The following is a 56,079-nucleotide window of genomic DNA, read 5'->3' as shown; positions in this document are numbered from 1 at the left end:
GCGCCAGCGCATCGTCGAGGGGCGCCCGTTCAAGGAGCTTGACGAAGACCGGTTCGCCGTGAACGGACCCTGGCTCCCCAAGTGTATGCCCGACGACGAGGACGCGGCCTAAGGCAGTATTCCGACATACTCCTGCGGCTGCACGAGCATCCCTGCGTCGTTCCGACCGCACTGGCGGGCGAATGGCGGCTCGACCGACGCCATGGTAATCCTCATCTTCGCGAGCGACTTGCCGGCACGGTCAGCCATCGCGCTTCGGCACGGAGCACACAATGGGCATGCCCGCAGCGGGTATCACGCTCGCAACCCTCGCCACCGCCCGGCCCGGCAGGAGGCAACGCTTGCTCGCCGGCCTCGTCAGCTTCGGCTTCGGCGCGGTCACGCTCGTGCTCCTCCCGGTCGCGAGCCGGCCCATGCCGCCGATGCCCGGCTTCGTGTCGGTCTACCAATCGGCCCTCATCGTGGTCTACGGCCTGACCACCTACCTTCTCCCCACCCAATATCGGCGCACTCGCTTGGCGTCGCTGCTCGTGCTCGGGACCGGCAGCCTCTACGTGACGCTGGCCGTGCTTCTGCAGATGCTGTCGTTCCCGAATGTCCTCGCTCAGGGACGCATCCTGGGCAGCGGTCCGGACACGACGACCTGGCTCTGGACCTTCTGGCATCTCGGCCCCCCGCTCTTCACGATCCCCTACGCTATCATGCAGGGTGACGGGCGCGACAGGACGGTGCCGCCGTCGCGCGTCGGCCCGGTCGGCATGCTGGCGCTTGCGGGGACCGTGGCGGTGACCCGCTATGTCCACCTCCTCCCGAAGAGCGTGGACGGCGACGATTACAGGCTGCTAACAACCTCGGGCGTCGGCCCGGGGCCTACGTGCTCGTCTCCGTCTCGGACACCGGCCACGGCATGGATGCCGCCACGCTTACACGAGCGTTCGAGCCGTTCTTCACGACCAAGGACGTCGGCAAGGGCACCGGCCTCGGCCTCAGCCAGGTCTACGGCTTCGTGCGGCAGGCCGGCGGGCACGCGCAGATCAAGAGCGAAGCGGGTCGCGGCACCTCCGTCGAGCTCTACCTGCCGCGCTCGGCCGAGAAGGCGGTGGAAACCCGACCCGACGACCCGCTGCCGCTGCGCCGGGCCGCCTCTGGCGAAGTGGTACTGGTGGTCGAGGACGAGCCGGCGGTGTTGGAGATGGCGGTGGAGAGCCTGGGCGAGCTCGGCTACCGGACCCTGACCGCGACCCGTGCCTCCGAGGCCCTGGAGCGCCTGGGCGGCCCGGAGCGGATAGACATCCTGTTCTCGGACGTGATCATGCCAGGCGGCATGAACGGCGTGCAGCTCACGGTCGAGGCGCGGCGTTTGCGGCCTGGGCTGCGGGTGCTGCTGACCTCCGGCTACACGGGCACGGCGCTCGACGAGCAGGGCGTGCCCGCCGACCTCCCCCTCCTCAGCAAGCCCTACCAGCGCGACCAACTCGCGCACCAGCTTCGGATCGTACTGGGACGGGCTTGAGCCTGGTGCATTGGCAACCGGCCTTGGCGTTTGCCGCGGCGGACGGAGCATCCCGGGCATGCCTTTCGAACGTGGTGCGCTAGATGCGCACGCGGTCCGGAAACCCGAGCGCCCGGAGGTTCGCGACATGGCCGAGATCGAGGTGGTCGACGTCTTCACCTACGATGGCGGCGGCGGCAATCCCTGCCCCGTTGTGACGGATGCCGCGGGCATGGATGCGGACGAGATGCGGGACGTCGCGCGGCGGCACGGGCATGAGAGCGGCTTCGTGCTGCCTGCCGAGGACGACGCCCACGACTTCAGGTTCCGCTTCTTCGTACCCAACCACGAGATGGAGATGTGCGCCCACGCCACGGTCGGCGCTCTCTGGGTACTCGCCCGCCAAGGACGATTGCCACGCGGCCCGGTACGGGTCGCGACCGCGAGCGGCACCGTGACCGGCTACGTGAAGGTGCGCGACGCAGGCTCCTGGGAGGTCGAAATCACCCAGCCTCCCGGCCGCGTGGTGCCCCTCACGCCGGCGTGGTTGGGCGAGGTTTGCACGGCTCTCCGCATCAACCGAGACGCGCTCGCCGACCTGCCGGCGCATAATGCCGCCACGTCGCGCGTGAAGACGCTGGTTCCGGTGCGCGACCCGGAGATCCTCAACGGCCTGGCTCCCGATCCAGCCTCCGTCGAGGCCGTGTGCACGCGGGTTGGCTCGACTGGCCTCTACCCTTACGCGGTCGTTGACAGGGCGGCGCGCCTGTTCGAAGCGCGCCAGTTCCCGCGTTCGTCCGGCTACCCGGAAGACGCCGCGACCGGCATCGCCGCGGCGGCCCTGGCCTTCGGCTTGCTCCACGACGGGACAGCTCCGCCCGACGACGGCGTGATCCGTGTCCATCAAGGTCGCGCCATGGGCCGGCTGTCGGAGATCCGTGTCAGGATCGGCTTCGCGGGAAACCGGCCCGTCGGATGCCTGCTCGGCGGTGAGGTCGCCCCGGCCCACGCGAAAGCCTGACCGTGCGTGGGCGGAGGGGCGGCGCCAGTACATCATGTCATTGCCCACGCGGAGCGTCGGAACCGCGTGGAGGCCGGATGCCGAGGGCGTGGATGATGCCGTAGGTCGCCGCTGCCGACAGGAGGCTCAGGCCGAGTACGAACAGGAACCCGCGGGGGTCCTCGGCGAAGGGCAGGCCCTTCACGTTCATGCCGAACAGGCCTGTGATGAAGGTCGGCGGCAGGAACAGTGCCGAAAGGACCGAGAGCACGTAAAGCTGCCGGTTGCTCTCTTCCGCCACCCGGGCGCCAACCTCCTCCTGCAGCAGCCGGGCGCGCTCGGCGAGGGCCGTCACGTCCCGGTCGAGGGCGTCCAGCCGCTGTGCGAGCCGTGCCGCGACGGCCACCGCGGACCCTTGCAGGTGTTCTGTTGCGTCGTCGGTCTCCAGCCGGTGGAACACCGCCGCGAGGCCGAGCAGTTGACGGTGCAGGCGCACGGCGCTCCGGCGGATCGGGCCCAGGCGCCGTCGGTCGTCGCGCACCCGTTCGTCGAGGACCCGGTCCTCGATCCCGTCAACCTCGTCCGAGAGCCGCTGGCCGGTCGCCGCCATGGCGGCGACCACGTAGCCGACCATCGTCTCCAGGAGCAGCACCGGCGAGGGAATCCGCCGGCCTTTCTCGGCCATCTCGCGGGTGGCGTCCGGGCTCTCGGTCGGGCCTCGGCGCCCGCTTACCAGCGTGCGTGGGCCCATGACGAAGTGCAGGCGCCCGGCCGTATCGGGCTTGGCACCTGGCCGGGCGAGGTCGGCCACCACGCCGCCGACATAACCGTCCTCGACGGTGACGCGCTGGTGCTCGTCGGGGCGGTACACCGCCTCGGCGAGCGGCCGCGGCCCGACCTGCCCGGTATCAACAAGCGGTCCTAGCTCGGCCGTATCCAGGTCGAAGTGCAGCCAGAGGAAGCCACCGCCGAAGGCGGCGAGATCGGCGAGCGCCTCCTCAGCCGAAAGTCGACGGCCGCATCCGTGCTCATCGAAGGACATCGCCCAGAGCAGGCCGGGCGCCAAGGCGGCTCGCGAGGTGGCCATCGTGGATTGACCCGGCCCAGTCAATCAGTCGCGAGCGCGACGAGGGAAAGGGTGCCAGCGATGGCGAGGTTTCCGGCGACGAGAAGGGCGAGGAGGGTCATTGTGCGTGTCCGCGGTCGGGTCTCGATAACCACCAACGGCCACGGTTCGTTGCGGGACCTTGGACGCGTGGCGAGAGGCCACCGGCGTCGGCGTTCGGCGGAAGGAAAGCTCCTGGCCGGAAGCGGTTTCTGCCGCGGGCCGCCGGTTAGGCCAAGCCGCAGGTGGAGACGTGATGGCAGCCGATCCGAAGCCGCTGAAGCTGTGGGACCGTGACAAGGGCAAGGCGGTCGAGGAGTTTATGTCCGATCACCAGACCACCTACGAGACGAGGCCGCTGCGTGCCCCGGGGCAGTGGCTTCGCGCCACCCCGATCTTCGACAAGCTATACGCCCTTTACCAGGACGCACCCTGGACGCGGCGCAACATCGCGCCGTTCGTGCGCGAGTACCACATCGACATGAGCGAGTTCGAGGAGCGCCGCTACCGCTCCTATGCCGACTGGTTCGTGCGCGAATTCAAGCCGCGCAAACGCCGTTTTCCGACCGATCCGAGGCAAAGGGGCGCTCCGGCGGAGGCGCGCTACTTCGGTTGGAAGCGGTTCGGGCCAGACCAGCGCTTCCCGGTGAAGGAGCAATCGCTCGCGGCCGCGGACATTCTGGACAACGCTGAGCGTGCCAAGCCCTTCCTCGGCGGCCCAGTCCTGCTGATGCGGCTATCGCCGGTTGACTATCACCACGTCCACTACCCGGACGACGGCCGGACCCTGGACCACGAACGCCTGGGGCGCAGCATCTGGACCGTGTCGTGGACGGCCGTGCAGAACAAGCCGGACATCTACATCCGCAACGAGCGCCAGGTGAACATCCTGGAGACCGAGCATTTCGGCCGGCTCGGCTTTGTCGAGTTCGGGGCGCTCACGGTCGGGCGGATCGTGCAGCGTCATCCGCTCGACCATCCGTTCAAACGAGGCGCGCAGAAATCGGTTTTCAAGTTCGGCGGCTCAGCCGTGGCGATCTTCGGGGAGCCCGGAGCGTGGCGGCCGGCCGACGACCTTCTTGAGCATACCCCCCAGGGAATGGAGACCATCGTGCGCCTGGGCGAGCCCGTCGCCGTCAGCCGTGGGACGTCGTAGAGGACATTCGCGTCCCCACGGAACTTGATGCGGCCGTAATCGATGGCCGCTCCCCCGATTTGGTTGGACGATGTCGAACATGTCCTTACCGAAGAAGGTGAAGGTCGGTTTTGAAGAGACGGGCATCCTCATCCTCGGCTCCCAGATACTGCTCGGCTTCCAGTTCCAAGGCGCCTTCCGCCCGGCTTTCGAACGTCTGCCGTTTCACGACCTGCTCGTATGGGTTGCGGCGCTCGCCCTCGTCACCCTGACCGTCGCGCTACTCATCACGCCCTCGGTCCAGCACCGGATGGTGGAGGGCGGCCGGGACACCAAGCGCCTGCTCGGCGTGATAGGGCGCTACGCCGGTCTCGCGCTCGCGCCCTTCGCCCTGTCGCTCGGGGCCGACCTGTTCCTGGCCGCGGAGCCGGTACTGGGACTTGGCGCCGGCGCCATCGTCGGCCTCCTCTTCTGTGGTCTCGCCCTCCTGTTCTGGTACGGGATGGAGACGCTCAAGGCACGAACCGTCGGTGAACAGGAGCGCGCCATGACCGCCTGTGAGCCCGAGCACGAGCACACGTCGCTTGGAACCAAGATCGAGCAGATGCTGACCGAGGCCCGCGTGGTCCTACACGGCGCCCAGGCGCTGCTCGGCTTCCAACTCATCATCACCTTCTCGGAGGCTTTCGAGACGCTCTCCTTCGCCGCGAAGGTCGTGCACCTCGTGGCGCTCGGTTTCCTGGCGCTGACGGTGATCTGGCTGATGGCGCCGGCGGCCTTTCACCGCATCGTCTACGCGGGCGAGGATACTCCGGAGTTTCACACGCTGGGCTCGCGCTTCCTCCTCGCCGCCAGCATAAGCCTGGCACTCGGCGTCTCGGCAGACCTTGTCGTGGTGGTGGCCAAGGTGCTCATGTCGGAACGAGCCGGGACCGTCGCGGGGCTCGCATCCCTCTGCCTCCTCGTCGGCCTGTGGCACGTCCATCCGGCGCTGCTGCGGCGAAGGTGCGACTTCACCCCCTAACCGGCAATGGCCGGCGGGAAGATCGTCCGTGACCGCAACCCGTGCACCGCTTCAGGCGGTTACCTGTTCGGCGCCTCGTAGCCTGCCATGGGGCGCGCATCTCTACGGTCTCCTCGTCGTCGCCCATGATGCCCGAACCGGCGCGGCAGACGAAATCACCAGTAGCAATGGCGAGGTTGCCGAGACGCGTCAGTACAGTGGCGGGGTAGTGGGTGAGGAGTGGCGCTGCCAAACCTGCTCACGCGACGGAGGCGAGGCCTCAGGCAGGTTTTAAAGACAGTCTTGGCGGGGACCCTCGGCGCTCGGGGACGTTGTCCGGGGCTGTCTGGCCGGCAGGGTCTCAAGGAGCGCTGCGTATGGAACAAGGTGTGGCGACGGCGGTCCTCTGCATCGTCGCCGGCGGGGTCGCCGCCCAGATCCTCGCCGCCCGGCTCCGCATTCCGGCCATCGTCCTCCTGCTCGGGCTCGGCTTCCTCGTTGGCCCGGTGCTAGGGCTGCTCTACCCCTCCCAGGCGTTCGGGCCGAACCTGCGCCCCCTGATTGGCCTGGCGGTGGCCATCGTGGTTTTCGAGGGTGGCCTTGCCCTCGACTTCCGCGAGCTGCGGGCGGCCGGCGAGGGCGTGCTGCGGCTCACCGCCATCGCGCTGCCCATCAACTTCGTGCTGGGCACGCTCGCCGCGCACCTCATCGGCGGCATGCTCTGGGGGCCTTCAGCCGTGGTTGGAGCCATCCTGGTCGTGACCGGCCCCACAGTCATCCTGCCCCTGTTGCGCCACGCTCGGCTGGAACGCCGCTCGGCCTCGTTCCTGAAGTGGGAGGCCATCGTCAACGATCCCGTAGGGGCCATCCTCACCGCCATCGTCATCGAGATCCTGGTCGGTCTGCCGCACCGCTTGGGCGAGGAGGCCGTGACCGACTTGGCGCTCCACCTCGCGGAAGGGGCGGCGGCCGCTGCCGTGCTCGGGGCCGGCTCGGCCTTTCTCGTGGCCTGGGCGTTCCGGCGCGACCTCGTCTCCGAGACGCTGAAGACACCACTGCTTCTGGCGCTGGCGCTTGTAGCTTACGCGGTCCCGAACCTCTTGATGCACGAGGCCGGGCTGATCGGCGCTACCGTTTTCGGCATTGCGCTCGCGAACCTGCACGTCCCCGGCATCGCGGAGCTGCGCCGTTTCAAGGAGGCGCTCGTCGTCCTCCTGGTCTCTTGCCTCTTCGTCGTCCTCACCGCCGATCTCGACCTTGCGGTTCTGGGCAAACTCTCCCTGCCGGTGCTCGCCCTGACGGCTGCAACGCTGTTCGTGGTGAGGCCGGCAGCGATCTGGTTGGCCACCTGGCGCAGCGACCTGACCTGGCGCGAGCGCCTGTTCGCCGGTTGGATCGGCCCGCGCGGCATCGTGGCGGCCGCGGTCGCCGGCCTGGCCGGCCCGAGGCTCAGCGAGGCGGGCTATGCGGGAGGCGACCTCATCCAGCCGACGGTGTTCGCCGTCATCGTCGCGACCGTGCTCGCCCACGGCTTCTCGCTCGGGCCGCTGGCACGGCGGCTAGGGCTCTCGGTCGCGGCGGACGCGGAACGCCTTGCCATTGTCGGGGCCTCGACGTGGTCGAGCGACCTCGCCGTGACGCTCCACAAGGCCGGCGTCCCGGTCCTTCTGATCGACACCTACCCCGGTGCCCTGCGCGCGGCCCGGTCGGCGGGCGTGCCGACGTTACAGGCCGAGCTCCTCTCGCGCCATGCGGAAGAGGGCTTGGCAGACCAGCCGCCGGACTACCTGCTCGCGGCGACCCGGGACGAGCTCTACAACGCCATGGTCTGCACCCGGCTCGGCCCCGAGCTCGGGCGGGAGCGGGTCTACCAGCTCGCGCCCTCGGCCGACCACCTGCTGCACGCCGAAACCGGCGTCAGCCGGGATCTCCGCGGCAAGGTGCTCGCGGACGGGGGCCTGGACTTCGAGACCTTGGCCGAGCGGTACGGCGCCGGATGGCGCTTCTCGGTGGCACCTACCGATGCCGCGGACGTTGCGGCCACCCCGTGCCTGCTGGTCATCCGCTCCGGCGGCCGCCTCGACTTCCCGTCGCCCGAGCACGAGCTTGGGACACCGGAGCAGGGTGACAGGCTGGTCCTGCTCGTGGCGCCTCGCAGAGGTGCCCGGCCGGAGACCGATGCCCGCTCCAACGCCGATGCAGCCACCGGCTAGACGAACCGGCACGCTCGACGTCCGCAATTCACCTGCAATCGTGCCACATCAACTGCGCCCATCCACTTGGCTGCCGCGACCGAATCCCCGAAGCCAGATGCACCGGCACCGTCGTCACGGCCCACGGTCCGCCTACCGCGCCGGAAGGCTTCAGCAAGGTGGTGGAGCTCAGGCCGGGGCGAGACACTTGAAGCTGGCCCGCACGACTGCGAGCGTAGGGCTCGCCCCCGTTCCTAAGGGCTGGAACCGTTGACGACAATGTCTGCCAGAAAGTCAACTGGACGAACGAGCACATTCCGGGGTTATGCGAACGGCGGTGCAGGACAGGCCTTGGTCGAAGCAGGATGGTCCCGAGCGCCGACCTTTGCCCGCGACGTCCGTAGCTCCCGGTCAGTCTGCCGCCCTGGGATCCGGGATTGCCCGGCACTGGACGAGGTGCGGGCTGACCATGATGCCGGCGGTGTCGTTCATCGGCACCTCGATGGTGCAGCGAAGCCCTTCCGGAGCGAATTCGATGTGTGCCACGCCGCCAAGCTCGCGCCTCATGCACATCGAGATCAGGCGCGTGCCGAAGCCCCGGTGCTTCGACAATATGACTGGCGGACCGCCTGCCTCAACCCATTCGAGGCGGAGGTGACGCATGCCGCTCTCGCCGAGCACGACCTTCCACTCGACCTGGACTTGGCCGGCCGGTATCGACAGCGCCCCTACTTAGCCGCGTTCATGGCGAGTTCGTGAAGCACCATTCACAGGGGCCAGCACGTGCCGCTGCGGCAACTCGACATCGGGGCCGCCGACGACGAACCGCTCGCCCGCTGTCCGGTAGGCGCCGATCTTGTTCCTCACCACCTCGCGCGAGGGTGCGCCGTTCCAGTCGTCGCGGGTGAGGAGGTCGTGTGTCTTCGATAGGGCCATGGAGCAGGCGACAAGCAGGCTCCTGCCGATGCTCGCGCACGGGTTCGAGGAGCGGAAGCGGGACGCCGCGGCCCAGGAGCAGGTCCATCAGCTCCTAGCGCGCATGAGGGCTTAAGGGTTCTACGGTTGAGCGGCCGCCACCTCCTCACTCAATGAAGTGCCGAGGCTCAGTAGCAAGACCGACGGCGTCACGGACCAGGTTACTGTCGAGGATAGCTAAACCGCACGGCGTGACCAAAGTGTCCGCAGCTCAGTTTTGGTGCTCAGGACTGCACTCCGCGTCAAGGTTCAGTCGTACCGTGCAGAGCTGTGTCCCGTGCTCGTCGCGTACAAAGGCCACGAAATCGCGGTGGCCGTCCTGCGGCGGCGCCTCCCTGCCGATATCAGGAAGTGCCGCGATCGCAGCGTCACGCGCCTCGCGAAGGTTCTCGTACTCCTGGCCTTCATCGTCCTTCAGCCACAGCGAACCATCCTGGAAGTCGAGAAAATAGCGTGGCATCTGATTGCGTGATATGGATAGGGCGGGACCGTGTAGACCTAGAAACCCTTACAGCGCCATTGGTTGCATAAGTTATTCTACGGAGCGGCACACACCGGCCAAGCCGATGAAAAGCGCCGAATTTCTGAGCATCTGTGCACTTGTGTACAGACAGCCGTTCAAGCGTTGCGGTAAAAGAGGGGACCCGACACAAACAGAAGCAAGCCGCCACTGCCCCATGCCGTCTGCCCTTGAAACCCCGCTCAGTGGCAATCTACTCCTCCGCGCCCTGCGCGTGCCCGATCGCGCGCTGCTCGAGCCGCATCTGGAGCTCAAACCCTACCGGCGGGGCGAGGTGTTGTTTGAGGCCGGCGTGGATGTCAGCCACATCTCGTTCCCGCTCGGACCGTGTGTGGCCGCCCTCGTCATCGGGCTGCAGGACGGTCGAGCCGTTGAGACCGCTACGGTCGGCCATGAGGGCGCCATCGGCGGTGTGGTCAGCCAAGGATTGCTGCCGGCGTTCAGCCGTGCGGTGGTGCAGGTTCCCGGCTCTGTGTTGCGTGTGGAAGCTGCGGTCCTCCAGCAGATCAAGCAGACCTCTCCAGGCTTGCGAAACCTGATGACCCGCTACTCCGACTGCCTGCTCGCCCAAGTGCTGCAGTCTGTGGCCTGCAATGCCAGCCACACGATCGAGGCTCGCTGCTCCCGCTGGTTGCTGAGTTTGCAAGACCGGCTTGGCAGCGAGGTCCTGCCGATCACCCATGAGGTGTTGGCCGAGCTGTTAGGGGTGCAGCGCTCCTATCTCACGCGCACGCTGCGAACACTCCAGGAACAGGGCCTGATCCAGGTGCGCCGCGGGCGCATCATCATTGAGAGCCGTCCTTTGATGGAAGCGGCGGCCTGCGAGTGCCACGGCGCGGTCAAGCGGCATTTCGAGACGGTGCTGGGCGCCGTCTATAATGCCTCAGGCACCCTGGTATCGCTCCGCCCTGTCCCAGCGGAAGGCCCACCGATGTCTCAAGCCGTCTAAAGGTTATCCCCTTGCACTGAAACCAAGCTCGCACGCCTGCCTGACAAACTCATGCCCTGGTCCGACGATCCCCTCGACAGTGTCCCAAAGCAGAGCTTCAACGACGTCGTACGTCTGGCGGCCGAGCTCTGCCAGGTCGCGCATGCCCTGATCTGCCTGCAGGCGGGTGAGCGTCTCCAGGTGCACGCCTCCTACAGTGCCCCTGATGCTGTTAGCGTGTTGGACCCTGACGTGTCCGCCGATGCTGCAACGGCGGATGAACTGCTCATCGTCCCTGACCTGCACAAAGATCCGGGGCTGCAAAGCCGTCCGCGACTTACCAGCGGGGCAGTGGCCCGCTTCTACGCAGCCGTGCGCCTGCAGTCGGCTGATGGTAGGTTATGGGGCATCCTGTGCGTGCTGGATCCTGCACCGCGCCCAGTTGGCCTGACGAAGGCGCAGCAAGAGTGCCTGCGCAGCCTTGCCCGTCAGACGGTCACGCTACTTGAGATGCGGGCCGCTGCCCGCACGCACCGCGCACAGCGAATGTTGCACGAGCGCATCCTCGATAGTGCGACCGACTATGCGATCATTGCCATGGATCACGGCGGCCGGATCACGCGGTGGAATAGCGGGGCCGAGCGCATTCTGGGCTGGCGTGAGGTCGAGGTGTTGGGTGACCCAGCTCACCTGATCTTCACTCCTGAAGATCGGTCCATCGGCCGCCCGGAAACCGAAATGCATCTGGCCCTGACCCAGGGCAGCGCCCCGGACGAGCGCTGGCACCTGCGCAAGAATGGCGAGCGGTTCTGGGCCAACGGTGAGCTGATGCCGCTCAAAGCCGAGAACGGCACCGTGCAGGGCTTTCTCAAAATCCTGCGCGACCGCACTCAGCAGCGCAACGAGGCGGCCGAACGCAACGCCAGTGAGCTGCGCTTCCGCTCGCTCGTCGAGGTCAGCCCGCAGGTGGTCTGGTTCGGCGATGCCGCCGGCAACATCACCTACTGCAATCCAGTCTGGTACGAGTACACCAGCCTGACCCCTGGCGACACCCGTGGCGACGGGTGGGCCAACGCCATTCATCCCGACCACCGCGACCGGGTGCTTGGAATCTGGAGGCGCGCGGTTGAGACCGAGGGCTCCTACGAGGTCGAAATCCCGTTACGTCGCGCCAGTGATGGCCAGTACCGCTGGTTCCTCGCGCGGGGACGGCCCATACGCGACGCTGCTGGCATTCTGGAAAGCTGGATCGGTATCGCTCTCGACATCCACGATCGAAAGGAGGCTGAAGGCGCGCTGCGCGCCGCGCAAGAGCAGTTGCGCCTTGCCGTCGAGGCGACCGAGACGGGCGTGTTCGACTACGACCTCGTCGCGGACGAACTCAAGTGGGACAACCGTATTCGCTCTTTCTACGGCCTGGCGCCGAATGCCCACGTTGACCTGACCGTCCACCTGGCCCGTGTGCACCCAGACGACCACGATCGAGCAAACAAGGCGGTGGCCGCCGCCGTCGATCCGGACGGCGCCGGCATCTATGACATCACCTATCGCACGATCACCCCGGAGGACGGCACCGAGCGTTGGGTGTCCGCAAAGGGTCAAACCCTGTTTGAGGGCGGGCGACCAGTACGCCTCATCGGTACCGCACGCGATGTCACCCAAAGTCGGCGCGCCGAGCAGACTCTGCGCGAGACCGAGGAACGCTATCGCCTCGCGGGGCAAGCCACCAACGATGCGATCTGGGACTGGAACCTCGCCAGCAACCACGTGCTCTGGACCGAGGCGATGCGGGTGGCTCACGGCTACACGCCCGATGCGGTCGAGCCGACCGGCGACTGGTGGATCAGCCACATCCATCCTGACGACCGTGGGCGTATTGACGCCTCCATCCATGCCGTCATCGATGGGACTGGCACCACCTGGAGCAACGAGTACCGCTTCCTGCGTGCGGATGGCTCCTATGCCGACATCCTCGACCGCGGCTACGTCATCCGTAACGCGCAGGGGAAGGCAACCCGCATGATCGGGGCGATGCTGGACATCACTGAGCGTAAGCGGGCAGAAGAGCACCAGCGCCTCCTCACGGGCGAGTTGCAGCACCGGATCAAGAACACCCTGGCGATGGTCCAGGCGATTGCCAGCCAGACGCTACGTGGCGCCACAGACCTTGATGAGGTCCGCGAGGCGTTCGGCGCTCGCCTGATCTCGCTAGGTCGGGCGCACGACATTCTCACGCAGGCCAGCTGGACAGCCGCTCCAATCGCTGAGGTGATCGAAGGCGCCCTGTGTGTTCACCAACAGACCAGCGCCTCGCGTATCCGGATCAGTGGTCCGAACGTGCTGCTAGCGGCCAAGCCCGCGCTTGCGTTATCGCTGGCGATACATGAGCTGGCCACCAACGCTGCGAAATATGGCGCACTCTCGAACGAGGATGGCTTCGTGGACCTGCGCTGGCACGTAGTCCACGAGAGCGGGGGCTCCAAGTTTTGCTTGACCTGGACCGAGCAGGGCGGGCCGCCCATCCTGAGTCAGCCCGCACGGCGCGGCTTCGGCTCCCGCCTGATCGAGCGCAGCTTCACCGCCGAGGTCAACGGTGAGGTCAAGCTCACCTACGCCCCAACCGGCCTGATTTGTCGCTTGGAAGCGTCCCTTGCCTCCATGCAGGACGTGCATGTCGAAGATGTGGCTTAGCGGCAATCTTCTGTGAGAAGGAAGTTTTTGTATACAGCCAAGCTGAAACCCTCTGCCCGGTAGCCATCTTATTTTCACATGAGTTTAGATGCTGAACCTCCACCCGTTGTCGCGCTGGTTGCCGAAGATGAGTTCCTGCTCAGAATGGAAGCAGCCGATACCCTGGCCGATGCCGGATACAAAGTCCTGGAGGTGGCCAGCGCTGATGCGGCGTTGCGCTACCTCCAGGAGAAGGACGGCATCGATCTTCTGTTCACGGATGTGAACATGCCAGGTAAGCTCAATGGCTTTGACTTGGCTCGCGAAGTTGCTCTTCACTGGCCTGAGATCATGATTGTGGTGTGCTCGGGGGCAGCTAAGCCTGGTCCCGGGGACCTCCCTCCTAAAGCGCGCTTCATCGACAAACCCTACTCTGCCGGGCTGGTTGAGCAGGTGCTGCGTGAGCTGCAAGCGGTGGGAGGTTCCTTGAACTAGGAAACTTTCCCCGTCATGCACAGGATTTTTAACAGCTGAATTTATGGACCCCTCCTCAATCCCGCACGTTCTTACGGACACGCTGGCTGCAGCGAGGCTGCCAGCGACCAGATTGAATATTGCAAAGGGAATGGATTTACATGGCTACCAATCAGAAGACCTTGCAGGACGCGTTCTACGAGACGCTTAAGGACATCTACTACGCCGAGAAGCAGTCTGTGCGTGCACTCAAGAAAGCGGCCAAGTCCGCGCAGCATAAGGAACTCAAGCAGGCGTTTGAGATCCATGCCGAGGAGAGTGGCAACCAGATCGAGCGCCTGCAGCAGGTGTTCGAGATCATCGGCAAGCCGGCACGTGCCAAGACCTGCGAGGCGATGCAGGGTCTGACCTCCGAAATGGAGGAGGATCTGGAGGATTTCGGCGGTGGTCCGGCTGCCGATGCAGTGCTGGCCGGCTGCGCCCAGGCGGTCGAGCACTACGAGATCGCTCGCTATGGCACGCTGAAAACTTGGGCGTCACAGCTCGGCTACAAGGACGCAGCTAAGCTGCTGGACGAGACCCTGCAGGAAGAAAAGAAGACTGACGAGCTGCTTACCCAGATCGCCGAGCGTATCAACGTTGAGGGCATGGAAGGCGCTGAGGACGACGTCGGCGAGGAAGATGAAGACGACAATGACAAGGTTCAGACCAAGGGCAAAGGCCGCCGGAAATCCGCTTGACCTGAGAAGCAAACACTGGGGACGCTGTCAAACGTCCCTTCTTGCGTGGTGTGCTGACGGCGACCCGGCTGCTGCAAAGGTTGCAGCGGCCGGGTCGCCGGTGACTCCGGCCGAGCGAGCAGGCAGAACCGGAGTGACCTGCAGGAAAATAGGCGGCGGCTGCTAACGTCCAGGGTCACAATCCAATTAGTTTGACTAAGCGGGAGTCCGCTTTCCACCACTCACGGAATTTTGGGAAATCTGCCTTCCGGCAATCTGATTAGGTCGAATGTTCGACCTTGGTCGGGAGTGGAACAACCGCTTGTAGAAACTAGGCGTACGAAGCAGACGCGCGAGGCGACGCAAAGGGTGGTAGAAGACCCTGCTTTTATCGCGTTGGCGCTCTGTGCAGCACCCGATTCAGCCCAAGGGCCGCGAGCGTGCACAGGGCACCGGAGACGAGATAGGCGCCGACCGACCATAGGCCGAAGGTGCTCGCGAGCCAAAGGGCGACAAGTGGTGCGAAGCCGGCGCCGATGAACCAAGCGGCTGTCGCAGTCGTGCCCGCGCCCGTGTAGCGGTGCTTGGCCGAGAAGCTGGCGTTCAGCGCACCCGAAGACTGGCCGAAAGCGAGCCCGAGGAAGGCGAAGCCCAGCAGCACGTAGGTCCATTCGCCTGCGGGCCCCTTGTCGAGCAACCGCGGCGCGAAGCCACCATAGGCGCCGATCAGCACCGCGGAGAGCCCGAGCACGGTCCGCCCCCCGAGCCGATCCGCGAGGAGCCCAGACAGCGCCACGGTCGCGAGCCCGACACCGGCCCCGACCAGCTCGATCACTAGGAAGCGCAAGGATGCGTCGCCTCCGGCCAGCACCACCCATGACAGGGGAAACACCGTGACGAGGTGGAAGAGCGCGAAGCTCGCCAGGGGGGTGAACGCACCGAGGATTACCGTTCGTCCCTCTTCGCGCACGAGGTCCGATAGGCGGGACGGCTGCAACTCCCGGCTCTCGTAGAGTCGGGTGAATTCGGGCGTGGAGATCAGGCGCAGCCTCGCGAACAGCGCCACGACGTTGATGACGAAGGCTACGAAGAATGGGTAGCGCCAGCCCCAATCGAGGAAGTCCGCCGGCTTCAGCGTGGCGAGCAGGAACGCGAACAGGGCGCTCGCCACGAACATGCCGATCGGTGCGCCAAGCTGCGGGACCATCCTGAACCAGCCGCGCCGTTCCGCCGGCGCACTGAGCGACAGCAGCGCGGGCAGCCCGTCCCAGGTGCCGCCCTGTGCGAAACCCTGTCCGATCCTGAGGATCCCTAGGAGGATCGCGGCAAGACCGCCGACCTGCGCGTGGCCGGGCAGGAACGCCATGGCCGCCGTCGATCCTCCGAGCAGAAAGAGCGCCGCCGTGAGCTTCACGCCCCGCCCATGCCACCGGTCGACCCGCATGAAGACGAGGGCGCCGAAGGGCCGGGCGACGAAGGCCAGCGAGAAGATCGCAAACGAGTATAGTGTGCCGGTCAGCGCGTCTGCGTATGGAAAGACCAGTGACGGGAAGACTAGCACCGAAGCGATCGCGTAGACGAAGAAGTCGAAGAACTCTGACGAGCGTCCGATGATGACGCCGACCGCGATCTCGCCGGGCCGGATGCGGTGCTCGCGTGCGTTGACGAGCCGGGCATCGCGCTCCAACGGTTTCGAACTCGCGGGGCCGGCGCTCGTGACTGCCATCCGTTAGGTCTCCTTACGTCCGCGTCCCCGCGTGGGTTCGGACCGCGTGCCTCACCGGCGATCGGTTCCACGACGGCCATAACGGCGAGCGAACCGAGGGGATTTGACCGCGGTCAAAGTCGACGGGGGTCCGCGCCGGCTATCCCAGCGGCCATGTTCGACCCAGCATTCAGTCCTTTGAGACGGGCCTTCGCCCTCGCGCTCCCGCTGCTCCTGCTCGGTGGCTGCGACGCGGTGGTGATGAGTCCCACCGGAGACGTTGCGCTGCAACAACGCAACCTCATCCTATTTTCGGTTGCGGTTATGCTGCTCATCATCGTGCCGGTGATGGTGCTTACCGTGCTGTTCGCCTGGCGCTACAGGCGGGGCAACGCGAATAAGGTCTACGAACCCGATTTCGATCACTCGACCACGCTCGAACTGGTGATCTGGTCGTGTCCGCTGCTCATCATCATTGCGCTGAGCGCAGTGACCTGGACGAGCACGCATCTGCTCGACCCGTTCCGGCCGCTGGAGCGCCTCGCACCGGGCGTACCCGTTCCCTCGGACATGAAGCCGCTGACCGTCGAGGTTATCGCCCTCGATTGGAAATGGCTGTTTATCTATCCCGATCTCGGAATCGCCACTGTGAACGAGCTCGCCTTGCCCGTGAACGTGCCGGTCCGTTTCGCGATTACTTCGAGCGACCAGTTCAACACGTTCTACGCACCGACGCTCGCCGGCATGATCTACGCCATGCCGACCATGCGCTCGGAGCTGAATGCCGTGCTCAACAAGCCCGGCGACAGCTGGGGCTACTCGGGCAACTACAGCGGCCGTGGCTATTCCGACATGCGGTTCAAGCTGCGCGGCATCGAGGCGGCCGATTTCGACCGTTGGGTGGCGGAGGTGAAGGCCGCCGGCGGCATCCTCGCGCTGTCGAATCTCGTGGAGCTGGTCAAACCGAGCGAACGGGTACCGGTGATGCGCTTCGCCTCTGTCGAGCAAGGGCTTTTCGACCGTACGCTCAACCGCTGCGTCGAACCGGGCAAGCCCTGCATGGTCGACCTCATGCGCCGCGACATGGAGACGGATCGAGGTCACGCACACGCGCATGGGGTGCCGGAGATGCCCCCTGGACGCTCGGCGGAGCCGCTCATCGGCGGCAAGCCCAAGCCCGCCCTGGAAAAGGTGCCCGAGGAGAAGGGCTCCGGCCCGAACGTCACAGCGCCCGCGCAGCTCGATCCCCGCGGCGCGCTCGAGCCGGGCAGCGCGCACAACCGCGACCATCAGTAATCCGCTCACGCGCCGTCCATCCCTCCTGCCGGCCCGCCATTCGGCGCGGGATCGCCCTTCCCCATCGGGACCGTCATGACCGACATCCATCTCAAGACGATCTTTGGCCGTTTGACCTGGGAATCCTTCCCGATCCACGAGCCGATCCTGTTCGGCACCTTCGTCGTCGTCCTGCTGCTCGGGCTCGCCATCGTCGGCGCGGTGACTTGGTATCGGCTCTGGGGCTATCTCTGGCATGAGTGGTTCACGAGCGTCGATCACAAGAAGATCGGCATCATGTACGTGATCCTCGGCATCATCATGCTGCTGCGGGGATTTGCCGACGCGCTGATGATGCGCGCGCAGCAGGCGATCGCCTTCGGTGCGAACGAGGGCTACCTGCCCGCCCACCACTACGATCAGATCTTCACCGCCCACGGGACGATCATGATCTTCTTCGTGGCGATCCCGCTGGTGGTGGGCATCATCAACTTCGTGATGCCGCTCCAGATCGGCGCGCGCGACGTCGCCTTCCCGTTCCTGAACAACTTGAGTTTCTGGCTCACCGCCGCGGGCGCGGTCCTCACCATGGTCTCGCTGTTCGTGGGCGAGTTCGCCCGCACGGGCTGGCTATCATATGCGCCGCTTGCCGGACTTGCCTATAGCCCCGACACCGGCGTCGACTACTACCTGTGGTCCTTGCAGATCGCGGGCGTGGGCACGACGCTGTCAGCGATCAACATGGTCGCGACCATCATCAAGATGCGCGCGCCCGGCATGACCATGATGAAGCTGCCGGTGTTTTGCTGGACCGCGCTCTGCTCGAACGTGCTGGCGATCGCGATCTTTCCCGCGCTCACCGCCGCCTTCTTCCTGCTGATGCTCGACCGCTACGTCGGCACGAACTTCTTCACCAACGATCTCGGTGGCGCACCAATGATGTACTGGAACATGGTCTGGATCTGGGGTCATCCGGAAGTCTACGTTCTCGTCCTGCCTGCGTTCGGCATCTACTCTGAGATCACTTCGACCTTCACCGGCAAGCGCCTGTTCGGTTACTCGTCGATGGTCTACGCCACCGTCGTCATCACGATCCTGTCCTATCTCGTTTGGCTGCATCACTTCTTCACGATGGGCGCCGGACCTGCCGTGAACTCGTTCTTCGGCATCGCTACGATGGTGATCTCGATCCCGACTGGCGCCAAGATCTTCAACTGGCTGTTCACGATGTACCGCGGTGATATCCGCTTCGAGCTACCAATGATGTGGGTCGTGGCGTTCATGCTGACTTTCGTCGTCGGCGGCATGACCGGGGTGCTGCTCGCCATTCCGCCGGCCGACTTCGTGCTCCACAATTCGCTGTTCCTCGTGGCGCACTTCCACAACGTGATCATCGGCGGCGTCGTGTTCGGCCTGTTTGCCGGCATGGTCTACTGGTTCCCCAAGGCCTTCGGCTTCAAGCTCGACCCGTTCTGGGGCAAGGTCGGGTTCTGGGGCTGGGTCGTCGGCTACTGGGTCGCCTGGACGCCGATCTATGTGGTCGGCCTGATGGGCACCGCGCGCCGCGTCCGTCATTTCGACGATCCGAACTTCCAGCCCTACTTTGTCATCGCGGCCATAGGCGCGCTCATCATCCTGGTCGGCATCCTTGGCTTCGTGATGAGCATCGTCATGGGTTTCGTGAACCGCACCGCGTTGCGCGACGTTACGGGCGACCCCTGGGACGGCCGCACGCTCGAATGGTCGACCGCCTCGCCGCCGCCGGCCTACAACTTCGCCTTCCTGCCGGTCGTGCACGACCTGGACGCCTGGTACGACATGAAGAGCCGCGGCTACGCCCGGCCTACGGGCGACTTCCGCCCGATCCACATGCCGCGTAACACCGGCACGGGTGTGATCCTCGCCGGCCTGTCGCTCAGCCTCGGCTTCGGCATGGTCTGGTACATCTGGTGGCTCGCCGCCTTGAGCTCCCTCGCCCTGCTCGCAGTGGCGGTTGGGCACACCTTCGACTTCGCGCGCGACACTTTCATCCCGGCCGACGTGGTGGCGGCGACCGAAGTCAAGCGCCGGACGCTGCTCGGCCAGGGGGGCTGATATGACCGATCGCACATGGGACGCGGGTGAACCCGAGATTGCCTGGCACGAGACCGGGGCGGAGGGGCACGAACACGGCGGGGGCGCCACGGTCCTGGGCTTCTGGATCTACCTGATGAGCGACGCGCTCATCTTCGCTTCGCTATTTGCGATGTACGGCGTAGTGAGTACGGGCTACGCCGGCGGGCCTGGTCCGCGCCAGCTCTTCGACCTACCTCTGGTCGCCCTCAACACCGCGCTCCTGCTCGTCTCCTCAATCACCTTTGGGCAGGCCATCCCCCATATGGAGGCGGGAAGGGTCGGTCCGACGCAGGCTTGGCTTGCGGTGACTGGCCTCCTCGGCGCGGCCTTCGTCGGCGTCGAACTCTATGAGTTCTCGCACCTGATCGCGGAGGGGGCGGGCCCGCAACGCAGCGCCTTCCTGTCGGCTTTCTTCACCCTGGTCGGCACGCACGGTGCGCACGTCACCGTCGGACTGATCTGGATCGCGACGATGCTAGTCCAGCTCAGCCAGCACGGACTCAGCGGCGAGATGAGACGTCGGATCATCTGCCTGTCGATGTTCTGGCACTTCCTCGACATCATCTGGATCGGCGTCTTTACCTTCGTCTACCTTCATGGAGTGATTCGGTGAGCTTGCATTCCACCCCCTCCGTGCACGGCGCCTCAGGTGACGCGCGAGGAGACGCGCACGGGCACGGGAGCCGTCGCGGTTACCGCATCGGCGTCGCGCTCTCGATCGGGCTGACGGTCGTGCCGTTCTGGCTCGTGATGTCGCAGGCGCTGTCCGATGCGAGGGTGACGGCAGCGATCATCTTCGCCCTCGCACTGATCCAGATCGTCGTCCACGTGGTCAGCTTCCTCCATCTCGACACGCGCTCTGAGGGCGGCTGGACGCTGCTCGCCTTCCTCTTCACGGCAGTGATCGTGGTGCTGACGATCGGCGGGTCGATCTGGGTCATGTACCATCTCAACGTGAACATGATGCCGACGCCGGACGCCGCGGCGGCGCCAATGCACTGACCACGCCAGGGCCGGATGCAGAGGGTACCTCGGCTTCCCCTCCGTCGGGTGCCGATGCGGCCCGGAAGAGTCTCACAGCCGGGATCGTCTAATGGGATCGCCTCGACTTCTCGCCCCCCTCGCGGATCATTCCGGCCTCGTCGCCGAGGCGGAACTCCATCGCCTCATGGCGCGGCACGCGCACTCGGCTGGCCTATGCGACCACCTCGAAGCCTGCGCGGACGGGCTCCCCACCTGGCCGATCGCGGATGAGGCCGAGCGACTCCGCTCTGCCTTGAACGAATTCATCGGACAGGACGGACCGAGCACCGCCGACCTTGCCGGGATGCTCGGACCTGGCGTTCCCGACGTCCTGACTGATAGCCGACCCAGCGTTGCGCTGCGAAGCTCCAAAATTCCGCACTGGTGAAACCTAGAGTAGGCGTGGCCGCCCTTTCACGACGGCGGCCAAGTTCGTTCTAATGGGACGAATCAGATCGTCACCTGCCGGAGCAGCAACCCCGACGGACGCGTGAGGAGGTTCCCATGTGTCTCACGTTGATGCAGTTGGTAGCGCGGCCTTGGCTAGGCCGGCGCTTTCTCCGCCTGGTACCGTAGCCACACCATTCCGCCTTCGAGCGTCTCGGCGGACATGTGCCGGAGGGCCTGCCCGGCACCGGGCCGCTCTTCGGCCTGGCCCTGGTATCCGAAGATGCTCTCGACGCCGGCGAGGCCGTCGGCCGCCGGGTGGATGAGCACGTTGATCTCGTCGATTAGGCCCGCCTTCAGGAGGGCACCGTTGATGGCCGCGCCCCCTTCCAGCAGGAGAGCCTCGACGCCGAAGGTCTCGCCCAACGCGTCCATGGCATTGGCGAGGTCGCGGCCATCGGGATTGGCCAACAAATAGGATACGCCGTCCTCGCGCAGTTCCGCGAGATACCCGTCGGACACCGCCTCGGACAGAACCGCGACGGCATGGTCGCCGACGTGGTTGTCCTGCCCGTAGTGAACGCGCCCCTCCGGGTCGATGGCGATTGCGAGGTCGCGGTCCTTTTGGTCTCCGACGAACGGCTCGCGCGAGGAGACGCCCGGCCCAGTCACCTGCCGCGGCTTGCCCTTGGAGACCTCCTGCATGGTCACGCGCCCGCACATCCATCCCTGGGCGCCGAAGTGGGCCGCGACCTCGTCGTAGTGCTGCCGGAGCCGCGCCTTATCCACGCCCGATGCCGGGACGGTGAAGCGGCTGGGATGCAGCCGCCCGTTGATTGAGCTCACCATGTGGCAGATGACCTTCGGTCCCATCGGGTCGCGGTTTCCTTTTCGGTCAGTGGACGCGGGTGGCTCACTCGCCCCGGTATTGCGCGTCCGTGACGTGCTCCATCTAATCGACGACTTTGCCGTCGAGCGCCTCCGCGATGTCGACGTGGCTCATGCCGGCTGTGGCCGAGGCGCCGTGCCAGTGCTTTACGCCGGGCGGGATGCGCACCACCTCGCCGGGCCGGATCTCCTGAACCTGGCCGTCCCACTGTTGCAACCGGCCGGCCTCGGCCGTGACGATCAGGGTCTGGCCGAGCGGGTGCGTGTGCCAGGCCGTTCGCGCGCCCGGCTCGAAGGTGACGAGCCCGCCCGACATCAGTGACGGCGGCATCTCCTTCAGAAGCGGGTCGACGCGCACGGAGCCGGTGAACCACTCCGGCGAGCCCTTGGCCGAGGGCTGGGAGCCGCTCCTTTGAACCGTAACCGCCGCGTCCGACGCTCCGGCGGCGGAGGGTTGAACGGTCCCGCCGGCCATCACGCCGGCGAGCACGAGTGACACGAAGCCGACAAAGATGCGCATCTCGGTCGCTCCGCGGTTCACGCGGCGTCGGGCAGCCGAGGGCCGATCCCTGCTCATCGACGGCCTGTGCCGTCGAGCGGCGTGACTCACGCCGCCACGGCCCGCCTCCTGAGCCCGCGCGCATCGACTATCGTGACAGTCCGGGCGCCAGACAGGACGATCACCCCAGCGCCCTTCAGTTTTGTCAGTTGCCGGCTCACCGTTTCGATCGTCATTCCTAGCACGTCCGCCATGTGGCCGCGCGTCATAGGAAGTTCGAACGTCACCGGCTCTTCCAGGCCCGGCCGGCCCGCGGACGTCCCCGCTCTCACGGCCATGTCGAGCAGGAGCTCGGCCACCTTCTCTCCGGCGGAAAGGCGTGCCAGCGTCAGCATGCGCGCGCGGGCTTCGCTCAACGCCTTGAGTGTGCGCTGGAGCAGGAGGTTCCCCATCCGCGCGTGCTGCTCCAGGAAGCGCTCGAACGGGCGTCGCGGGAACGTGCACAGCTCCGCGTCGGTCAGCGCCGTGATGGTGAAGCCGATCTCCGCCGCATAGGGCTCGCCGACGAAGTCCGCCGGGTACGACAGGCCGACGATCTGCTCGCGTCCGTCGGCCGTCGCTGCGACGGCCTTCAGAACACCCGACAGGAGGTTGGCGCAGATCCGGCTGTCTTCACCCGCCCACATCACGGTCTCACCCGCCGCCACGCGGCGCCGCTGGCAGAGGCCAGTCAGGACAAGGCGCTCCTGGTCATTGAGGCAGCGGCATAGCGCACGGTCACGGACGGGGCAGCCCGCGCAGACATCAATCGACACTGGTCCGGTCCTTAAGTCACTGGCGCGGGCTTCCGCTTCGTGCGCGGAGCGCGCGACGCGCTTCATCGGTGGGCGGGGCAAGGCATGGCGCCTGCGCCGGTGCTCGCCGCATCGAGGCGAGCGCTCGGGTCGGGCCGACGGAGAACTCACGACGGGCCGGGCTTCGGCGAGGAAGGCCGGTACGCGCGCGTGGAGGCATTGGGATCTCCGGGATCGACGCCTTCCAGCTGATCCCGCCGACGCTCTGCCTCCTTGATTCAGATCAAGGCGGATGTGTCTCGTACCCGAGGCCCTGCGCCCGTAGGGCGGCTTACTACCCGGCGAGACGCTTGAGCCGGCCCAGGTCGAGCAGGCGGACACCGCCGGGCACGATTAGGATGACCTTCTCGCGGTCGAAGCGCGACAACGTGCGGCTCACCGTCTCGATCGTGAGGCCGAGGTGGTCGGCGATGTCTTGCCGCCCCATCGGCAGTTCCAGCGTCACCGAGGTCAGACCGATCCGGGCGTAGCGCTCGCGCAGGCCGAGCAGGAAGCTCGCGACCTTCTCCTCGGCTCCGCGGCGGCCGAGCAGCATCATCTGGTCCTGCGCGAGGCCGAGTTCGTAGCCCGCTCGCTCATGCAGGCGCTGCAGCAGGTGGGGCTTTCGCGTCACGAGATCCAGGAACGCCCGCCGCTCGAAGCGACAGACGGCAACAGGCGACAACGCCTCGGCGGTCACCGTCTGCCGCTCCGGCAGCGCGAGGCCGAGGAAATCCCCAATGAGGGCGAAGCCCATGACGTGGCGGCGCCCGTCCGGCAGCAGGCGCGAGAGGCGCACCGCCCCTTCAGTGATGTTGAAGACGGCGATCGCCTCTTCGTCCTGCGAAAAGAGGGTTTGGCGCGCATCAAACGCAACGTGCCGGCTGAGCCCTTCGAGTTCATCGAGTTCGTCGCCGGTGAGTGCAGCGCAGACGCTGACAAGGCGGACCCTGCACTCGGCGCAGCCCCCCTCGGTCCGGCCGTGCCGGCACGGGTGCTGGTCTGGCGCGCAAGTCTCGCTCGGCATCAGGCAGCCCCCGGGTTTCCTCATGGAAACGCGAGCTTACCCGATCCTCGACCGGAACGCCTACCTGCCGCCCGTCACCATTCCTATGCGGCTTCCCCGCGCTGGGCACCGCGAGCACCTTTGTCCCGCGACGGTCGCCTCCCGCCGTCACCGGGCTGCTACGCGGTGGACTGCGCCAAAGCCACGAACTCGCAGGCCTTCTTTTTGCGCCCAAGGGGCCGTCTGGCAGGCCAAGCGTCCATGCTATGTCCCGCGCCGTTGTGCTGACGACCGCCCCCGCGATCTGGCGTGACAGGCAGGTCGGGACGGCGCAGTCTGAACATCTCCGCTGCACCCCGGCTTGCCATGCACGTTGCAGCATGGCTGTATGCGCAAGCCGCATTGTCTTTAGCGCCTGACCTGATCCTACAACACTGCAACAAGACGTCTGACAGCTTGAGCGTTCGCGCTCTAGGCGCGTAGGAACTGCCTTTGTGCACATTTAGACAATTTTCAATTTGATTGTACCCGAAGCGGCTTCAGTGTAAAACCGCGCACAATGAAAGAACGGTGTGTGTCTGGGGCCGTGCCGAATTCCTTTACCCCCGAGGAGCTTGAGTCTGAAAACGCACATCTCGATCGTCGTGGCCGCCGGCCGCGCCCAGCCGGGTCCCAAGGATCTACGGGAGAGTGCTCGGTTCGTCGGCGAGTCGTTCAGTGCTAAGGTAGTCTTTCATCACCTCAAGCAGGTGGTGCCGGACGAACATAAGCTCGAACCGTTCAGAGCCTAACCGTCAAAGTTGGCCATGTCTGGTTCTGCACGCAGTACAGGACCGGCCAGAACCAAGTGACGCAGGCTTTTTCTTGCGTCTTGGTCAAATGTTGGCAATTTACGCTTGATCAGCATTTTAGGTAGCAATGGATGATCAACGCACGTAAGCGGTTTGTGGATGCGATAATTGCCGAGATCGTTGAGCAGGAAGGCATGGCCCGGGAGCTGGCTGAGTTTGCCGACCTGATGGAAGGAGACGGTCACCATGCGACGGCAGAGACGCTATGGGGTATGAGTCGTCGCCGCCGGGTCAAAGGCATCGAGCTACGCGGCAACCTAGCAGCTCTCGCAATCGCCGACCACGAAGCCACCGAGGGCGGCGATTAGTGTCTTCGCCTGATGTGACTGACTCGTCGCATCACGCGTGAGAGCGGATCAGCAGGAAATTAATGCGTAAAAAAACGACGATTTTTTAGCCACTTAAAGCTGCAAGGATTGCGTGTAAGGAAATCAAAGCGGACTCCAGCGATCTTCTGCCTGCCTCTCTGCTGGCTTGCTCGCAATGTGAGCGACTCTTAGAGCCGGGGAATTCGAATGTGAAGGAAGTCAGCAGGCAAATAGGGTCTCAATCAGCGATCCGGACGCATATTTTGGATTTTAATATAGAAATTCAATATATGAAAATTACGAATTAATTTGGATTTCGAGGCCTTTTACAACGCGTCGGAGTGAATCTCTGTTATCAACCAGTCGCGAAATGAAATAATGGTCGCGTCTTGCACGTCCTGAGGACGGCAAACCACATAGTAGGCCAATGCACAATCCATGATGGGACCGAATGGGCAGACCAGCCGGCCATCCTCCAGATCCTGCTCAACGAGTGTGGTGCGCCCCAGGGCCACGCCGTTGCCGGTCATCGCCATGCGGTAGGCCGCAGCGGAGTCGTTGATGCGAAGGCCACGCTCGCTATCGGACACATCGAGCCCAGCCGCCAGATGCCAGTCACGCCATGTCCGGAAGGCCGACGTCGAGGCCATCGACGTGTCATGGATGAGCGGGTGATGCTGCAGATCGTCGGGCGTCCGCAGTGCGGGAGCCCCCTCCAGCAGCGCCGGGCTGCACACTGGGAAGAACGCGTCGCGAGCAAAGGGAAAGGCCACCAGGCCTGGCCATACGCCGGCTCCATAGCGAATGCCCACGTCGACGGACTGGCTCGCAAAATCGACGAGCGCCGTGCTCGTATCGATCAGCAGCTCACAGTCGGGGTGTTGCTGGTTGAACGCGTCGAGGCGGTGAAGAAGCCACTTGTCGGCGAACGCACTCGGCACAGTGACGGACAGGACCCGACGCTTCCGAGCCGATCGCAACCTGTCCATGGCTGCGGACAGGCTGGCGAACCCGGATCGCAGGTCGGGGATCACGGCCTTCGCGGCCTCGGTGACGACCAGTCGCGCTGGCCCCGATTGGGCGCGGTGAAACAGCTCGACGCCGAGGCTCTCCTCGAGGCGCCTAACGAGCTGGCCAACGGCGGCTGGCGTGACGTTCAGCTCCTGCGCTGCGAGCGCGAAGCTCTGATGGCGGGCGGCCGCTTCGACCGCGCGCAGCGCGTTGAGGTGGTCAGGGGCTCTCATGCGCTAAACATTATCTATATCGGCGGACGAGATCATCCCGTTTGTGGCGCCCCGCTGCCGCCTCCATAGTCGCCCTCACGGATCGCGCGCTCCGACTTTCCCGAGTTTTCGAAAGTCAGGAGAAGACCCATGAAGCTCAACAACAAGATCGCCCTCGTTACGGGCGGTACATCCGGCATTGGTCTTGCCGCGGTCACGCTGTTTCGGCGCGAGGGAGCCAAGGTCGTCGTGATCGGAACCGATCGGGAGCGATTGAAGCAGGTCGAGACGCAGCTGGGGGAGGACGGCCTCGCCATGGCTGCCAACCTGCGCCGTCCTGGCGAGATCGATCGTGTGATCGAGGCGGTGCAGGATCGCTACGGCCGCGTCGACGTGCTGTTCGCCAATGCGGGCCTGGGCCGAGCCGCTCCCCTGGAGGCGGTCACGGAAGCCGATCTCGATGAACAATTCGAGGTCAACTTCAAGGGCCTGTTCCTCACCATCCAGAAGGCGGTGCCGCTGATCGCCAGAGGCGGCAGCATCGTGCTGACCACCTCCTTCCTGAACACGAAGGGCACACCGGGCCTGTCGATCCTGTCCGCCACCAAAGCAGCGGTGCGCTCGCTGGCTCGCACGCTCGGCGCCGAGCTGGCGCCGCGCGGCATCCGGATCAACGCCGTCAGCCCCGGCCCGATCAGCACGCCCTTTGCCAGCAAGATGGGCTTGAGTGAGCAGGAGCTGAAGGCCTTCGCCGAAGGGGTCGAGGGGCAGGTGCCGCTACAGCGCTTCGGTGAAGCAGACGAAGTGGCGCGGGCCGCTCTGTTCCTCGCCAGTGAAGACAGCTCCTACGTGACTGGCATAGAGATCGTGGTCGACGGCGGCTTGTCCCAGTTCTAAATCTTCTCTGCCAAATAGAGATCTGCTCCTGGCGAGCTCGTGCTCGCCAGAGCATCCGATGTCAACAAAACGACCGTTTCCCTCACAACGCCGAACGAGGACGGCCAATGCGGTCAATCCGAGAGCCCGACAAGCTGACTCTTGTTAGGATAGCGTGTCGGGAAATCAAATGTCAGAAATTCCCCCGTAAGCAGACATTCCTGACACAGCGCGCGCGGGACCGCTTTGGGTCAGCAGCGTGGATTGGAAGCACGGGCAAATGACGTTCAAGGGGATCGGAAGCAACCGTCCGCACGGTCAAGCTGCTTAAGTTTCGACCTTGTGCGTCGACAACATCGGCAGCCTGCAGGCCCTGCACGACGGAAAGCCTTGCGCGACGGAGTTCGCGAGCACTCGGAGAAGCTGTCCACGCATGGCGACAACTCGGCAGGCCGGTCGGCGGCGCTTTTCGGGATCCCGCACCTCGGGGCCCTGCTGTCGTCGGGCGACATCGGCGGCTTGGCCTATCAGGTCCGCGGCGGCGTTCCGATCTCGTTCGACGGTGGGCGGACGTGGACCAACGCGGTCGTCTGGTCGAGCCAGTTCAATGGCTCCGCACCGATCCGCACGAACCCGGACCTCGCGGGGTTCAGGAGCGCGGTGCTCCTGTTCCTCGTCTGAGGGGCCGTACGTGATGTACGTCACGTGTCGAACACCTGCATGGACCAGGCTTTGCCCACCTACGCGGCCACCGCCCGGGTCAGGACCCCGTAGAAATCCCACCTTGCCTCGTAGTGCGTCTCCTCGATGATTAAGGCGAGGACTTCCAGGCGCCATCCCGGGGCCCTGCGCACGAGCGCGGGCGGCTGCCCGGGCTTGAGCGTCACCCACGCGACGTCGGGCTCCTGCAGGGCGGAGGCGACGAAGCCCCGCGGCAGGCTGCCGAAGCGATCGCGGGGGGCCGCGGGCCCGGCACGAGGGGCCCGAGGCGCGTCGTGCGGCGTCCCCGGCGCGCCGGACGCCGCCCGTGATCTCCACGTCGAGGAACGCGGCCGCCTCGTCCGTGACGAACACGAGCGCCGAGGGCGTCCCCTCGTCCGTGCGGCGGGTGGCCTTGTAGACGCGGACGCTGTCCAGGGCGAAGGGCGTGGGCTCGTCGAACACCCCGGGCATCGACTGCACGAGGGCCCGCTGCCCGGCCTCGGCTGCCCCGTTGAGGACGCCGATCGTGCCGTCCGTGAAGGGCCCCTCCACGTACGAATCGGCATCGCGTTTGAAGGCAGCGCGGTCGATGGTGACGTCGATCTTGAGCATGGCGCGAGCCTCGGCCTCGACCCTGCAACCACCAACCCCGGCGTGAGGCTGAGTTCGAGTTTCGCGTTTCAAAGCCTAGGAGTAACGGGGGGAGCAAGAGCGCGAGGCTGAAAGTTCAGCCGTGATGGGATGCTTGTATCGAGGGGTGGCGTGAAGGCGCTGGGATGGTCGGTGGAGTGATGTGGAGTGCAGGTGGAGTTGATGTGCACTCGGGATGAGTGCAGCGGGCAAGGCACAAGGGGCCAGGGGAGATTTAACCGTCGATTGTGGAAAAGCTGCCGAGATTCTTGCGGCGGGACGCCGGCCAGGCACATCTTGGAGGCACACCACGCCACCCCGGAGGCCCCCATGTCGAACCCCGCAGCCCACTTGGCCTCCAACGTCGCCATGCGCGGGGCCACCGTGTTCTCGGCCCTCCAGCTGTCGATCGCCTCCTATCGGGAAGCCGAGGCCCGCCGCCGTCGGGACGGGATCTGCGCGGTCGCGGATCTCCAGATCCGCTTGGAGGAGAGCCGGGCGATCGAAGCGGAGGCTGTCGACGCCGCGGCCGCATTGGACGCGGAGAACGCCCGCTTGCGCCGAGATCTGGCCGCGGCCCGGGCTCACGCAGCTCAGATGGAAGCGACGATCGTTTCCTACGCGGAGCGCAACGGGCTGATCTGAGCGTAGGGTGTCTCCACAAATCAAAGGGCCCGCCGGGGGATGCCGGCGGGCCCTTCTCGTTTGGATTGCTGCCCGGCTCAGCGGGCGTAGGCGCCGAGATCCACGTCCTCCAGCCCGGCGCAGTGGCGCCCAGGTCCCGGGGTCTCTTCGACGGCGCGGGGCAGCGCGGCGGCGGCGGCGGGCTGCACCCGCATCGAGGCCAGGGCCTGCCGCAAGCGAGCCTGGTGATCGGTCGACCGAGGGCACCGGGGGACACCCGGGATGAGGTCGGCGTCCGTGCGGGCCGCGAGGTGGCGCTCGACCTGCTCGGGCGAGGCCGTCACCAGGCGCACCTGCTGGTGGACGTCCAGCGTCTCAAGCCAGCCAGCTAGATGCGCCGGCAACGGGGCCTTCTCGCGCAGGGCAGCGAGCTTCTTGCCCGACAGGTCGGCACACGTCCCGGCGTGCTTCTGCAGGAGGCGATGCACCGGCAGGTCAGCGAGGGTGACACTGGGCGCGGCGACCGAGTAGGCCGGGGCCGAGGACTGCGTGCGGGCGGTGTCGGCCGCTGCGACCTGGGCGGCCAGCTGCGACGGGCTCGCAGGCCGCTGCGGAAGGAGGCCACAGAGGACCCGGCCGACGAAGCCGGCCGCGCCGACCGCCGCCCCGCCGGCGGTCCGGGCGAGTGCCAGCCTTGGCTTGCCGATCGTCGCGTCCAGGCCGCGGCCGACGCCCTCGTCCACCGTGCGGAACCCCTTCCACGCCGCGCGGATGTCAGCCGAGATCAAGTCGGCTCCCTCGTCGACAATGCCGAACAGGCGGCGGATAGCCTTCATGATCATCTTCGCGATTGCCATCAGAAGCGCCATGAGCGCCCGAGCCGCCTTCATCCTTTCAGCGATCTTGTCCATCGATGATCTCCGTATTCTTTGGGGTTGATACTCAGAAGCGGGGGCGGTGGCTCATCGCGTAGCCGGCGTCTTCCAGGATCTGTGCGAGCTCGCTCACACGGGACGGCCCGCCCCCCTTGCCGCCCTTGCCGCTGGCGCCGGCGCCACGCCCGTCGCGCTGCGGCAGAGGCGGCACGGCGGGCAGCCTGAAGGGGCCAAGAGACGTTGAGCCCGCAAGACCGGCGTCGATATGCTTCTGAAGAGCCTGGCTGTTCGATCCGATTACGTCCAGCAGCTGCTGCGTTGAGAGGCTGTCGATCCAGTTCTTCAGCACTGGCGGCAGCGGGCTGATCTTGCTTCGGTCCTCGTGATAAAAGATGACCTTGCGCGCGTGCTCGGCGACGAGCTCGGCGAGAGGGCACGGCACAGCCGCCTTGATCGGCGCCGGCCTTGGGCTCGGCGCTGCCTGGACGACGGCCACCGTCGCCGCAGTCGGGCGGGCTCCCATGCCGATGATCCTCGCCAAGATCGCAAATGCCGACTTCATCTGTCCGCCCCCGTTAGTTAATGGAAGCCGGTTCCATCCCGGCCTCTTCACAAGCAAACTCTTAGACTTTGCAAACCTCAACTTCGCCTAGAGAGCGAGGGCCGGTTCGGGGGTCCATTCGGGCTCCTCAAAGAGCGCGAGACGCTGCGAATCGGTCAGCTGTTTTCTATGCACGTGTAGGATCGCGAGGGCGTGCGCGGCCGCCCCCTGATCGAGCGAAGCTCGCTCGGACAGGGCGTGGCCCGACCAGCACGTAGCCTGGCTCCACCCGGAGCTATTGCGGTCCGACGCCCAGTCCAGATCGAGGGCGGATAGGTGCCGGCAGGCCTGGAGAGCCGCCGCCTGGACCACGGGATCAGCGGCGCGCTCGTACCAGTGAGGGAGCGCCAGCGCGCCCAGGCGGGAGACCGCGCGGGTCGAGTTGCCCACTGCGGTCGTGACGAGGTTGGAGGCGCGCTCGCAGTCCCACTCGCGCCAGGCGTCGCTCGCGAGGAGCGCCTCCGCCTCGGAGAGCTGCCGCCGCAGCTGCCATGCACGAGATCCCACGATCGCCGCGAGATCCCGGCGAATCGGTATCGCGCGCGCGGCGCATCTTGCGACCTCTGCGGCGACGCGCTCTGCCTCGCGCCGGGCCCGCTCGGCGCTCTCGGCTGCCACCGCGGCGAGCGCGGCCTCGACGGCCTGGCGCGCCGGCTCGGCGGAGGCGGGCTCGGGGAGCTGCCAGAAGCATGGGACTAGGCGCTGATCGGCCAGGCGGGTCCACGAATAGCCGCAGGCCTCCAGCTCGGGCTTGGCGCGCTTCCTGGCGGCGGAGAACGCGCTCGCGTCTCCCTCGGCTGTCCACAGGTTCATTTGATGCCCGTAGCGGCGCCCGAGGCCATGGCCGGTCCACGTCAGGCCCAGGGAAAGCGGCGGGGTCTCGTAAAACTTGCTCACAGGGCGGCTTCAGCGCCCAGGGATTTCAGGGTGTCGGTTTCGCAGAGCGCGGGTGTTGCCACTGTTACAAACAGTTGTCGTCACCGATAACCAGCCGTCAAAACTTTACAGAAAATCTGTAACGTTTCGGATGCCTTCGGCATTCTGCGTATGTGCGTATCCGAGCACTTGCAAATGCGGACTTCAAGGGTAATCTATGGCCTCAACAGCCAACGAATGGGGATCCGATGAGCGGAGGAGTTCTGCCTATGCGCGCGGCCACGCCGCGCTTCGTCACGGAGGAGGACGCTGTGGCGCTGCTGCGAGAGCGCGTGGCCGCCGCTGGCACGCAGCGCGCGTTCGCGGCGGCGGCGGGTGTCAACGCGTCTGACCTCGGTCAAGTGCTCGGCGGTCGGAAGGCGCCGTCCCGGACCTTGCTGGCCGCGGTGGGCGTGCGGAAGGCCCTCGTGCTGGAGGATCGCGCCTGTGGTTGAGGATCCGAGGACCACTACTCACGACGATCAGGAGAGTAAGCAGAAGGAGATCGAGCAATCGTTCGATCTCGGCTTCGCGCATGGAGGTTTTGGGGCTCAGACCTGGCCAGCCTGGAATGCCTACGTGAACCGGGACATCCTCGACTTATTCGACGAGGAAGACTGGATAGATCACAGGGATGTTTTGGTTCCACACTTCGAGAGGGTCCGGCAGTCCGCGAAAATGATGCGGTATCCGATTACGGCCGCCAGGAAACTCGGAGAGCTACTTCACCATGCCGTCCGGCTCGGCCTTGTCGTCGAGAATCCGAATGGGCCCCAAGGTCGCGGATGGCGGCTCGTACACCGCGATCCATACTGGATCGTCGATGGGAAGGGCTTCGGCAAGTTTGCGCGTCAGATCCGTGGCCTCCCACCGACGCAACAGATCGTCGAGGACATGTATCAGGCACGGCTGGCGAAGTTGAACGCAACTCTCAATCGCAAGGCTCGCGACAAGGCGGACGATCGGATCACAGCTCTGGTCGCTGCGATACTGGAGGCGGATCCCGACGCGGTGGTGCCGGGACAGTGGACGCATCAACTGAGGAGGCGTCCTTCATTCCTCCCCGCTCTGATGCTCGGCAAGCGCATCGCAGGATGCGCGCCGGTGATACGGGAGGCGCATCACACGGCGGGGTTGGATCGAGGGGCGGTCCAGGAATGGATCAATAGTCTTGAGAGCTTCCTGAGGAACGCCCCGTACAGGCTGCGTGAGAGGGAGCTAAGAGCACGGCTTGACGTCCAGCGCGGCATCCACGCCGAGATCCCCGAGGACGACGCCGACGCCCTGGAGGCCTTGCTGTGAGAAGCCCGAGACCTGATGAAGTAATTCTCCGCAGCGGGCAGGCATTCACCGTGGCCGGCGCCCCTGGCAATGTGACGCTGCGCGCATCGCTCAGAGACAAATACATCTCGGATTGTGGCCTTGGCCGCTACATGACATTCCACGAACCGGGCGATCCCACCGCCGAGCATCGTGGTATGCCGGTCGAGATCGTGAGGGTCTATACAAAGATCCACGGCGGCGTGGCATCCGCGGGCGTGGAGGCCCTCGCGCTGCTGAAGACACTTCCCTCCGCGGAAGCCCCGCTGCCGGACGCACCCCCGGCCCCCGAAGCAGTCCAGGGCGGCGGGGAGGCCGCCCGCGGCCGCCCTTTCTTCCCGCGGTGGCCAAGCCTGCCCCCGCCGCGGCCGCTGACTGGCCGCGCCGGCTGGTGGACGACTTCGCCGAGGCCGTGATCGCCGCCCGCCGGTTGGCCGCCGAGGCGCGAGGGCCCTTCTTCGTAGCCGGGAAGCCGGTTGAGGGCCTGGCCGCAGGGAAACAGTTGGGTCTCCGGATGTCAGGGTGCGCCGGCGGCGCGGCGCGCCTAATCCTCGTGACGCATCCTAAGTTCGCGGATCACCCCCTTCTCGAAGAAGGGATCCGCCTGCGGGAGGAGCTCCAAGCGCGCTTCGAGGAGCTCTTAGTCGAGTACCGCGCACTCAGGCGCCAGGCGGTCCGGATCAACTGGCGCTGACACCGCCAAGGTGCGGCAACTTTGCCTCCGGAATTCCATCTCATCAGTACCTACTATTAGGGACCGATTGGCGCTGCCGACCTCTGCCGTGCTGGGTCCGACCCCAGGCGATCTCCCCCCTTGAAAGCTAGTCCCATGAACGCGCGCGCCCCCACTACGCCCACCGTCTCGTTCAGCCTCGTGGATCATCCGGACGACGAGATCGCCGCCCTCCTGCAGGACTTGATTGACGCCTGCCCGCCGGCGACTGAGCCTGAGCTTTCTGAGGTCGCTCTGGCTTCCGCTCGCGTCGGTGAGAGCGCGGCGCTCCTACGCTGCCTCCTCGATCGTGCGGCCGGTGGCGCGAACATCGCGAACGAGATCTGCGTCGCCAAGGTCCGATTGGATCACGACAGGGCCCGTCTGGCCGGTCTCGTCGACATCGAGCAGATCGGCAGCCTGGATGGCAGGCCCTACGCCCTGGCGCCGGCGTGGGGGTGCTTCAAGGTCGACGTCTATCGGGGCGTCGAGGACGAGCCGGCCTTCCGGATCCCGCACGGGCTTGGCCGGACCGCGGTACTCGCGGCCCTTGACGCGCACGCTGCCGGTTACGACGCCGGCCACCGCGCCGGAGGGAACTACGTCCGCTCGCAGCTCAACGACATCCTTCGCCTGCGCTGACCCGCCCAGGCCGGGTCCGACCCCCGGCTTCCCCATCCACCTAGATCCCCCCGGAGCCCCCCATAAGATCCATTCGTCGCCTGGGCGTCGAGGCCGATTTCGGCAGCCTCGAAGCCTACCGGACCCACGTCGTCCAGCAGCATGCCGACTGCGCGGCCCGCCTCCGCGCCGCCGTCAACGAAACCGACCAGGCCGCCGCGCTGGTGTGGACGTTCGCGGATCTGGGCCTCGATCTGAAGTGGGTCAACGCCGAGCTCGCGCGGGACGCCGCGTGATGGATCCGGAAACCCTGGCCGAGGCCGGCCGCCTCCTCATCGGGTAGGGCTGGAAGCTGCGGATGGCCAGCCTTCTGGGCCCCTACCACCCCGAGGGCGCCCGGGAGCGATTGGATCCCAGGTTGGTGCGCCGCTGGGCAGTTGGTGACCGACCCGGGGGGCGCCCGATCCCGCCGTGGGTCGGCCCGGTCCTCGCCGCCCTGCTGGAGGAGCGGGCCAAGCAGCTCGCCCGCGACGCCAAGGCCGCCGGCTTCCTCGCTCAATACCTGAAGAATGGGGGTCGCCGTGGCTAAGATCTTTCACCACCCCGATCAAGTAACGTTCTGAGAAATACTGGGCGTTGAGCCCGTCGAGATGAAGGCCCCGTCGCGCGAGCTTCCCTTGATCGCGGCGAGCCAGCCCGTCCCGGAGACGGCGTCTTTTCCCGTCGCTCTCACGCCGGAGGAGATCGTCGAGGTCGAGCGCGAGACGGAGCCCAAGGTCGGCGCGGCCCCTGCGCTGGGTCCCGACGCGCCAGGCGTGGAGCGTGCCCTGCTTGGCACGCTTCGAGGGCGTGATCGACCCGCCGCCCCCCCTGACGCTGAAGCGCCGGGAGCTGAAGCGGGAGCGCGCACGCACCAGCCAAGAAGCTCTCGGCAAACTCGTCGAGGTCGGGGTGACAACGCCGTTCCTGCACAGCCTGGGCGGTGCCTTTCGGGATGAGACGGCGCCCTACACGCCTCGCTCGCTGGCGTTCCCTGTTAGCCTCGTCGAGATCGACGGCGCGTTGCGTCTGCTCCTCTCCACGCCGGCAACGGGCGACCTGCCGTTCGTGAAACGCATCGAGGAGGTCACCGGCCTGCGTGCCGAGTGGCTGTCGAGCGCGCGCAGCCATTACACCCTCGGCCAGTGGCATCACGCCGTCGACCTCGCCGACGACGCTGGATGGCAGCGCCTTGCGGCCTCGATGGAGCACACGACGCCCGAGGACGTCGCCCGCGCGGTCGGGTACCACGTCGTCTCCGGTCAGCTGTCCGTCGAGAACGGGCGCGCCCTGCTGGAAGCGGTCTGCGAGGACGAGCCAGCCGATCGCAGCGAAGCCGAGCTAGTGGCAATGCGGCCGGGATCCGGGCCGGGGCCGTGCATGTCTCCTTCCGGATGGGGGGCGGTCCACGCGGTCGAGGACGGCTGGCTCATCGTCGATAAGAAGCGGCGTGAGGCCCGCTTCACCGAGAAAGCACGGCTACGCCTCGCACTCGACCTGCCTAGCCCTCGTCCAGGCGCTCGCACACCACCGCCCCATACGTCGACCCGTCGGGGCAGTCCCCCAGCCGCGCCCGCCTGAACCGGGGCCTGACGCAGCACGCCCAGTAATCGATGGTCACCGGCGGTCGGGGGTCACCCAGCCGCCGGCAAGCGTTCGCCTCCGCCGCGCGGCGCTCTGCCTCCTGCCGGGTGATCGCCAGGTTCATGCGCCGGCAGGTCAGGCAGGTCACCGCACCCGCCGGCGGCTCCGAGTAGGAGTAGCCGGGCTTCACGATCAGGCCGCCTCGGCCAGGGCCGCCACCACCGCCGGGGCGCCCGCCCGCGCCGCGTCGGCCGTCATGGCCTCCAGGATCTCGGCCAGCCGCACGGGCCGCCAGTCCCAGCAGTCGACCCCGACGTCCAGGCTCCTCCCGCAGCCGGGCAAGCTCCCGTGGGAGTGGCCGTAGAGGTGCAGGGCGCCGTGATGGATGCGGTTCCAAGTGCGCTGAGCATAGTGGTCGAGCACCAGCCGGCGTCCCTCCACGACCGGCTCCGCGCGCTCGTGTTGGTCGTACCAGGGCAGGCTCGTCGTCCGCGACGCGTCGTGGTTGCCCCGCACCAGGCGCTTGCGGCCGTTCAGCCTGTCGAACACCGCCCGGCAGTGCGCGGCCGATGCGCCATAGGCGAAGTCGCCGAGGTGCCAGACCTCGTCGTCCGGCCTCACGCGGTTGTTCCAGGCGCCGATCAAGGCTTCGTCGTGCTCCTCGATCGAGGCGAACGGCCTGGGCTTCTGCATCCGCGAGGACAGGATCCCGCCGTGCCCGAAGTGAGAATCGCTGGTGAAGTAGGTCTTCATCGGGGCATGCCCCCTCATCGAACAGAGAACGCGGGCCGCGCGGGGATCCCAGCGGCGGGTGGCTGGCTCAGGCCAGGCGGCGTTTCCGTTTGAGGGTCATGACTGGCGGCTCCCGATGAGGGCGCAGGATCCGCGATTTGGTGTGTGCCGGCAAGGGCCGATTGAGGGCGTGGTTAGGGTTTCCCTGGCCGGCGGATACAACGGGCTGGAGGGGCCTGCGTTGTATCCCCGTTGTATCCCGCCCATTCAGGGGTGGCGCGAGATGGTTGAGGAACCACCTGCAAGCGCCTGTAATGACTAGAGAAAATGAGTGGAGCGGGCGATCGGGATCGAACCGACGACATTCAGCTTGGGAAGCTGACGTTCTACCACTGAACTACGCCCGCAGCGGGGTCCGTCATACGGGCTCGCCCCGGCGCTGTCCACCCCGAAATGGCGACGCTCTAGCGGGGGGCCTGGGCGGCGGTCGGGTCGCCGCCGCCGGCGCCGAAGAGCTTGCGCAGGAAGCCCGGGGCGATCGCCGAGAGCGGGTTGACGCTGATGTTGGGGGCGCTCATCGCGCCGGCGACCCGGAAGTTGATCGCGAACAGGCCCTCGTTGTGGCCGCCGCCCAGGATCGGGCCGAAGATCGGCACCTGGGACACCACGTTGTTGAGGCCGTAGAGCGGCACGAAGGTGCCGGCGATGTCGGTGCGGTCCTTGGCGGTGTCGATCCAGCCGCCGAGGGTGAAGCCCATCGCCGGGCCGGAGATCGCGGCCTCCGCGAAGGCGACGCGGGTGCCGTTGCGCTGGAAGGCGGCGCGCAGCCGGTCGAAGCCGACGTCGTTGGCGTCGCTGCGCCGGTCGGCGCCCTCCTCGCCCTGGGCCATGATCCGGCCGAGCGCCGGCTCGTTGCGCAGGGCGAAGGAGCGGATCTGGACGAGGCCCGATTGCGGCCCGTCGTTCAGGCCCATCTGCAGCGACAGGAAGCCGCCCTGCATGCGCTTGTAGATGTCGAGGAAGCGCAGCGCCGCGCCGGCGTCGCTGGTCTCGGCGTTGAGCACCGGCGGGCCGGAGCGGTCGGCCTTCGCCACCTCGAGGCTCACCCCGGCCGAGCGCAGGCGACCCTGGATCCGCGCCTGGCGCAGGTCGTCGCCGCGCAGCGACAGCTTCAGGCTGGCGTTGGTCAGGGCCTCGTCGTTGAATCCGGTGAGGATCGCGAAGCTGAGGTCGGCCTCGACGTCGCGGGAATTGGCGTCCCGCCCGCCCTTGCGCGGCGGCGCCGTCATGGCGCGCAGGAACGGCCGGGCATCGGCGACGCCGCCCTTGGCGGTGATCCGGTAGCCGTTGCCGCTGCGCTCGACCTGGGCGCGGATGTCGTCGCCCGGCGAGAGCTTGAGGCTCGTGAGGTCGGCCCGCTCGAACCCGCCCTCGCCGTTCAGGAAGGCGCTGCCGCGCAGCTGGACCTGGCCGGATTCGAGCACGATGTCGCGCAGCTCGCTGCCCTGCGGGGTCTCGGTGAGGGCGAGGGTCAAGCGGCCGGGACGGCCGGCGGCCTTGGTCCAGCCCGGCACGAGCCCGTCGACGCTCGCCCGGGCGAGATCGGCTTCGATCCGGACCGGATTCTTGCCCGGACGGCCGAACGGCACGACGACGCGGGCATTGATCGGCCCGGCGAGCTGGGGCGCCGTCGGCAGGCCCTTGCGGGCGCGGGTCGCGTCGTCGAGGGCGAGCGTCACCACCGCCTCGCCGGGGGCGCCGGCCTTGGCCTGGTGCAGGTCGACGGTGAGCGGCGCCCCGGCGAGGCGCCCGTCGCCCTTCAGGCTGAAGCCGTTCCGGTCGTAGGCGAGCGCGAAGCGGCCGTTCTCGAGCCGCTCTTTGCCGACGATGCGGTCGGCGACGATGTCGGTGAGGCTGCCGCTCAGCGTCACCGGCAGGTCGGCGATGTCGGGTACCGCCTCGAGGGAGAGCGGGAAGTCGACGCGCAGGTCGGCCTGGCCGCGCAAGGACGCGGGGTCGATCTCGGCGCCGGCGAGGGACCGAAAGAGCTTGGTCTGGAGCAGCGAGGCGAGCGCGTCGGCGCCACCCGTCAGGCGCAGCCCGATCTGGGCCGAGACGTCGTGGGGCACCGCGTCCTTGATGACGAAGGAGCCGTCCTGGAGGGCGAGCGCGCGCCCGTCCGGCATCCGGATCTCCGCGGTGGCGCCGCGGATCGTGGTGTTGCGCCCGGTGACGAGTCCGGACACCCGCGCACGGGAGAGCGGCGGCGCCTCGGACGAGATCGTCAGGCCGCCCTCGCTCACCGCGAAGGCGATCCGCACCGCCTGGTCGGGCATCGGCTCGCCGCGGGTGGCGGCGGCGAACTCGGCCATGCTCATGTCGACCAGGATGTCGAGGCTGTCGAGCCGCCCGGTACGCAGGTTGTCGACGAGGTAGGCGCGGATCGGCGGCGCGACGTTCTCGGGCCAGAGCCGCAGGGCGGCGCGGCCGTCGGTGCGCTCGGCGGTGATGCGCAGGGTGAGGCCGCCGTCGTCGGCCTTGGTGCCGAGCGTGCCGCTGACCGTGCCGCGCACGCTCTCGCCTGTCAGCGTCAGCCCGTCGATCTGCACGCCGCCGTCGCGGCCGGTGAGGCGGGCATCGACCTTGGCGATCCTGACCGGGGCGTCGCCCGGGGCGGCGCCGCGCAGGACCGCGTCGGTGCCCGAGAGCGCGGCGGTCCAGCCGGGCCCGCCGTCGGGCGCCGCCGCCCAGGTGCCGGCGAGCCGCACCCGGTTGCCGCCGCCGCGATAGTCGAGGGACTCGACCGCCAGCGTCCGGCGGGCCTCGTCCCAGGCGCCGTCGACCGTCACCGCCTCGATCGTCACCGGGTTGAAGTCCTTCTCCTCGATCAGCAGGTTGCCCTCGCTGGTGGCGAGCCGGAAGGTCATGCCGTCGAGGCGCGCGCCGTGCATCGCCACCTGGGCGCGGCCGGAGAGCTTCAGGTCGGTGGTGAGCGGCAGGCGCGACTGGCCCGACAGCAGCAGCAGGTCGGGCGCGGGCAGGTCGTCGAGGGTGAGGACGCCGTGGCGGCCGCCGTCGGGCGCCTCCTCGACGTCGCCGCCGAAGCGCCAGGCCCCGTGCGGGCCGACGATGCGCATCTCGAACACCCGGGCCGGCCGGGTCGCGTCGCGGCTGAACAGGCCGTCGACCCGTGGAAACACCACCCGCTCGGCGCCGGATTCGTCGAGCAGCGTCAGGCGGGCATTGGTCAGGCGGGCCCGGTCGAGGCTGCCGATGACCCCGGACGGGTCGAGCACCACGCTCAGGATCGACGCCACCGTGGCGGAGACCGGCGAGACGGTGCCGCGGGCGGCCACCACCGCCGGCGGGGTGTGGGGCTTGGCCTCGGCCGGGTCGTTGGAGGCCGCGAAGGCGATCGAGCCGTCGTGGTGGAGGAGCGCGCGTAATTGCAGGTCGCGGAACTCGACCGAGCGGGCCTGGACCGAGAGGCCGAACAGCGACCACAGGTCGATGGCGACGACCGCGAGCGGCGCCCGCACCACGAGGTCGCCCTCCGGGTTGCGGATGTCGAGGCCGGTGGTGCGCAGCGCCAGCGCGCCGTCGCGGTCGATCTCGATGGCGCTGTCGTGCAGGCTCGCGGTCCAGCCCGGGCCGAGGCGCTCGGCGATGCCCGCCGCCACCCGGGGCTCGAGCCAGGCGAAGCTCATCGGCCCGCTGGCAAGACGCAGGTAGGCGAGGCCGAGCCCCGTCAGGAGGAGGAGAACGGCCGCGAGCTTCAGGAACAGCACGCCGCGGATGCAGGTCCGCAGGAACGAGCGGCGCAGCTTGGCCGGCACGGCGCAGGCCGTCTCGACCGCATTCTCCCCCTGGGGCGTGGCGTCTCCTGGTGTCGCTCGACCTGTCGTCACGCGTGCGCCGCCACTCCGGGCGCCCGCGGGCGCCGCCGTTTGAGGGACCCTTGGGCCGGAGTCCGCGCTCCGGGCGCCCGAGGCCCACCGCCAATGATTGCCCGATCCGGTGACCGGAGGGTAACGTCCCGCCGCTAAAGCCTCGGACGGCGCGCCGGGCCGGACCCCGCCGCCGCGCCCCGATCGCCTCACCCAGAGGCACACCATCAATCGGCCGAAAGGAAGGCACGATGGCGTTGAACCCGGGCGACCCCGCCCCCGACTTCTCCCTGCCGGCGACCGGCGGCGAGACCCTGAGCCTCGCCGGCCTGAAGGGCCGCAAGGCGGTGCTGTACTTCTACCCCAAGGACGACACCAGCGGCTGTACCCTGGAGGCCCAGGCCTTCAACGCGCTGGCCGACGCCTTCGCGGCGGCCGACACGGTGGTGATCGGCGTCTCGCCCGACCCGATGAAGAGCCACGACAAGTTCCGCGAGAAGTACGGCCTCGGCTTCCCACTCGCCTCCGACGAGACGAAGACGATGCTCGAAGCCTACGGCGTCTGGGTCGAGAAGAGCATGTACGGCCGCAAGTACATGGGCGTCGAGCGTACCACGGTGCTGATCGACCGGGACGGGACCATCGCGCAGGTCTGGCCGAAGGTGAAGGTGCCGGGCCACGCCGACGCGGTGCTGGCGGCGGCCAAGGCTCTCTGAGGGCACGGCGCCCGAGCGAGCGCGGGGCGGCCGGACGACCCGGCCGCCTCTGCGTCTGCGTCTGGGGCATCGTGATGCCGGCGCGGGACGCGAAGCGTGTCCGAGACTTGAGACATCCTTAACCTTAACCCGCGACGGTTCGGCTCAGGTTACCGGACCGCGCCGATGCTCTCCCCCCGCCCCGATCTCCCGGCTTTCACCCGCCCGCCATCCTCGCTCCCCTCCCCCGAGCCGGAGCGCGTCTGGGTGGTGCGGCGCCGGACCCTGCTGATCGCGGCCCTGGCCTTCGGGACGCTGGCCCTGTGGGCGAGCGCAGCGACCTGGTTCATCGTGTTCCGCGACGAGGCCCTGGCCCGGTTCATGGAGCGCCAGGCGGCGATGCAATACGCCTACGAGGAGCGGGTCAGCGCCCTGCGGGCCCGGCTCGACCGGGTGGCGACGCAGAAGCTCCTCGAACAGGACGGGGTCGAGACCCGGCTCGCCGACCTCGCCGGCCGGCAGGTGGCGCTGGAAAGCCGCCAGGCGATGCTGATGGGCCTCGCCGAGCAGGCCGGCGGCGCCGGCATGGCGATGGACGAGGACGGGGTACAATCCTCCTTAGCCCCGGCCCGCCCGCTGCCCGCCCGGGCGCCCGCGCCGGCCCCGACGCCGGAATCGCTCGGCCTGCGCACCGAGGCGGAGACGGGCGCCCCCCTCCCCGCCCCCTCTCCCGGGGTGAGCGCCCGGATGGCGATGCTGGGCCACGCCCTCGACGGGTTCGAGGCGCGCCAGAGCCTGGTGGTGGGGCGCCTCGCGGCCCGCAGCCGCGGCGAGGCGGCGCGCCTGCGCGGAGTGATGGCGGAGACCGGACTCGAGGCGGCTCGCTTCGCCGACCGCCGCGGCGGCGGGATCGGCGGTCCGCTGGTCCCGGCCGGATCGGGGCCGTTCGAGACCGCGGTGCTGCAGGCCCAGCGCGACCTCGGCGAGCGCGACGCCCTGCGGCGCATCGTCGGCGCCCTGCCCCTGCGCCGGCCGGTCGCGGTCGATGGCGGGCTGTCGAGCACCTTCGGCTACCGGTCCGACCCGTTCACCCGCGGCCTCGCCCTCCATACCGGCATCGACCTGCGGTCGGAATACGGCGCCCCGGCGCGGGCGACCGCGGCCGGGACGGTGACGATGGCGGACTATTCCGGCGGCTACGGCAACATGGTCGAGGTCGATCACGGCCACGGCCTCGCAACCCGCTACGCGCATCTCTCGGCCATCATGGTGGTGCCCGGCCAGGCGGTGGCGGCGGGCCAGACCGTCGGCCGGGTCGGCTCCACCGGCCGCTCGACCGGGACGCACCTGCACTACGAGACCCGCATCGACGGCGAACCGGTCGATCCCCAGCGCTTCCTGCGGGCGGGGGCCCGGATGGCGGCGCGCTGACCGAGGCGGGCGCTCAGCCCTCGACCGTCTCGGTGCGGCCGCCGCCCGAGGCTTGGGCCATCTGGGACTGCCCGGACTTGGCCTGGACGAAATCGACCTCCGCGGACGCCGTCTGCCCCTGCATCATCCGGGGCTCCAGCGCCTCGACGTCGCGCCGGTTCTCCATCTCGGCCCGCAGCTCGCGCTCGGCGAGCAGCCAGAACTGGATCTCGAATCCGGCGGGGCGGTGGTTGCGCTCCCAGATGTCGTAGGCGCGGGCCCGGATCGCCGCCAGGGGAATGTCACGCATCACCGATACCTCACCCATGCCCGCCGGGTCTTCGCGCCTGTCGGGCTCCATGCCGGGGTCCGGCCTCGGGCCGGACGCTCGACTCATCGGGCACCTATACCGTGGGCTGGTATCGCTGTCGCGGTCGATCGGCGTTGCGATGCGGGCGCGATGCCCGCCGATCAACGCATGGCGGTCCCGGTCTCTCCGGCCGGCCCCGCTTGGCCCGGACGGAACCCGTCCGGGCGTCGGTGTCTCATACGGTTTCCGGTTCATCGCTTCGCGATACCGGAAGCGGCTTCGCTCAGGCGCCGCGCGGGCTCTGATACGCTCTCCGGAAGGAGCGTTCAGGAGAGCGAATCAGACCAGGCGGCTCTGCTCGATCGCCGCGGCGACGAAGCTCTGGAACAGCGGGTGCGGCTCGAACGGGCGCGACTTCAGCTCCGGGTGGAACTGCACGCCGATGAACCACGGGTGGCCCACCACCTCGACGGTCTCGGGGAGCAAGCCATCCGGCGACAGCCCGGCGAAGCGCATCCCCTTGGCCTCCAGCCGCTCGCGATAGGCCATGTTGACCTCGTAGCGGTGGCGGTGGCGCTCGGCGATGCGTGTGCCGCCGTAGATCTTGGCGATCTGCGAATCCGGCTCCAGGGCCGCGGTGTAGGAGCCCAGCCGCATCGTGCCGCCGAGATCGCCCTCGGCGAGGCGGCGCTCGAGCTCGTTGCCGCGCATCCACTCGGTCAAGAGGCCGACCACCGGCTCCGGCGTCGGGCCGAACTCGGTCGAGTTGGCGTCGGCGATGCCGGCGAGCGAGCGGGCCGCCTCGACCACCGCCATCTGCATGCCGAAGCAGATCCCGAAATACGGGATCTTGCGCTCGCGGGCGTAGCGGGCGGCGCGGATCTTTCCTTCCGCGCCGCGCTGGCCGAAGCCGCCCGGCACCAGGATGCCGTTGAGGCCCTCCAGGAACGGCGCCGGGTCCTCGCGCTCGAACACCTCGGCCTCGATCCACTCCAGGTTGACCTTGACCCGGTTGGCGATGCCGCCATGGCTCAGCGCCTCGATCAGCGACTTGTAGGCGTCCTTGAGGCCCGTGTACTTGCCGACGATGGCGATCGAGACCTCGCCCTCCGGGCTCTTGATCCGGCCGACGATGTCGTGCCAGCGGTCGAGCTTCGGCTCGGGGCCGGTCTCGAGGCCGAAATGCGCCAGCACCTCGCGGTCCAGCCCCTCCTCCTTGTAGGAGAGCGGCACCTCGTAGATCGTGCCGACGTCGCGCGCCTCGATCACCGCCGATTCGCGCACGTTGCAGAACTGCGCCAGCTTGCGGCGCTCCTCGCGGGGGATCGCGCGGTCGCAGCGGCAGAGCAGGATGTCGGGCTGGATGCCGATCGAGCGCAGCTCCGCCACCGAGTGCTGGGTCGGCTTGGTCTTCAATTCGCCGGCCGACGGGATGTAGGGCAGGAGCGTCAGGTGGACGTAGGCGCAGGTGCCGCGGGGCAGTTCCTGGCCGAGCTGGCGGATCGCCTCGAAGAACGGCAGGCCCTCGATGTCGCCGACGGTGCCGCCGATCTCGACCAGCACGAAGTCGTAGGCGTCGTTGCCGTCGAGGACGAACTCCTTGATGGCGTTGGTGACGTGCGGGATCACCTGGATGGTGGCGCCGAGATAGTCGCCCCGGCGCTCCTTGGTGATGATGTCGAGGTAGATCCGGCCGGTCGTGATGTTGTCGGCCCGCGTCGCCGGCACGCCGGTGAAGCGTTCGTAATGGCCGAGATCGAGATCGGTCTCGGCGCCGTCGTCGGTGACGAAGACCTCGCCGTGCTGCGTCGGGCTCATCGTGCCCGGATCGACGTTGAGGTAGGGGTCCAGCTTGCGCAGGCGGACCTTGTAGCCGCGGGCCTGGAGCAGGGCCGCGAGGGCGGCGGAAGCGAGACCCTTGCCGAGCGAGGAGACCACGCCGCCGGTGATGAAAACATACCGCGTCATGGGACTTGCTCCATACACAGGCGTGGCCGGGTTGCCAAACGCCGCCAGCTCAACGGGGTCATGTCCGGGCGGCAGGGCCGGCCGGATGCACAGGATTTTTCCAGAACCGGAGCGGCGGCGCGAAGGCGCCGCCGTCGCTCGCGCGGTGTCCTAGCGGGACTGGGGCGCCGCGGGGGCAGCCGGAGCGGCGGGCGCCGCCGGGGTCTGGGCCGCGGGCGCGTCGCCCTGCTGCTGGCGCAGCTGGTCGAGGACGTTGCCGGCCGGCGGGGCGCCGGTCTGGCCCGCCGGGGCCTTGGTGCTCGCGCCCTCGAAGATCGATCGCGGGCCCGCACCCCGGTGCGACATGATCGCCAGGATCATGCTGGTGGTGAAGAACAGGGCCGCCAGGATCGCGGTGGCGCGGGTCAGCGCGTTGGCCTGGCCGCGGCCGGTCATGAAGCCCTGCGTGCCGCCCCCGCCGCCGAGGCCGAGGCCGCCCTCGGAGCGCTGCAGCAGCACCACGCCGATCAGGGCGAGGACGATGATCAGGTGGACGACGATCAGAACGGTCTGCATCGGGCTTCCGGGCCGGCCCTGTTCGGGCCGCCAACGTGGCAACGGCCGGCACGCGGACGCGTCCGGACCTCCAATTCCGGGCGCTCCTATACGAGAAGTGCGCCCGAGCCAAGGGTGGTGGGTGGAATGGAGGCAAAGAAGACGCAGTCTGGCGCCGCGGTATAACCCTCCCCCTCTGCGGGGGAGGGTGCCCGGCGGAGCCGGGCGGGAGAGGGGACGCCGCTTCCGGATGAGGCGGAACCGTTCTGACGGGCGCCCTCTGAGTCAGCGTCGCGCTGCCCCTCTCGGCGGGACTGCGTCCCGCTGCGCCTGCTCCGCAGGCCACCCTCCCCCGCAGAGGGGGGAGGGTTGGGGTGGTGGGTCACCCCCGCGCCGGGAACCCCTCCTCGAACCGCACCGCCTCGCCCCGCGACGGCTCGGTGAGGCTGCCCTCCCACATCACCGCCTGGCCGCGAACGACGGTGCCGACCGGCCAGCCGGTGACCTCGCGCCCGTCATGGGGCGTCCAGCCGCATTTGGAGGCGATCCAGGCGTTGGTGATGGTCTCGCGGCGCTTGAGATCCACCACCGTCACGTCGGCGTCGTAGCCCACCGCGAGGCGCCCCTTGCGGGCGATGCCGAAGATCCGCTTCGGGCCGGCGCTGGTGAGATCGACGAAGCGCTGCAGCGAGAGCCGGCCGGCGGCGACGTGGTCGAGCATCACCGGCACCAGGGTCTGCACGCCGGTCATGCCCGACGGCGATTCCGGATAGGTCTTCTGCTTCTCCTCCAGCGTGTGCGGCGCGTGGTCGGAGCCGAGCACGTCGGCCACGCCCTGCGACAGGCCCCACCACAGCCCGTCGCGGTGGTCGGCGCCCCGCACCGGCGGGTTCATCTGCACCAGCGTGCCGAGGCGGGCATAGGCCTCATCGCCATCGAGCGTCAGGTGGTGGGGCGTCAGCTCGCAGGTGGCGACGTCCTTGTGCTCGGCCAGGTAGCGCATCTCCTCCTTGGTGGAGATGTGCAGGATGTGGATGCGGGCCCCCGTCTCGCGGGCGATGCGCACCAGCCGCTCGGTGGCCTTCAGCGCCGCTTCCGGCGAGCGCCAGACCGGGTGCGAGGACGGATCGCCCGGCACCCGCAGGCCCTTGCGGTCGCGCAGCATCGCCTCGTCCTCGGCGTGGAAGGCCGAGCGGCGGCGGGTGCGCTTGAGGATCTCGGTGATGCCGGCATCGTCCTCGACGAGGAGCGAGCCGGTGGAGGAGCCGATGAACACCTTGATGCCGGCCGCGCCCGGCAGGCGCTCCAACTCGGCGACGTCGCGCGCGTTCTCGTGCGTGCCGCCGACCCAGAACGCGAAGTCGCAATGCATCCGGTGGTGGGCGCGCTTCAGCTTGTCGTCGAGGGCGTCCGGGCTCGTGGTCTGCGGCACGGTGTTGGGCATCTCGAACACCGTGGTCACGCCGCCCATCACGGCGGCACGCGACCCGGTCTCCAGGTCCTCCTTGTGGTCGAGGCCCGGCTCGCGGAAATGCACCTGGCTGTCGATCACGCCGGGCAGGAGGTGCAGGCCGCGGCAATCGAGGGTGCGGCCGGCCGATGCCTGCGACAGGTCGCCGATGGCGGCGACGCGCCCGGCCGTGACGCCGATATCGGCCAGTCCCTCGCCGTCGTGGTTGACCACGGTGCCGCCGCGCAGGAGGAGGTCGAAGCTCTGGCTCATCGGTCGCATTCCTCGTTCGCCCCCGTGCCGCGATTGAGGGCCGGGCGCAGGCGGCTTATGTCAGCCCTGCTCCCGGTTCAAGCAAAGGACCCCCGATGCCGCTTGCCCTCCTGCCCGACCGTGCCGTCGTGGCGGTCACCGGCGCCGACGCGTCGAGCTTCCTCCAGGGTCTCGTGACCTGCAACGTCGAGACCCTGCCGGACGGGGAAGCCCGGCTCGGCGCGCTGCTCAGCCCCCAGGGCAAGATCCTGTTCGATTTCCTGGCGAGCCGCGCGCCCGACGGCTTCCACCTCGACGTCGCCCGCGAGAAGGCGCCCGACCTCCTCAAGCGCCTGACCCTCTACAAGCTGCGGGCCCAGGTGACCGTGGCCGCGCTGCCGCTCGCGGTGGCGGCGGGTTGGGACGGGCCGGCCCCCTCCCCGTCCCTGCGCGACGGGCGCCTCGCCGAACTCGGCTGGCGCCTCTACGCCCCGGAGGGCGAGACTCCGGCGGCGGACGCGGACGCTTCGGCCTACGCCGCCCACCGCATCGGCGTCGGCGTGCCCGAGGCCGGAACCGACTTCCCGTTCGGCGACGCCTTCCCGCACGAGGCGCTGATGGACCAGCTCGGCGGCGTCGACTTCAGGAAGGGCTGCTACGTCGGCCAGGAGGTGGTGTCGCGCATGCAGCACCGCGGCACCGCCCGCACCCGCATCGTGCCGCTCACCTACCGCGACGGCGAAGCGGCCCCGGCCGGCGCGGCCGTGAGCGCCGGCGAGCGCAGCCTCGGCCAGACCGGCGGCGGCGCCGGCGCGCGCGGGCTGGCGATGCTGCGCATCGACCGGCTCGGCGAGGCGCTGGCGGCGGGCGAGACCGTCTCGGCGGGCGGGCGGGCGGCGACGGTCGAGAAGCCGGGCTTCGCGACCTTCGCCTGGCCGGGCTGAGCGGAGGACGGGGTGCGCCCCGTCCCCTACGGGCACGGCTCATGCGCCCGGAGTCCCGTCACCCCTCGATGATCGACCGGATCTTGGTCGCCAGTCCCTCGACCGGGAACGGCTTGGTGATCATCTGCATGCCGGGGCCGAGATGGCCGTTGCCGAAGGTCGCGTTCTCGGCGTAGCCGGTCATGAACAGCACCTTGAGGGCCGGGCGCACCAGGCGGGCCTGGTCGGCGAGCTGGCGGCCGTTGAGGCCCGGCAGGCCGACATCGGTGACGAGCAGGTCGATATGCGCGTCCGATTGCAGGTGGCGCAGGCCCGCGGTGCCGTCGCCGGCCTCCAGGGTGCGGTAGCCGAGCTCGTGCAGCACCTCGATCACCAGGGACCGCACCGTCGGATCGTCCTCGACCACCAGCACCGTCTCGCCGCGCTCGGCCCGCGGCGCCTCGCCCCGCACCTCCGCCAAGGCCTCGACCTCGCCGTGGTAGCGCGGCAGGTAGAGCTTGACCGTCGTGCCCTGCCCGGCCTCCGAGTAGATCTTGACGTTGCCCTCGGATTGCTTGGCGAAGCCGTAGATCATCGACAGGCCGAGGCCCGTGCCCTGCCCCAGGGGCTTGGTGGTGAAGAACGGGTCGAAGGCCCGGGCGATCACGTCGGGCGGCATGCCGGTGCCGGTATCGGTCACGCTGACGCAGACGTACTGGCCCGCCCGCACCCCGATCTCGCGCGACGCATAGGCGTCGTCGAGGTGGGAATTGGCGGTCTCGATGGTGAGCCGCCCGCCTTCCGGCATCGCGTCGCGGGCGTTGATCGCGAGGTTGAGGATCGCGTTCTCGAGCTGGTTGGGGTCGCACAGCGTCAGCCACAGGCCGCCGGCCACCACCACCTCGAGCTGGACCCGCTCGCCCAGCGTCCGGCGCATCAATTCGTCCATCGAGCTCACCAGCCGGTTGGCGTCGACGGGCCTCGATTCGAGCGGCTGGCGGCGCGAGAAGGCGAGCAGCCGGTGGGTCAGCGCCGCGGCGCGCTGGGCCGAGGCCATGGCGAGGCCGGCGTAGCGGGTCAGGTTCTCGGTCCGGCCCTCGTTGATGCGGGTCTGCATCAGGTCGAGCGAGCCGACGATGCCGGTGAGCAGGTTGTTGAAGTCGTGGGCGATGCCGCCGGTGAGCTGGCCCACCGCCTCCATCTTCTGCGACTGGCGCAGCTGCTCCTCGGCCCGCTCACGCTCGGCCACCGCCTCGCGCACCCGCGCCTCCAGGGTGTCGTTGAGCTCGCGGAGCGCCACCTCGGCCCGCTTCGATTCCGTGACGTCGTAGATCACCCCGACATGGCGCAGGCCCGAGGTCTCGGTGTCGCGGATCGCCTCGCCCCGGCGCACCAGCCAGCGCACCTCGCCGGTATCGGCAAGCCGCACCCGCGTCTCGATCGGCGGAAGCTCGCCCTCCTGGCGCTGGTCGGGCGCCATCAGCGGCGGGTCGCCCTCGACCACCAGGGCGTTGACGGCGCTCGCCGCGACGGTGCGGGCCGGCACCAGGCCGAGCAGGCTGCAGAATTGCGGCGAGGCCGCCACGGTGGCGAAGCCCGGGACGTGCTCGAAGGCGCCGACGCGCCCCGCCGACTGCGCGATGCGCAGCCGCTCCTCGACCCGCTTCTGGTCGGTGACCTCGACCAGCACGCCGGTGAAGCGGGCCGGCCGCCCATCGGCGCCGAAATGGCAGCGGCCGCGGGCATGGACCCAACGTACCGCACCGTCCGGCCCGAGCAGCCGGTACTCCTTGTCGAACACCTCCGCGCCGCCGAGGATGCCGCTCACCGCGAGCCGCACCCGCCCCCGGTCGAGGGGGTGGATGCCGGCGAAGAAGGCGCTCGACGGCAGCGGCCCGGGGCTGAGCGGCACCGTTCCGGGGCGCGCGGGCGGCGCGAGCCCGGTCAGCGCCGCGAAGCGCGCGTCGACGTGCAGGCGCTTCTCCGGGATGTCCCAGTCCCAGGTGCCGGCGATGCCGGCCGACGAGAGGGTGAGCGAGAGCTGGCGCTGCGCCTCGGAGAGGCGCCGCTCGATGTCGGCGAGCCGCGTGCGTCCGGCCTCGGCTTCGTGGACATGCGACATGTCCACCTGCGAGGCGAAGTAGTTGACGAGGCGACCCGCCTCGTCGCGGATCGGGCAGATCAGCAGCTGGTTCCAGAACCGGCTGCCGTCGCGGCGGTAGTTCAGGAGCGTGACCCGGGTGACGCGCTCCTCGCGCAGCCCCTCGCGGATCGCCGCCACCGCGCCCGGATCGGTCTCGGCCCCTTGCAGGAACCGGCAGTTGCTGCCCACCACCTCCTCGGCGGAGTAGCCGGCGAGCGTCAGGAAGGCCGGGTTGGCGTAGACGATCGGGTTGTCGGGCAGGCGCGGATCGGTGACGAGCATCGGCTGGCGCGACTGCTCGAAGGCGGCGAGGAACGGCCCGGCCCGGTGCCGCGCCGCCGCGATCGCGGCGGCGAGCGCCTCGGCGCGGCCGGGATCGGTGCCGTCCGGGGCGCTCATGCGGGCAGCCTGCCGGCCTGAGGGGGGAGCGTCATCAGGCGTCCAGGTCGCCGAGCGCGCGGGCGATGAACTCGTCCACCAGCCCGCGCAGGTTCTCGATCGACGGCAGGTCCATCAGCATCGCCAGGTAGCCGCGGATGTCGCGCTCGCTCACCGAGAAGTCGATGTAGAGAAAGAGCACCAGGGCGTCCGCGGCCGTCGGCGCACCCGCCTCCGCCCCGAAGATCCGCGGGCCGTCGCCGCGCGCGATACCCGGCAGCGACATGGTGAGCGTGCGCTGGAGCATGTTCGCCATGGTGGCGAGGCAGCCGTTGAGGATGATGTTGCCGGTCTCGGCCAGCGCCTCGTCCTCCAAAGCCGCGACCTCCTCGGGCGACAGGTCCCCGCCGGCGACCGCCCGCACCAGCTCGCGGCCGTTCTCCTGCGGGAAGATCAGCAGGGCGCGGCCCGCGAAGGCGCCCTCGAAATCCTGGTGCACCACCACGAGGGGCGCCGCCTCGCGCTCGCCGATCAGCCGGGCGGCGGCGGCGCGCGAGACGATCTCGACCGAGGGCACCGAGAGCAGCACCTGGGTGCCGATCATCGTGCGCAGGCTGGCGGCGGCGCGGCTGACGCCGATGTTGACGAGTTCGGTGAAGGCGTCCTGCTGCAGCTCGGTCAGGCCGATGGCGGGAGGGGGCGCCGCGCCGGGAGCCGGAACGGTCACGGGGCGCCCCGGCGCAGGCGCAGGGACGCGCCCGACAGGAAGCCCGCCAGCGCCTCGCCGGTCAGGGGCTTGGGCATGAAGGTCGCGTCGACGCTCCGGGCGCGGGCGATCACCTCGTCCTGGATGTTGGCCGAGATCACGGCGATCGGCATGCCGGGGTTCTGGGCACGCAGCTCCGCCGCGAGGGCGAGCCCGTCCTTGCCCGGCATGTTGAAGTCGAGGAGGGCGACGCCGACCGGCTCGGCGGCGGCGATCGCCGCGGCCTCCTCGGCATTCGCGGCCTCGCGCACCGCCCAATCCGGCTTGAGCTGCCGCAGCAGCCGTACGGCCACCGCCCGGGCGAGCTTGCTGTCGTCCACGACGAGGACGGTCACGGTTTGCGGCGACGGGGGCTGCGTCATGGAGGGCATCTAGGTCGTTTGCGCCGCGAGGGAAACGCCTGCCCCGCGGGAAAGGCGCGTGGGGAGGGCGAAAGACGGAGCCGTATGCTCCGGGCCGGCATAGCGGAAAACCGGCATCCATGCGTAGGGTTTTCTCGCGCGAGGTTTTTTCGGCGGCGCAAGTGCCGCTGCGGGCGCGGCGCGGCGTCGCTGCGGCATGCGTCTTCCGGGACCTGCTCGCCACGATACGAAGGTTTTGTTTCGCCCTCGACCTCATCCTGAGGCATCAGCCGATTGAAAATCGACCGACCTCGAAGGAGGGCCCCAGCAGGCGCAGTGATCCCTGGAGCCCTCCTTCGAGGTCAGACCATCTTCGATGGACTGACACCTCAGGATGAGGTCGCTGATAGAATTAAGACATATCCCAACATCAAAATCATCAATCGACCAGATTCTTAACTCGAAGCTTTCCGACAAGATCGCCACTTACAACTGATCGGCCTGTCTCGACGGAGGTCGAGGTCGGGAAAACTCGACCCGGATCAACCGGGCTCCGACGGAGCGCGGGGCGCGGCGAGCACCGGCGCCAGCCAGCGCGCCGCGAAGGGATCGCCGCAGGTGCCGTGGAGCGGCGGGCGCAGCCGCAGCAGCACCTGGACCAGCGCGGTGTGCAGACCCGTGCAGGCGCTCCACTCGACGCCGAGGCCCGGCTCAGCCAGCAGCAGGGCGGCCAGGGTCTCGGCCTCCTCGACCGGGCAGGCCCCTTCGAGCCGGATCAGTTCGCCGTCGCGCCGCACGCTCATGCCCGCCCCTCCCCGTCCGGGCCGCCCACGAGGGTCTCGGCATCGAGCACCAGCAGCACGGCGCCGTCGCCGGTCAGCACCGTGCCGGCGAGCCCGGGCAGCGCGGCGAGCGCCGGCAGGGGCTGCACCAGCCCGTCGAGGCGGCCGGCGAACCGATCCACCTCGACGGCGACCCAATCACCGCCGCCGACGCGCAAGATCGCCAGCCGAGCCTCCTCCGGCAAGTCGTTTCGCGGCAAGTCGTTTCGCGGCAACTCCTCTCGCGGCAGGCCGAGGAGGGCGGAGAGCGCCAGGACCGGCACCGTACGCCCGCGCAGGACCGTCGCGGCGCCGGTGCCGAGGGACTGGATCCGCTCGCGCGGGACCCGGGCGAGCTCGACCACCGCCTCCATCGGCAGGCCGTAGCGCTCCGGCCCGATGCCGACGAGGAGCAGCCGGGCGAGGGTCCGGGTCCGGGGCAGCACGAGGCGCACCGTCGTGCCCCGTCCGGCCCGGCTCTCGACCGTGCAGGTCCCGCCGAGCCGGGTCGCGGCGGCCCGCACCGCATCCATGCCGACGCCGCGGCCGGAGACGGTGCCGACCTCGGCCGCGGTCGAGAAGCCGGGGGCGAAGATCAGGTCGATCGTCCCCGCCTCGTCGAGGGCGGCGAGGGCGTCGGGCGCCAGCAGCCCGCGCTCGGCGGCGCGGCGGCGGAGGAAGGCCGGGTCGAGGCCGCGGCCGTCGTCCTCGACCGAGACCACCACCCGGTCGGCCCGGGCCTCGGCCCGCAGCGCGATCCGGCCCGCCTCCGGCTTGCCGGCGAGACGCCGCGCCTCCGGCGGCTCGATCCCGTGGTCGACGGCGTTGCGCACGAGGTGGAGCAGCGGCTCGAACAGCCCCTCGGCGACGTCCCGGTCGAGCTCGGTCGCCTCGCCGTCGAGGGTGAGCGTCGCCTGCTTGCCGAGCTGGCGGGCGACGTCGCGCAGGGCGCGGGGAAAGCGGCGGAAGATCCGGGCCAGCGGCTGGAGCCGCAGGCCCAAGGCCTCGCGGTGCAGCTCGGCGGAGAGCCGGCCGATCCGCTCGTCGCCCGCCCGCAGGGCCGGGAGGAGGTCGGCGAGGTCGGTGCCCGCGACCGCCCGGGCGACGACCTCGCCGAGGGCGGCGCGGGCCGCCGCGAGATCGTCGGCGAGCGCCACGAGGGCGTCGACCCGGGCCGCGTCGACCCGCAAGGTCCTGTCGGACCGTTGGTCCGTGTCGGACCGTTGGTCCGTGTCGGACCTTTGGTCCGCGTCGGCACCCCGGGCCGGATCGGGACCCGGATCGGGGGCGGCGTCCCGGGTAGGCCGGGCTCCGTTCGCGGCGTCGGGGTCCGGGGCAGCGGTCGGGACGATCGTCGCCGTCGTGATCTGGTCGCGCACCAGGCGGAAGACCGCGTCGACCTCCGCTGGCGCGTCGGTGGTCAGCAGTGTCACCGCGAGGTTGCAGGCGAAGACGTCGAGGGTCTCGACCGGCAGCCAGGGGGCGGCGGGGTGGAGGCGCAGGGCGACGAGGCCGGGCAGCCGGCGCACCAGGGCCAGGGGGTCGTCGCCGGCAAAGAAGCAATCGGCCCGCGGGACGTAGAGCAGGGCCGTCAGCGCACCGTCCGGATGGGGGCCCGCTTCGGCAAGGAGATCGGACGCCCAGCGGGGCACGGGGCCCGGCGGCGCGGGGGCCGCGGAACCGGCCCCATCCTCGCCCGGCCCCAGCAGGGCGCGGTAGCGGGCGAGGATCCGCTCGGCCTCTGCCGCGGCGCCGTCCGGGAGGCGGCCCGTCGCGGCGATCGCCTCGGTCCAGCGTCCGGCGGCGTCGAGGGTGGCGAGGGACGGGTCGACGAGGTCGGCGGCGGGCAGGCGCCCGGCGCGGGCGGCGGACAGGCCGTCCTCGGCGGCGTGCAGCACCGCGAGCATCGCCGGCCAGTCGAACAGGGCGACCGAGCCCTTGAGGGTGTGGACGGCGCGGAAGACCCGGTTCAGCACCGCGGGATCGGCGGCAGCGTCGAGGGCGAGCAAGTCCTCGGCCGCGGCCTCGATCAGCTCGCGCGCCTCGGCGACGAAATCCGCGACGAGGTCGTCCAAGGGCGGCAGGCCGGGTGTCGGCGGGGGCGTGTCGGTCACGGGGCATCCCCTTCGCGCGCATCCGCCGGACGCTGGTGGACGATCGCCTCCGGGAAGCGGCGGGTGCGGAACCGCGACGGGATCCGGTCCATAGATTCGGTGTGGCCGAGGCACAGGAAGCCGCCCGGCCGCAGGGCGGAAAAAAGGGTGTTTGCCGCGAGCCGGCGCGAGGCGTCGTCGAAGTAGATCAGCACGTTGCGGCAGAACACGATGTCGAAGCGCCCCTCCTGCGCCATGCCGGGCCCGTCGACGAGGTTGCGGCGGCTGAAGCGCACCGAGTCGCGCAGCTCCGGCAGGATGCGCCAGGACGGCACGGCGGTCCCCGCCTCGGCGGTGAAGTAGCGCGCAACGAGGTCCGGCGGCAGCCGGCCGAGGGCACGGGCGCCGTAGCGCCCGGCCCCGGCGGCGGCGAGCGCCCGGGTGTCGATGTCCGAGCCGACGATCTCGATCTCCCAGCGGTCGACCTCGGGCCAGTGCTCGAGGAGCCAGATCGCCAGGGAATACGGCTCCTCGCCGGTTGCGCAGGGCATCGACCAGATCCGGATCGGGTCGGCGGGGTCGCGTCCGGCGGCGATCGCCGGCATCAGCGAGGCGGTGAGGCAGTGCAGCTGGTGGGCCTCGCGGAAGAAGTAGGTCTCGTTGACCGTGAAGGCATTGACGAAGAGCTGGACCTCGCCGTCCGTGTCGGCGCGCAGCCGCGCCAGATAGCCCGGCACGCCGTCCGTCCCGGTGGCGCCCATCCGCTCGCGCACCCGGCGCTCGATGAACGGGCGCCGGTCGGCCGGCACCAGGATGCCGGTCTGGCGGTAGAGTAGCTCGCAGACCCGGGCCAGGTCGGCATCCGCCAGGAGGGCAGGCTCCCCGGTGGCCGCCTCGCGCCTCATGGCACCAGCGCCGTCAGCTCGGCCGCGATGGCCTCGAGCGGGGCGACCACGCTGGCGCCGCCGGCCCGCACCAGTTCGCCCGGCATGCCCCAGACCACCGCCGTCGCCTCGGCCTCCGCGATGGTGCGCCCGCCGCGCTCGCGCAGGGCCGCCATGGCGCGGGCGCCGTCGCGGCCCATGCCGGTCATCAGCACGCCGATGAGGCGAGGGGCCGGGACGAGGTCGAGGGCGCTCTCCACCAGCCGGTCGACGCTCGGATGCCAGGGGTAGTCGGCCCGGGCCGGGGCCGGGGCGGCCATCAGGCCGCCGGGCCGGCGCACCACGATCACGTCGGCGTCGCCGCGCCCGACATAGACCCGACCCGGGACGAGGGCGACCGGCGCGGTCACCTCCTGCACCGCCAGGGCCGAGAGCCCGTCGAGCCGCCGCGCCAGCGCCCCGGTGAAACTCGCCGGCATGTGCTGGGCCACCACGATCGGCCAGGGGAAGCCGGCCGCCAGCGCGCCGAGCAGGGCGGTGAGGGCCGGCGGGCCGCCGGTCGAGGCACCGACCAGCACGAGGCCGGCCGGCTCGTGCCCCGGGCCCGGATCCGGCGCCGGCCCGTCCGGGTCCGGTCGCGGCGCATCCGGCGCGGCGTCCCGGCGGC

The 56,079-nt window shown here is 68.6% G+C and carries 52 protein-coding genes, 1 tRNA gene and 2 pseudogenes (1 of these 55 only partly in view); 28 read left to right on the top strand and 27 right to left on the bottom strand.

Annotation, left to right across the window (positions count from 1 at the left end; genetic code table 11):
- From HPY23_RS11415 to HPY23_RS11405, 4 genes and pseudogenes are all read left to right on the top strand, one after another.
- A protein-coding gene (locus tag HPY23_RS11415; protein ID WP_099954386.1) for a hypothetical protein crosses the window boundary here: on the top strand, positions 1-112 show its final stretch. Its footprint begins 215 nt before the window's first position; 112 of the gene's 327 nt are visible here — the last part of the coding sequence; the start codon falls outside the window, past its left edge; the stop codon is at positions 110-112.
- A gap of 160 nt (positions 113-272) precedes the next feature.
- Positions 273-677 (top strand): annotated as a pseudogene (locus tag HPY23_RS33840) (MASE4 domain-containing protein); the annotation flags it as partial.
- Positions 678-838: 161 nt separating this feature from the next.
- A pseudogene (locus HPY23_RS33770) lies at positions 839-1,513 on the top strand (ATP-binding protein); the annotation flags it as partial.
- 127 nt (positions 1,514-1,640) lie between these two features.
- Positions 1,641-2,513 (top strand): PhzF family phenazine biosynthesis protein, encoded by an 873-nt coding sequence (locus tag HPY23_RS11405; RefSeq protein ID WP_099954385.1) that lies wholly within the window; start codon positions 1,641-1,643, stop codon positions 2,511-2,513.
- Positions 2,514-2,550: 37 nt separating this feature from the next.
- On the opposite strand, the gene HPY23_RS11400 is transcribed toward HPY23_RS11405, so the two are convergent.
- Positions 2,551-3,579: a CorA family divalent cation transporter gene (locus tag HPY23_RS11400; protein ID WP_236012598.1), complete on the bottom strand. Its 1,029-nt coding sequence runs from the start codon at positions 3,577-3,579 to the stop codon at positions 2,551-2,553.
- 274 nt (positions 3,580-3,853) lie between these two features.
- Between HPY23_RS11400 and HPY23_RS11395 the strand changes: the two genes are divergently transcribed.
- The 3 genes from HPY23_RS11395 (at position 3,854) to HPY23_RS11385 (ending at position 7,948) form a co-directional block, all read left to right on the top strand.
- A complete protein-coding gene (locus tag HPY23_RS11395; protein WP_099954384.1) occupies positions 3,854-4,753 on the top strand; it encodes a phosphatidylserine decarboxylase in 900 nt (299 codons plus the stop codon).
- Positions 4,754-4,823: 70 nt separating this feature from the next.
- Positions 4,824-5,756 (top strand): DUF6328 family protein, encoded by a 933-nt coding sequence (locus HPY23_RS11390; protein WP_236012597.1) that lies wholly within the window; start codon positions 4,824-4,826, stop codon positions 5,754-5,756.
- Positions 5,757-6,112: 356 nt separating this feature from the next.
- Positions 6,113-7,948 (top strand): cation:proton antiporter, encoded by a 1,836-nt coding sequence (locus HPY23_RS11385; protein ID WP_099954382.1) that lies wholly within the window; start codon positions 6,113-6,115, stop codon positions 7,946-7,948.
- Between the two features lie 390 nt (positions 7,949-8,338).
- Here the strand turns inward: HPY23_RS11385 and HPY23_RS11380 are convergent, their stop codons facing one another.
- The 3 genes from HPY23_RS11380 to HPY23_RS11370 all read right to left on the bottom strand — a co-directional run bounded on the left by HPY23_RS11380 (position 8,339) and on the right by HPY23_RS11370 (position 9,362).
- Complete coding sequence (locus tag HPY23_RS11380) at positions 8,339-8,590, bottom strand: hypothetical protein (RefSeq protein ID WP_123834332.1); 252 nt, start codon at positions 8,588-8,590, stop codon at positions 8,339-8,341.
- A gap of 69 nt (positions 8,591-8,659) precedes the next feature.
- The gene (locus tag HPY23_RS34045) at positions 8,660-8,863 is read right to left on the bottom strand and encodes an HWE histidine kinase domain-containing protein (protein WP_099954380.1); all 204 of its coding nucleotides are present in this window, start codon (positions 8,861-8,863) and stop codon (positions 8,660-8,662) included.
- A gap of 250 nt (positions 8,864-9,113) precedes the next feature.
- Complete coding sequence (locus tag HPY23_RS11370; protein ID WP_099954379.1) at positions 9,114-9,362, bottom strand: DUF6894 family protein; 249 nt, start codon at positions 9,360-9,362, stop codon at positions 9,114-9,116.
- 217 nt (positions 9,363-9,579) lie between these two features.
- Between HPY23_RS11370 and HPY23_RS11365 the strand changes: the two genes are divergently transcribed.
- The 4 genes from HPY23_RS11365 (at position 9,580) to HPY23_RS11350 (ending at position 14,234) form a co-directional block, all read left to right on the top strand.
- Positions 9,580-10,371, top strand: coding sequence for a Crp/Fnr family transcriptional regulator (locus tag HPY23_RS11365; protein ID WP_099954378.1), 792 nt, complete (start codon positions 9,580-9,582; stop codon positions 10,369-10,371).
- A 51-nt stretch (positions 10,372-10,422) separates the two neighbouring features.
- Positions 10,423-13,041 (top strand): PAS domain S-box protein, encoded by a 2,619-nt coding sequence (locus HPY23_RS11360; protein WP_099954377.1) that lies wholly within the window; start codon positions 10,423-10,425, stop codon positions 13,039-13,041.
- A gap of 78 nt (positions 13,042-13,119) precedes the next feature.
- A complete protein-coding gene (locus HPY23_RS11355) occupies positions 13,120-13,515 on the top strand; it encodes a response regulator (protein ID WP_099954376.1) in 396 nt (131 codons plus the stop codon).
- 140 nt (positions 13,516-13,655) lie between these two features.
- Entirely contained in the window at positions 13,656-14,234 is a 579-nt protein-coding gene (locus tag HPY23_RS11350) for a YciE/YciF ferroxidase family protein (protein ID WP_099954375.1), read from the top strand.
- A gap of 367 nt (positions 14,235-14,601) precedes the next feature.
- Here the strand turns inward: HPY23_RS11350 and HPY23_RS11345 are convergent, their stop codons facing one another.
- Complete coding sequence (locus tag HPY23_RS11345) at positions 14,602-15,939, bottom strand: MFS transporter (RefSeq protein WP_099954374.1); 1,338 nt, start codon at positions 15,937-15,939, stop codon at positions 14,602-14,604.
- Between the two features lie 153 nt (positions 15,940-16,092).
- Between HPY23_RS11345 and cyoA the strand changes: the two genes are divergently transcribed.
- The 4 genes from cyoA to cyoD all read left to right on the top strand — a co-directional run bounded on the left by cyoA (position 16,093) and on the right by cyoD (position 20,310).
- The gene (cyoA, locus tag HPY23_RS11340; RefSeq protein ID WP_099954373.1) at positions 16,093-17,214 is read left to right on the top strand and encodes a ubiquinol oxidase subunit II; all 1,122 of its coding nucleotides are present in this window, start codon (positions 16,093-16,095) and stop codon (positions 17,212-17,214) included.
- A 75-nt stretch (positions 17,215-17,289) separates the two neighbouring features.
- Positions 17,290-19,287 (top strand): cytochrome o ubiquinol oxidase subunit I, encoded by a 1,998-nt coding sequence (gene cyoB / locus HPY23_RS11335; protein ID WP_099954372.1) that lies wholly within the window; start codon positions 17,290-17,292, stop codon positions 19,285-19,287.
- A 1-nt stretch (position 19,288) separates the two neighbouring features.
- Complete coding sequence (gene cyoC / locus HPY23_RS11330; RefSeq protein ID WP_099954371.1) at positions 19,289-19,921, top strand: cytochrome o ubiquinol oxidase subunit III; 633 nt, start codon at positions 19,289-19,291, stop codon at positions 19,919-19,921.
- Between the two features lie 2 nt (positions 19,922-19,923).
- The gene (gene cyoD, locus HPY23_RS11325; protein ID WP_210344376.1) at positions 19,924-20,310 is read left to right on the top strand and encodes a cytochrome o ubiquinol oxidase subunit IV; all 387 of its coding nucleotides are present in this window, start codon (positions 19,924-19,926) and stop codon (positions 20,308-20,310) included.
- Positions 20,311-20,874: 564 nt separating this feature from the next.
- Here the strand turns inward: cyoD and HPY23_RS11320 are convergent.
- The 4 genes from HPY23_RS11320 to HPY23_RS11305 all read right to left on the bottom strand — a co-directional run bounded on the left by HPY23_RS11320 (position 20,875) and on the right by HPY23_RS11305 (position 23,965).
- Complete coding sequence (locus HPY23_RS11320; RefSeq protein ID WP_099954370.1) at positions 20,875-21,591, bottom strand: dihydrofolate reductase family protein; 717 nt, start codon at positions 21,589-21,591, stop codon at positions 20,875-20,877.
- A gap of 79 nt (positions 21,592-21,670) precedes the next feature.
- Positions 21,671-22,126 (bottom strand): (R)-mandelonitrile lyase, encoded by a 456-nt coding sequence (locus HPY23_RS11315; protein ID WP_099954369.1) that lies wholly within the window; start codon positions 22,124-22,126, stop codon positions 21,671-21,673.
- An 86-nt stretch (positions 22,127-22,212) separates the two neighbouring features.
- Complete coding sequence (locus HPY23_RS11310) at positions 22,213-22,920, bottom strand: Crp/Fnr family transcriptional regulator (protein WP_200601654.1); 708 nt, start codon at positions 22,918-22,920, stop codon at positions 22,213-22,215.
- A 313-nt stretch (positions 22,921-23,233) separates the two neighbouring features.
- Positions 23,234-23,965: a Crp/Fnr family transcriptional regulator gene (locus tag HPY23_RS11305; RefSeq protein ID WP_099954367.1), complete on the bottom strand. Its 732-nt coding sequence runs from the start codon at positions 23,963-23,965 to the stop codon at positions 23,234-23,236.
- Between the two features lie 901 nt (positions 23,966-24,866).
- Between HPY23_RS11305 and HPY23_RS11300 the strand changes: the two genes are divergently transcribed.
- Positions 24,867-25,103: a hypothetical protein gene (locus tag HPY23_RS11300; protein WP_099954366.1), complete on the top strand. Its 237-nt coding sequence runs from the start codon at positions 24,867-24,869 to the stop codon at positions 25,101-25,103.
- Positions 25,104-25,429: 326 nt separating this feature from the next.
- Here HPY23_RS11300 and gcvA read toward each other — a convergent pair whose 3' ends face one another.
- Positions 25,430-26,347, bottom strand: coding sequence for a transcriptional regulator GcvA (gcvA, locus tag HPY23_RS11295; protein WP_099954365.1), 918 nt, complete (start codon positions 26,345-26,347; stop codon positions 25,430-25,432).
- Positions 26,348-26,476: 129 nt separating this feature from the next.
- Here gcvA and HPY23_RS11290 point away from each other — a divergent pair, with 129 nt between their 5' ends.
- From HPY23_RS11290 to HPY23_RS11280, 3 genes are all read left to right on the top strand, one after another.
- On the top strand, positions 26,477-27,223 hold the full coding sequence (locus tag HPY23_RS11290) for an SDR family oxidoreductase (RefSeq protein WP_099954364.1): 747 nt from the start codon (positions 26,477-26,479) through the stop codon (positions 27,221-27,223).
- Between the two features lie 369 nt (positions 27,224-27,592).
- A complete protein-coding gene (locus tag HPY23_RS11285) occupies positions 27,593-27,883 on the top strand; it encodes a hypothetical protein (protein ID WP_099954363.1) in 291 nt (96 codons plus the stop codon).
- A 981-nt stretch (positions 27,884-28,864) separates the two neighbouring features.
- A complete protein-coding gene (locus HPY23_RS11280; protein WP_099954362.1) occupies positions 28,865-29,179 on the top strand; it encodes a hypothetical protein in 315 nt (104 codons plus the stop codon).
- Positions 29,180-29,256: 77 nt separating this feature from the next.
- On the opposite strand, the gene HPY23_RS11275 is transcribed toward HPY23_RS11280, so the two are convergent.
- The 3 genes from HPY23_RS11275 to HPY23_RS11265 form a co-directional block, all read right to left on the bottom strand.
- Entirely contained in the window at positions 29,257-30,069 is an 813-nt protein-coding gene (locus HPY23_RS11275; RefSeq protein WP_099954361.1) for a hypothetical protein, read from the bottom strand.
- 31 nt (positions 30,070-30,100) lie between these two features.
- The gene (locus HPY23_RS11270; RefSeq protein WP_099954360.1) at positions 30,101-30,595 is read right to left on the bottom strand and encodes a hypothetical protein; all 495 of its coding nucleotides are present in this window, start codon (positions 30,593-30,595) and stop codon (positions 30,101-30,103) included.
- 87 nt (positions 30,596-30,682) lie between these two features.
- Positions 30,683-31,531: a hypothetical protein gene (locus tag HPY23_RS11265; RefSeq protein ID WP_099954359.1), complete on the bottom strand. Its 849-nt coding sequence runs from the start codon at positions 31,529-31,531 to the stop codon at positions 30,683-30,685.
- Between the two features lie 248 nt (positions 31,532-31,779).
- Here HPY23_RS11265 and HPY23_RS11260 point away from each other — a divergent pair, with 248 nt between their 5' ends.
- The 6 genes from HPY23_RS11260 (at position 31,780) to HPY23_RS11235 (ending at position 35,822) form a co-directional block, all read left to right on the top strand.
- Entirely contained in the window at positions 31,780-32,004 is a 225-nt protein-coding gene (locus HPY23_RS11260) for a transcriptional regulator (protein WP_210344379.1), read from the top strand.
- A complete protein-coding gene (locus tag HPY23_RS11255) occupies positions 31,997-32,851 on the top strand; it encodes a hypothetical protein (protein WP_099954358.1) in 855 nt (284 codons plus the stop codon). Before HPY23_RS11260 ends, HPY23_RS11255 begins: the two co-directional genes overlap by 8 nt.
- A 409-nt stretch (positions 32,852-33,260) precedes the next feature.
- Positions 33,261-33,563 (top strand): hypothetical protein, encoded by a 303-nt coding sequence (locus HPY23_RS11250; RefSeq protein ID WP_123834328.1) that lies wholly within the window; start codon positions 33,261-33,263, stop codon positions 33,561-33,563.
- 135 nt (positions 33,564-33,698) lie between these two features.
- Positions 33,699-34,223 (top strand): hypothetical protein, encoded by a 525-nt coding sequence (locus tag HPY23_RS11245; protein ID WP_099954356.1) that lies wholly within the window; start codon positions 33,699-33,701, stop codon positions 34,221-34,223.
- A gap of 337 nt (positions 34,224-34,560) precedes the next feature.
- On the top strand, positions 34,561-34,791 hold the full coding sequence (locus tag HPY23_RS11240; protein WP_236012595.1) for a hypothetical protein: 231 nt from the start codon (positions 34,561-34,563) through the stop codon (positions 34,789-34,791).
- Positions 34,792-35,033: 242 nt separating this feature from the next.
- A complete protein-coding gene (locus tag HPY23_RS11235; RefSeq protein ID WP_099954355.1) occupies positions 35,034-35,822 on the top strand; it encodes a hypothetical protein in 789 nt (262 codons plus the stop codon).
- 195 nt (positions 35,823-36,017) lie between these two features.
- Here HPY23_RS11235 and HPY23_RS11230 read toward each other — a convergent pair whose 3' ends face one another.
- From HPY23_RS11230 to HPY23_RS11220, 3 genes are all read right to left on the bottom strand, one after another.
- Positions 36,018-36,578 carry a metallophosphoesterase family protein gene (locus HPY23_RS11230; protein WP_099954353.1) on the bottom strand — a complete coding sequence of 187 codons (561 nt, stop codon included), beginning with the start codon at positions 36,576-36,578 and terminating at the stop codon, positions 36,018-36,020.
- 311 nt (positions 36,579-36,889) lie between these two features.
- Positions 36,890-36,964 (bottom strand) — tRNA-Gly (locus tag HPY23_RS11225).
- A 57-nt stretch (positions 36,965-37,021) separates the two neighbouring features.
- Positions 37,022-40,345, bottom strand: coding sequence for a YhdP family protein (locus tag HPY23_RS11220; protein WP_091882133.1), 3,324 nt, complete (start codon positions 40,343-40,345; stop codon positions 37,022-37,024).
- Positions 40,346-40,695: 350 nt separating this feature from the next.
- On the opposite strand from HPY23_RS11220, the gene HPY23_RS11215 reads away from it, so the two are divergent.
- Both HPY23_RS11215 and HPY23_RS33765 read left to right on the top strand, forming a co-directional pair.
- Positions 40,696-41,160 (top strand): peroxiredoxin, encoded by a 465-nt coding sequence (locus HPY23_RS11215; protein WP_060847127.1) that lies wholly within the window; start codon positions 40,696-40,698, stop codon positions 41,158-41,160.
- Positions 41,161-41,325: 165 nt separating this feature from the next.
- Positions 41,326-42,570, top strand: coding sequence for a M23 family metallopeptidase (locus tag HPY23_RS33765; protein ID WP_091881883.1), 1,245 nt, complete (start codon positions 41,326-41,328; stop codon positions 42,568-42,570).
- 13 nt (positions 42,571-42,583) lie between these two features.
- Here the strand turns inward: HPY23_RS33765 and HPY23_RS33835 are convergent, their stop codons facing one another.
- The 4 genes from HPY23_RS33835 to HPY23_RS11190 all read right to left on the bottom strand — a co-directional run bounded on the left by HPY23_RS33835 (position 42,584) and on the right by HPY23_RS11190 (position 47,084).
- Positions 42,584-42,859, bottom strand: a complete 276-nt coding sequence (locus tag HPY23_RS33835) for a DUF2934 domain-containing protein (protein ID WP_091882130.1) — start codon at positions 42,857-42,859, stop codon at positions 42,584-42,586.
- 339 nt (positions 42,860-43,198) lie between these two features.
- Positions 43,199-44,827, bottom strand: a complete 1,629-nt coding sequence (gene pyrG, locus HPY23_RS11200; protein ID WP_060847124.1) for a CTP synthase — start codon at positions 44,825-44,827, stop codon at positions 43,199-43,201.
- Positions 44,828-44,977: 150 nt separating this feature from the next.
- A complete protein-coding gene (gene secG / locus HPY23_RS11195) occupies positions 44,978-45,382 on the bottom strand; it encodes a preprotein translocase subunit SecG (RefSeq protein WP_060847123.1) in 405 nt (134 codons plus the stop codon).
- Positions 45,383-45,743: 361 nt separating this feature from the next.
- Positions 45,744-47,084 carry a dihydroorotase gene (locus HPY23_RS11190; RefSeq protein WP_091881878.1) on the bottom strand — a complete coding sequence of 447 codons (1,341 nt, stop codon included), beginning with the start codon at positions 47,082-47,084 and terminating at the stop codon, positions 45,744-45,746.
- 95 nt (positions 47,085-47,179) lie between these two features.
- Between HPY23_RS11190 and ygfZ the strand changes: the two genes are divergently transcribed.
- On the top strand, positions 47,180-48,007 hold the full coding sequence (gene ygfZ / locus HPY23_RS11185) for a CAF17-like 4Fe-4S cluster assembly/insertion protein YgfZ (protein WP_091881875.1): 828 nt from the start codon (positions 47,180-47,182) through the stop codon (positions 48,005-48,007).
- A gap of 58 nt (positions 48,008-48,065) precedes the next feature.
- Here ygfZ and HPY23_RS11180 read toward each other — a convergent pair whose 3' ends face one another.
- From HPY23_RS11180 to HPY23_RS11150, 7 genes are all read right to left on the bottom strand, one after another.
- Positions 48,066-50,528: a PAS domain S-box protein gene (locus HPY23_RS11180; RefSeq protein ID WP_060847120.1), complete on the bottom strand. Its 2,463-nt coding sequence runs from the start codon at positions 50,526-50,528 to the stop codon at positions 48,066-48,068.
- A gap of 34 nt (positions 50,529-50,562) precedes the next feature.
- Complete coding sequence (locus HPY23_RS11175; RefSeq protein WP_244537481.1) at positions 50,563-51,234, bottom strand: chemotaxis protein CheX; 672 nt, start codon at positions 51,232-51,234, stop codon at positions 50,563-50,565.
- Positions 51,231-51,635 (bottom strand): response regulator, encoded by a 405-nt coding sequence (locus tag HPY23_RS11170; RefSeq protein ID WP_060847119.1) that lies wholly within the window; start codon positions 51,633-51,635, stop codon positions 51,231-51,233. Before HPY23_RS11170 ends, HPY23_RS11175 begins: the two co-directional genes overlap by 4 nt.
- 521 nt (positions 51,636-52,156) lie before the next feature.
- Positions 52,157-52,417 carry a hypothetical protein gene (locus tag HPY23_RS11165; RefSeq protein ID WP_060847118.1) on the bottom strand — a complete coding sequence of 87 codons (261 nt, stop codon included), beginning with the start codon at positions 52,415-52,417 and terminating at the stop codon, positions 52,157-52,159.
- Positions 52,414-54,549, bottom strand: coding sequence for a chemotaxis protein CheA (locus HPY23_RS11160; RefSeq protein WP_244537480.1), 2,136 nt, complete (start codon positions 54,547-54,549; stop codon positions 52,414-52,416). The genes HPY23_RS11165 and HPY23_RS11160 overlap by 4 nt, the downstream gene beginning before the upstream one ends.
- Entirely contained in the window at positions 54,546-55,433 is an 888-nt protein-coding gene (locus HPY23_RS11155) for a CheR family methyltransferase (protein WP_091881872.1), read from the bottom strand. Before HPY23_RS11155 ends, HPY23_RS11160 begins: the two co-directional genes overlap by 4 nt.
- Positions 55,430-56,079: CheB methylesterase domain-containing protein (locus HPY23_RS11150; protein ID WP_200649606.1), on the bottom strand; the 650-nt coding region annotated here is incomplete at its 5' end. The genes HPY23_RS11155 and HPY23_RS11150, both read right to left, overlap by 4 nt.

Source organism: Methylobacterium ajmalii (assembly GCF_016613415.1).
Classification (GTDB): Bacteria; Pseudomonadota; Alphaproteobacteria; order Rhizobiales; family Beijerinckiaceae; genus Methylobacterium; species Methylobacterium ajmalii.
This window is presented reverse-complemented; position numbering and strand designations above follow the sequence as displayed.

Excerpts from the sequence above, each read along its gene's own strand:
- HPY23_RS11245 (WP_099954356.1), top strand. The coding sequence starts at position 33,699 with ATGAACGCGCGCGCCCCCACTACGCCCACCGTCTCGTTCAGCCTCGTG.
- HPY23_RS11270 (WP_099954360.1), bottom strand. The coding sequence starts at position 30,595 with ATGAAGTCGGCATTTGCGATCTTGGCGAGGATCATCGGCATGGGAGCC.
- HPY23_RS11390 (WP_236012597.1), top strand. The coding sequence starts at position 4,824 with ATGTCGAACATGTCCTTACCGAAGAAGGTGAAGGTCGGTTTTGAAGAG.
- gcvA (WP_099954365.1), bottom strand. The coding sequence starts at position 26,347 with ATGAGAGCCCCTGACCACCTCAACGCGCTGCGCGCGGTCGAAGCGGCC.
- HPY23_RS11180 (WP_060847120.1), bottom strand. The coding sequence starts at position 50,528 with ATGAGCGCCCCGGACGGCACCGATCCCGGCCGCGCCGAGGCGCTCGCC.
- HPY23_RS11365 (WP_099954378.1), top strand. The coding sequence starts at position 9,580 with ATGCCGTCTGCCCTTGAAACCCCGCTCAGTGGCAATCTACTCCTCCGC.
- HPY23_RS11275 (WP_099954361.1), bottom strand. The coding sequence starts at position 30,069 with ATGGACAAGATCGCTGAAAGGATGAAGGCGGCTCGGGCGCTCATGGCG.
- HPY23_RS11370 (WP_099954379.1), bottom strand. The coding sequence starts at position 9,362 with ATGCCACGCTATTTTCTCGACTTCCAGGATGGTTCGCTGTGGCTGAAG.
- HPY23_RS11215 (WP_060847127.1), top strand. The coding sequence starts at position 40,696 with ATGGCGTTGAACCCGGGCGACCCCGCCCCCGACTTCTCCCTGCCGGCG.
- ygfZ (WP_091881875.1), top strand. The coding sequence starts at position 47,180 with ATGCCGCTTGCCCTCCTGCCCGACCGTGCCGTCGTGGCGGTCACCGGC.
- pyrG (WP_060847124.1), bottom strand. The coding sequence starts at position 44,827 with ATGACGCGGTATGTTTTCATCACCGGCGGCGTGGTCTCCTCGCTCGGC.
- HPY23_RS11400 (WP_236012598.1), bottom strand. The coding sequence starts at position 3,579 with ATGGCCACCTCGCGAGCCGCCTTGGCGCCCGGCCTGCTCTGGGCGATG.
- HPY23_RS11155 (WP_091881872.1), bottom strand. The coding sequence starts at position 55,433 with ATGAGGCGCGAGGCGGCCACCGGGGAGCCTGCCCTCCTGGCGGATGCC.
- HPY23_RS11395 (WP_099954384.1), top strand. The coding sequence starts at position 3,854 with ATGGCAGCCGATCCGAAGCCGCTGAAGCTGTGGGACCGTGACAAGGGC.
- cyoA (WP_099954373.1), top strand. The coding sequence starts at position 16,093 with ATGTTCGACCCAGCATTCAGTCCTTTGAGACGGGCCTTCGCCCTCGCG.
- HPY23_RS11350 (WP_099954375.1), top strand. The coding sequence starts at position 13,656 with ATGGCTACCAATCAGAAGACCTTGCAGGACGCGTTCTACGAGACGCTT.
- cyoC (WP_099954371.1), top strand. The coding sequence starts at position 19,289 with ATGACCGATCGCACATGGGACGCGGGTGAACCCGAGATTGCCTGGCAC.
- HPY23_RS11385 (WP_099954382.1), top strand. The coding sequence starts at position 6,113 with ATGGAACAAGGTGTGGCGACGGCGGTCCTCTGCATCGTCGCCGGCGGG.
- HPY23_RS11240 (WP_236012595.1), top strand. The coding sequence starts at position 34,561 with ATGGCCAGCCTTCTGGGCCCCTACCACCCCGAGGGCGCCCGGGAGCGA.
- HPY23_RS11380 (WP_123834332.1), bottom strand. The coding sequence starts at position 8,590 with ATGCGTCACCTCCGCCTCGAATGGGTTGAGGCAGGCGGTCCGCCAGTC.
- HPY23_RS11320 (WP_099954370.1), bottom strand. The coding sequence starts at position 21,591 with ATGGGACCGAAGGTCATCTGCCACATGGTGAGCTCAATCAACGGGCGG.
- HPY23_RS11355 (WP_099954376.1), top strand. The coding sequence starts at position 13,120 with ATGAGTTTAGATGCTGAACCTCCACCCGTTGTCGCGCTGGTTGCCGAA.
- HPY23_RS11315 (WP_099954369.1), bottom strand. The coding sequence starts at position 22,126 with ATGCGCATCTTTGTCGGCTTCGTGTCACTCGTGCTCGCCGGCGTGATG.
- HPY23_RS11405 (WP_099954385.1), top strand. The coding sequence starts at position 1,641 with ATGGCCGAGATCGAGGTGGTCGACGTCTTCACCTACGATGGCGGCGGC.
- HPY23_RS11280 (WP_099954362.1), top strand. The coding sequence starts at position 28,865 with ATGTCGAACCCCGCAGCCCACTTGGCCTCCAACGTCGCCATGCGCGGG.
- HPY23_RS11230 (WP_099954353.1), bottom strand. The coding sequence starts at position 36,578 with ATGAAGACCTACTTCACCAGCGATTCTCACTTCGGGCACGGCGGGATC.
- HPY23_RS11305 (WP_099954367.1), bottom strand. The coding sequence starts at position 23,965 with ATGCCGAGCGAGACTTGCGCGCCAGACCAGCACCCGTGCCGGCACGGC.
- HPY23_RS11360 (WP_099954377.1), top strand. The coding sequence starts at position 10,423 with ATGCCCTGGTCCGACGATCCCCTCGACAGTGTCCCAAAGCAGAGCTTC.
- HPY23_RS11170 (WP_060847119.1), bottom strand. The coding sequence starts at position 51,635 with ATGACGCAGCCCCCGTCGCCGCAAACCGTGACCGTCCTCGTCGTGGAC.
- HPY23_RS11290 (WP_099954364.1), top strand. The coding sequence starts at position 26,477 with ATGAAGCTCAACAACAAGATCGCCCTCGTTACGGGCGGTACATCCGGC.
- HPY23_RS33835 (WP_091882130.1), bottom strand. The coding sequence starts at position 42,859 with ATGCGTGACATTCCCCTGGCGGCGATCCGGGCCCGCGCCTACGACATC.
- HPY23_RS11190 (WP_091881878.1), bottom strand. The coding sequence starts at position 47,084 with ATGAGCCAGAGCTTCGACCTCCTCCTGCGCGGCGGCACCGTGGTCAAC.
- secG (WP_060847123.1), bottom strand. The coding sequence starts at position 45,382 with ATGCAGACCGTTCTGATCGTCGTCCACCTGATCATCGTCCTCGCCCTG.
- HPY23_RS33765 (WP_091881883.1), top strand. The coding sequence starts at position 41,326 with ATGCTCTCCCCCCGCCCCGATCTCCCGGCTTTCACCCGCCCGCCATCC.
- HPY23_RS34045 (WP_099954380.1), bottom strand. The coding sequence starts at position 8,863 with ATGGCCCTATCGAAGACACACGACCTCCTCACCCGCGACGACTGGAAC.
- HPY23_RS11300 (WP_099954366.1), top strand. The coding sequence starts at position 24,867 with ATGATCAACGCACGTAAGCGGTTTGTGGATGCGATAATTGCCGAGATC.
- HPY23_RS11260 (WP_210344379.1), top strand. The coding sequence starts at position 31,780 with ATGCGCGCGGCCACGCCGCGCTTCGTCACGGAGGAGGACGCTGTGGCG.
- HPY23_RS11345 (WP_099954374.1), bottom strand. The coding sequence starts at position 15,939 with ATGGCAGTCACGAGCGCCGGCCCCGCGAGTTCGAAACCGTTGGAGCGC.
- cyoB (WP_099954372.1), top strand. The coding sequence starts at position 17,290 with ATGACCGACATCCATCTCAAGACGATCTTTGGCCGTTTGACCTGGGAA.
- HPY23_RS11165 (WP_060847118.1), bottom strand. The coding sequence starts at position 52,417 with ATGAGCGTGCGGCGCGACGGCGAACTGATCCGGCTCGAAGGGGCCTGC.